Genomic DNA, 56,560 nt, shown 5'->3' on the forward strand with positions numbered 1-56,560 from the left:
CCGAATAATCGAACGTGTTCGATGAAGAGTCCTGTCTCGAAAAGCAAAAAACCCGCCATAGGCGGGTTCTTCTAAATATGGTGCCCGGACTCGGAATCGAACCAAGGACACGGGGATTTTCAATCCCCTGCTCTACCGACTGAGCTATCCGGGCAACGGGGCGCATTTAACCCTATTGGCCGGATATCGTCAATCGGTTTCTATCACAAAGCCGATCGGTTGCTCTATTTTCATGCAGTGGCGGGTAAGGTTCGTGGGGCATGGAGGAGGGGGGGAAGTGATAAATATGCAAAGAATCCGTGTATTTATACCGTTTTGGTTTTTCTAATGGTTATTATTATATGTTTTATAACAATTGGTTATGCTTAAATTATTATGTAATTAATCGACATAATAGTTACTTGAACCACATAAAAAAACATGCAATCATTGCGCAAATTTTAGCACTCTACGTCCCCTAACGGCGTTTCCGCTCATTTAAGTCAGAGGGTTGCAGGCATGACTGGTATGGCTACTCAAGCGCTACTGCGCACCAGACATCTGATGATGCCGCTACTCCGCCGCGATCTTTCCCGAACGTCGTCCTCCAGACACGCCCAGCCCAGCATGCGGTAAGGCAACTTCATGCTCGCTGTTAGGCATTATTAAAAATAGAGCTGTGGCTCTGATTTTACTGATGTCTATCGGACGCTGCCGATACCAGTTCCCGATAGTGGCCTGATAATCTTAAGAGAGTCAGCCGGTCACGCATGCGCTCTATGCTGCCACCCCGGACATCAAGTTGCCGGGATAACCTTTGTTATCTCATCACCGTGCCTTGTGGCACAGCCTCATCCTTAACCGTTTGAGAGTTAGCACTATGAAAGAATTGAAGATAGCCACCAGCGCCAGCCTGGTCGCCGCCATTGAAACGCTGCGCCAGATTGTCCGCGTCGAGCAGACGGATTATACCGACGTTGCGGCATTGGTCGTGTCGGTTGATGACGTCAACGCCGGCATCCTGGCACAGCTTAAAGCCACCGGGTTCGAGATCCCCACCTTTGTGGCGGTGGCCGGAGATGAGCATCTCTCGCCGGACTACCTGCCGTTTATCAGCGGTGTTTTCGCGCTGGACGGTGCCAGCAAGGCGTTTTATATGGCGCAGTTGGAAGCCGCGGCGGATGCTTACGAGCAGGCGCTGCTGCCGCCGTTTTTCAAAACCTTGAAAACCTATGTGGAAATGGAGAACTCGACCTTTGCCTGTCCGGGGCATCAGGGCGGGGAGTTTTTCCGCAAGCATCCGGCGGGCCGCAAGTTTTTCGAGTTTTACGGTGAAACGCTTTTTCGTTCCGACATGTGCAACGCCGACGTTAAATTGGGCGATTTGCTGATCCACGAAGGCTCGGCCAAGGACGCCCAAAAGCATGCGGCACGGGTGTTCAACGCCGATAAAACCTATTTTGTGCTCAACGGCACCTCGGCCGCCAACAAGGTGGTAACCAACGCGCTGCTGACCCGTGGCGATCTGGTGCTGTTCGACCGTAACAACCATAAGTCCAACCATCATGGTGCGTTGATCCAGGCCGGAGCGACGCCGGTGTATCTGGAAACCGCGCGCAACCCGTTTGGCTTTATCGGCGGTATCGATTCCCGCTGCTTTGACGAGCGTTATCTGCGCGAACAAATTCGTCAGGTAGCGCCGGAGAAAGCCGAGGCAGCGCGTCCTTTCCGCCTGGCAATCATTCAGCTCGGCACCTACGACGGCACTATTTATAATGCGCGTCAGGTGATCGACACCATTGGTCACCTGTGCGACTACATCCTGTTTGATTCGGCCTGGGTGGGTTACGAAGGGTTTATCCCGATGCTGAAAGAGTGTTCACCGCTGCTGTTGGAGCTGGACGAGCTTGACCCGGGCATCTTTGTTACCCAGTCGGTACACAAGCAGCAGGCCGGCTTCTCGCAAACCTCGCAGATCCACAAGAAAGACGACCATATCAAGGGCCAGAAGCGTCACTGCAACCACAAGCACCTGAACAACGCTTTCATGCTGCACGCCTCTACCAGCCCGTTCTATCCGCTGTTTGCGGCGCTGGACGTCAACGCCAAGATGCATGCCGGGGCCGCCGGTCGCCGTATGTGGATGGACTGCGTGAGGCTTGGTATCGAGACGCGCAAGCAACTGCTGGAACGCTGTTCGCAGCTCAGGCCGTTTGTCCCCCTGCAGATCTCGGGGAAGAACTGGCAGGATTACGACACCGATTTGATCGCCAACGACGCCCGTTTCTTCAATTTTGTGCCGGATGAGAAATGGCACGGTTTTGAAGGTTACGCGCAGGACCAGTATTTGGTCGATCCGTGCAAACTGCTGCTGACCACGCCGGGTATTGATGCCGCCACCGGCCAATACACCGAGTTTGGCGTGCCGGCCACCATTCTGGCCAATTTCCTGCGCGAGAACGGTATCGTGCCGGAGAAGTGCGATCTTAACTCGATCCTGTTCCTGCTGACGCCTGCGGAAAACCCGGCCAAGATGCAACAACTGGTGGATATGCTGGTGCAGTTCGAACGTTACGTGGAAGAGGACGCGCCGCTGAGCCAGGTGCTGCCAACGGTATATCGCAAGAACGAGCAGCGTTATCGCGGCTATACCCTGCGCCAGCTGTGCCAGGAGATGCACGATTTATACGTCAGCTTCGACGTTAAGCAGCTGCAAAAAGAGATGTTCCGTCAGCGTCATTTCCCGCAGGTGATGATGAACCCGCAGGACGCCAACGTGGAGTTTATCCGTGACAACGTTGAACTGGTGCCGATCGGGCAGGCCGAAGGGCGCATTGCGGCAGAGGGCGCGTTGCCTTACCCACCGGGCGTGCTATGCGTAGTGCCGGGCGAAGTCTGGGGCGGGGCGGTACAGCGTTATTTCATGGCGCTGGAAGAGGGCATCAACCGGCTGCCGGGCTTCTCCCCGGAGTTGCAGGGCGTTTATATCGAGAAAAAGGATCACGGCTGGAAACGCATTTTCGGCTATATGATCAAGCAATAGAAAATAAGGGCCGGTTTGCACCGGCCCTTTTCATTGATAACGCCACCGCAAATTATCTTCTGCGGTAACTCTTCTGGGCGTTGTTCACCTTCACCAGGTAACGGCGAGATTCGCCGGCCGGATGCTTGGTGGTCAGCGTCTGATAGACGTCGCCCGGCTGCATGCCGTTGATGATGCTCACCGCACGGGTCCTGTCGCTAGAGAACACGCGCAGCACGCTGCCGGCGCCGCCGTTATAGGCAGTGATAACCGCGTAGCGGCGTGAGGTCGGGTTTTGAATCCCTCCCAAATAGTTATTCTGCAAAATGGCCAGATAAGCCGTACCGGTATCGATGTTGTTTTCCGGGTCGAACAGGTAACTGCGGCTTGGTTTGCCCCATTTCCCACGCATCTGGAACACATCCTTACCGGCAGTGTGCTGCACCACCTGCATCAGGCCCAACGCATCTGAACCGCTCACCGCATACGGGTTAAAGCTCGATTCGGTCTGCATGATCGCCAGGATCAGCGACTCTTCCACGCCGTATTTCTCCGACGCCTTGCGAACCATCGGCAGGTATTTGTGGGCACGTTTGTCCAGGTGGTTTGGCACCAGCTGAATAGTGACCGAGTAAATTACGTGCAGGCCGGAGGTGCGTTTTTGCAGCTTGGTCTGCAACAGATAGTCGGCGAAGTGCGCCGCACGCCATTCCCAACGGATCGGCGCACCTTTGTTATCCAGTACCTGGCCGTACAGGAACGGCTCTTTACTGATCTGGATATCGTTGACGTCGGAATAGAGATCGATAGAACCCGGGTCGTCCCCCATCAGCAAGGTGCTGATAATCGCCTGACGCAGGTGAGCGGCAGGATCGGTGGTGGCGATGGTTTCAATAGTGATGGCACCAGAATCAAAGTTGATGTGGCTACGGGTTTGATACTGGTCGGTGTATTTAACGTAATCTTTCGGCCCGGCGATCAGAACTTCGTTCAGACCCCAGATATTCTCGATGTTGTGGGCGAACTGACCCATCAGGATTTCGAAGCCGTTGGTGTCTTTGACCCAGGCTTCGTTGACTTCAGTGCTTTTTTTGCCGGAACAGGATATCAGCAGGGGCGCTATCACTAGCAAAGCTAAAATTTTCTTCATCTTAAAGCCGTATACGAGAAGTATTGGAAGGGCCAGCGCCTGGCCCCAACAGCATTATTCGCTTGGTGGCGTATAGCCTTCGATATGGACGTCATGCCCTTCGAACAGGAATTTGATCATTTCCGCTTCCAGCAATTTGCGGTCGTCAACGTTCATCATGTTCAGTTTTTTCTCGTTGATCAGCATGGTTTGTTTTTTCATCCATTCTGCCCAGGCTTCTTTCGAGATCTCGTTATAGATGCGTTTGCCGACTTCCCCTGGATAAAGCTGGAAGTCCTGCCCTTCGGCGTCACGCTGCAGGAAGGTACAAAAAATGGTTCTGCTCATGCTAATTCCTCATCAATGGCGCTATTGCCAATAAACCCGTCATACTTTGAGCTGCAGGTGTGTTGGCTGCCTTTTCTCACCCGAATCACTTACCTCAGTAAGCTCATCGGGACTCGCTCAGTTGCCGCCTTCCTGCAACTCGAATTATTTAGGCTATAAACCCTGTCGGCGCGGGGACTGTTTTGCCAACTGTTGCAACAGGCGGTCAACCGGTGCGGCCAGCCCGACCGATGGCGGCTGCGCTAAGTTATACCAGAGACCGGCGCCCTCATCCATGCTGCTGCCTGCGGCGTCCATTTCCAGCCATATTGGCACGATATCAAGATGGAAATGACTGAAAGTATGACGAAATGCGGTCAGTTGCTCCCGGCGATTGTTTTTCAGACCGCGCTGTTGCAGCCAGAGTTCCATCTCTTCACGTTCGCTGAACTGCGGGAAGCAGAACAGACCACCCCACAGACCGACGGCGGGGCGCTGCTCCAGCCAGGCGCGTTCGCCGTGCTGCAGCAATAAAAAGTAGGCGGTTTTTTCCGGCAGGGTCTGCTTGGGCTTTTTACCCGGATATTTTGCCCAACTATGGTGGGCATAGGCGATGCAGCCGAGGCTGAGTGGGCACAGTTCGCATTTCGGCTTGGAGCGGGTGCAGACCATCGCCCCCAGATCCATCATCGCCTGATTGAACTGGCCAACGCCCTTGGCCGGGGTAACGTTTTCGCTGATTTCCCACAGTCGGTTTTCTACTTCTTTCTTGCCCGGCCAGCCTTCGACGGCATAGCAGCGGGCCAGGACGCGTTTTACGTTGCCGTCGAGGATTGGGTAGTGTTGGCCGAGCGCCAGCGACAGCACTGCGCCTGCCGTTGAACGGCCAATCCCGGGCAGGGCGTGGATTTCTTCAAAGGTTGTCGGGAACTCACCGCCGTGCTGTGCGACAATAGCCTGCGCCGCCTTATGCAGATTGCGCGCACGGGCGTAGTAGCCCAGGCCGGTCCACAGGTGCAGCACTTCGTCCAGCGGCGCTTCAGCCAGCGCACGCACGTTGGGAAAACGTGCCATAAAGCGCTGGAAGTAAGGGATCACGGTGGCAACCTGAGTTTGTTGCAACATGACCTCAGAGAGCCATACTTGATAGGCGGTCTTATCAAGCTGCCACGGCAGGGTCTTACGGCCGTAACGCTGGTACCAGTCAAGCACCACCTGTGCGAACTGCTGTGCTTGCATCATAAGCTGATTCGATATCCGGCAGAAAATGAAGCGCGATTGCAGCATAGAGTCATGATGCTGTAAACCGGAACTTTCCGACGTCGCACGGCAGGTACATTAGATGAACACTTGCTAAACCAATGTATCTTTGCATAATGCGCGTTTCCCTAATTGGCAGCCAAACAGACAGAAAGCACTATGATTAATGACGTCATCTCCCCGGAATTTGATGAGAACGGCCGCGCGATGCGCCGTATCCGCAGTTTTGTCCGCCGCCAGGGGCGGTTGACCAAAGGCCAACAGCACGCGTTGGACAACTATTGGCCGGTGATGGGCGTGGAGTATCAGGCTGAACCTGTCGATATCGCCGCACTGTTCGGGCGCGACGCGCCGACCGTGCTGGAGATCGGTTTTGGCATGGGCGCCTCGCTGGTGACCATGGCGGGCAATAACCCGCAGCAGAATTTCTTGGGGATAGAAGTCCATTCGCCGGGCGTGGGTGCCTGCCTGGCCGACGCTACCGAAGCGGAACTGAGCAACCTGCGCGTAATGTGTCACGACGCGGTTGAGGTGCTGGAGAATATGATCCCGGACGGCTCGCTGGACATGGTTCAGCTGTTTTTCCCCGATCCGTGGCACAAAGCGCGCCACAACAAACGCCGCATCGTACAGACGCCGTTTGTTGAACTGGTGCGTCGCAAACTGAAAGTCGGCGGCGTCTTCCACATGGCCACCGACTGGCAACCTTATGCAGAACATATGTTAGAGGTTATGAACGGGATCTCAGGCTATCGCAATCTTTCCAGCGATAATGATTATGTGCCGCGTCCGGATTCACGCCCACTGACAAAATTTGAATTACGCGGCCAGCGTCTGGGACATGGCGTTTGGGACTTGATGTTTGAGAGGAAAGAATAATGGCTAAGAACCGCAGTCGTCGTTTACGTAAAAAGTTACACATTGAAGAGTTTCAGGAGCTGGGCTTCTCCGTTGCATGGCGCTTTGCCGAAGGCACCGCGGTTGAAGATATCGACAGCACGCTGGACGCTTTTATCGACGAAGTGATTGAGCCGAACGGCATGGCCTTTGACGGTAGCGGCTACCTGCAGTGGGAAGGCTTGATCTGTCTGCAGACCATCGGTCACTGCACTGACGAGCAACGCGAACTGGTCAAAAAATGGCTGGAAGCGCGTAAACTGACCGACGTTAAGGTCAGCGATCTGTTCGATATCTGGTGGGACTGATTTTCCTGCCTGATAAGCGCGGCCTGGCGTCGCGCTGAATCTATTGATTTAAGGTGCCTTTACGGCACCTTTATTTTGTCCGGAGTGTGACCGCGGTGGTAACAACATTGGATAACGCGTTGCTGGATGAGATCCTGCAACAGGTGCGCCCGCTGATTGGCCAGGGCAAGGTGGCGGACTATATACCGGCGCTGGCGGAAGTGGCGGCCGATCGTCTGGCGATCGCCGTTTGCACCGTCGACGGCGAAATGTTCCAGGCCGGTAACGCCGACGAGCGTTTCTCTATTCAGTCGATCTCCAAGGTGTTGAGCCTGACGCTGGCGCTGACGCGCTACCAGGAGGCGGAGATCTGGCGTCGGGTTGGCAAGGAGCCTTCCGGTCTGCCGTTCAACTCGCTGTTGCAGCTGGAGATGGAGCAGGGCAAACCGCGCAATCCGTTTATCAACCCCGGTGCGCTGGTGGTGTGCGACATGCTGCAAACCCGGCTCAGCGCGCCCAAGCAGCGAATGCTGGAAGTGGTGCGTCAACTGGCCGGTGAAGATGACCTGGCCTATGATTCGCGGGTGGCCCGTTCCGAGTTCGAACACTCCGATCGCAATGCGGCGATAGCCTACCTGATGAAGTCGTTCGGCAATTTCGAAAACGACGTGCTTACCGTGCTGCAAACCTATTTCCACTATTGCGCGCTGCGAATGAGCTGTGAGGAGCTGGCTCGCAGCTTTGTTTATCTGGCCAATCACGGTCGTGATCTTAGCGGACGCGAGGTGATAAGCCCCCTGCAGGCGCGCCAGATTAATGCGCTGATGATGACCAGCGGCATGTACGACGGCGCGGGGGAATTTGCCTATCGCGTGGGCATGCCGGGCAAGTCCGGCGTGGGTGGCGGTATTGTCGCTATCGTCCCCGACGAGCTGTCGATCGCCGTCTGGTCGCCGGAACTGGATGCTTCCGGTAACTCATTGGCGGGAACTGCGGCGCTGGAACTGTTGTCTCAACGGATTAGCCGTTCGATTTTTTAGCCCCACCACGGAAGGGCGTCAGGAGAATATATGTTAAAGAAAACCGGGTTAGCCTTACTGCTGTTGACTGCTTCACAGGCCCATGCCGAGTATCAGTGCAACGTTAAACCCCAGGACGACGTGATTATCAGCCCGCAGAACGTACAGGTGACCGGGGCCAGCGGCAATCTGCAGATTTCACCGGATGGCGATGTAACCCGTAATGGCCAGGCGTTGAGCCTGACAGACAGCCAGCGACAGAAGGCCTTCAGTTACCAGAGCGCATTGCGCAAAGAGTTGCCGTGGATCGACAACGGCGCTCAGCAACATCTGGAAAAAGCGCGGGTGGCGTTGGACAAGGTGATCGTCAAAGAGTTGGGCAGCGACAGCAACGTGCGTAACCGCCTGACCACGTTGAACGGTCAGCTTAAGCAACAGATGAACCGTATCATTGAGCACCGCAGCGACGGCCTGACCTTCCATCACAAGGCGATTGATCAGGTTGAGCAGGATGGCCGCAATATCGTCCAGCAGAGCATGGGCGGCGTATTGCAGGACAGCCTGAATGAGATGGGCGTCAAGCAGGCAGCTAATAGCGGCGGCAACCCGCTGCAGGCGATCATGGGCAATCTGGGCGGCCTGCAGAAGGCGATTCAGAACGAATGGAATAACCAGGAGCAGGATTTCCAGAACTTCGGCCACGACGTGTGCAACCGCGTTACCGGCCTGGAAACCCAGCGCAAAGATTTGCTTAATGCATTGAAGTAACATGAAATCACAGTGGATAGCGTGTTTTTTGACCTCCTGACGGTTATCTGACAGACTGGTTAAACTACGTACAGATTCATGGGTGTTTACGGAGAACGCTATGAGCCATACTCGCTACGAAACTGATGTTGTCGCCTGGGCAAATGAACAGGCAGCTCTTTTGCGCTCCGGAAAATTGTCTGAGATCGATGTTGAAAAGATCGCCGAGGAGATTGAGGACGTGGGAAAGAGCGAGCAAAGGGAACTTGCGAGCCGAATGACGGTGCTGATAGCACACTTGCTGAAATGGAAATACCAGCCGGCTCGGCGCGGAACCAGTTGGGAAAGAACGATTAAGGCACAGCGTAAAGAGGTGCTTTATAGCTTGAAAGAGTCGCCCAGCTTAAAAAGCAAACTCGGCGATGCAGACTGGCTGGATGTGGTATGGTCAAAAGCAGTCGCCTTTGCCACCACGGAGACCGGATTGGATGTTTATCCGGAAAACGGTATTTGGGACATTCAGCAAGTCCTTGCTCAAGATTTTTACCCAGATTGATTCAAATAAAAAAGCGCTGAAAACTCAGCGCTTTTTTTCATTCATCCGCCAGGAACAACTCCAGTAGCGAATTAAGGAACAGTTTGCCTTTCTCGGTGATCTGCCAATATTCCGGCGTTTCTACCAGATAACCTTTCGCCAGCGCTTCGTCCAGCGCAGCACGGATCGCGCTTTCATCCAGCCCGGTGTAGTTGACGAATTCAGCACGCGGTGCGGCTTCCAGCAGGCGGAAGCGGTTCATAAAGAATTCGAACGGCCGGTCCGCCGCCGTCACCTCATGCTGCTTGTCCATATACTTGCCCTGCATAAAACCACGCGGATGCTTGGTTTTCGCGGTGCGCAGAATGCGGCCGTCGCTGAAGGTTAACTTGCCGTGCGCGCCGCAGCCAATCCCCAGATAGTCGCCAAAGCGCCAGTAGTTGAGGTTATGTTGGCACTGATAGCCCGGTTTGGCGTAGGCCGAAGTTTCATACTGCTGATAGCCGGCGGCGCTCAGCAATTCATGGCCCCGCTCGAAAATGTCCCACAGCGCGTCGTCGTCCGGTAGCACCGGCGGGCGTGAACTGAAAAGCGTATTGGGCTCGATAGTCAGTTGATACCACGACAGATGCGGTGGATTGAGGGCAATGGCCTGGCGCAGATCGTCCAGCGCCTCTTCCAGCGACTGGTCCGGCAGGCCGTGCATCAGATCTAGGTTAAAACTGCGCAAACCCAGGCCGGTAGCCAGGTGAGCTGCGCGTTTGGCCTCTTCCGGGCCGTGAATGCGACCCAGGCGAGTCAATTTCTCGGCGCTGAAGCTCTGCACGCCGATAGAAATGCGGTTCACACCGGCGCGCTGATAGCCGCTGAAGCGATCGGCCTCCACGGTACCCGGGTTGGCCTCCATGGTGATCTCGGCGCCGTCAATCACCGGAATGCGTGCCCGCACGCCGTCCAGCAGCGATTGCATCGCTTCGGCACTCAACAGGCTGGGGGTGCCGCCGCCGATAAAAATGGTGCTGATTTCGCGACCACTGACCAGCGGCAGATCGGCATCCAGATCCGCCAGCAGGTGATCGACGTATTCCTGATGCGGCACTTCGCCCTTCAACGCATGCGAGTTGAAGTCGCAGTACGGGCATTTCTGCACGCACCACGGAATATGAATGTACAAACTCAGCGGGGGCAACTTAAGCATTGCGCATCGCTTCCAGCATCAGCTTCAGGGCTTTACCACGGTGTGATACGGCGCGCTTTTCGTCACGGCTCAGCTCGGCAGCGGTGCGGCCCAGCTCCGGAACGTAGAAGATAGGATCATAGCCAAAACCGCCTTCACCGGCGGCGGCATCGGTGATTTCACCGGCCCAGCTGCCGTGGAACACCAGCGGTGTCGGATCTTCCGCGTGGCGCATATACACCAGCACGCAGTGGAACTGTGCGCCACGGCTGTCCTTGGGCACGTCTTTCAGCGCAACCAGCAGCTTGTCGAGGTTTTGCTGGTCAGAGGCGTCTACACCCGCGTAACGTGCAGAATAGATGCCTGGCGCGCCGCCCAGCGCATCAACCGCCAGACCCGAGTCGTCGGCGATCGCCGGCAGACCGGTGATTTGCGCCGCATGGCGGGCTTTCAGAATGGCATTTTCGATAAACGTCAGGCCGGTTTCCTCGGCGGACTCCACGCCCAATTCGGTTTGAGCGACCACGTTCAGGCCGAAATCGGCCAACAGGTCGGCGAGTTCGCGCACTTTACCCGGGTTACCGGTGGCAAGAACGACTTTTTGCATGATGACTACCTTGAAATTTATTCGATTAGCGCCGCGACCACGGCGGGGATCTGTTGCGGATTAACGATGCGTAACTGTTTATGCCGCCCCAGCTCGCCTTTCTCTATGGTGACGTTGCTTTTCGCCACTTTGAACTGCTTGGCGAGAAACTTGATCAGATGAGCGTTGGCCTGGCCGTCTACCGGCGGGGCGGTAATGGCGACTTTAAGTTCGTCGCCATGCAAACCGACAATCTGGTCGCGGCTGGCTTTCGGCTGAATATATAGCCTGATTGCCAGCCCGTCCAGCACGGGGGTGACTGCACTCACAGCAGGAACCAGATCTCACCGAACAGATCCATACCCAGGTAGTTGATCAGATACAGGATCAGGATCACTACCATCGCTGAAAAATCAATGCCGCCCATTGCCGGAAGAATACGGCGGATTGGCGCCATCAACGGTTCGGTCAGTTGATACATCAACTGATCAATCGGGCTGCGGCCCTGACTTATCCAGCTCATCAGCGCGCGGATAATCATCACCCAGAAGATCAGATAACCGGCCGACTTTACCAGAGAGATCAAGCCAAACAGCAGGTTATACGGGCTGAGTGACATCGCGCCGCCCTGAATCAGCAGCAACAGCGGGTACTTGATGGTCATCAGCAGGAAAGCCAACAGCAGGGATGCGCTGTCAATAGGTCCCATTGACGGGATAATACGGCGCAGCGGGCCAATCACCGGCTGGGTGATCTTCACGATAAACTGCGCGAATGGGTTGTAAAAGTCAGCGCGTGTCCACTGCATCCAGATGCGCAGCAGCAGTACCATGACGTAAAGATCAATAACGGTTTTGACCAAAAAAGTCAGCGTTAGCATGAAGTCGTCCTTCTCCTTAACTCTCGATTATTTAAAATGATTTTTCCATTTCCTGCGCACGGGAAACTGCTGCCTGCATGGCTTTGGCCACGGTTGCCGGCAGCTGTTGTTCGTTGAATACCCGCAGCGCCTCGGCGGTGGTGCCGCCTTTGGACGTTACCTGCTCACGCAAGGTCGACAACGGCGTCTCCGGGTTGGCTTCCACCAGCGCAGCGGCGCCGGATGCCGCTTGTTGCACCAGCGTACGGGCAGTCTGGCTGTCGAAGCCCATACGTTCGGCTTCCTGCTGCATGGCTTCCATAAACAGGAAGAAATAGGCCGGGGCACTGCCCGCAGCGGCGATCACGCTGTTGATGCCGTTTTCGTCATCCACCCAACATACCTTGCCAACTGACGCCATCAAATCACTGGTGTAGTCACGATCCTGTTGGCTGACCTGCTGCGGCGCATACAGGCCACTCATGCCTTTACCCACAAGCGATGGCGTGTTTGGCATAATGCGTACGATATTCAGATTGTCGGCCAGCAGCTGGTAAAAACGGCTGACCTGAATGCCTGCGGCGATCGACAGCACCAGTTTGCCGCTGAAATCGATCTGATCGCGCAACGGCTGGCAAACATCTGCCATCATCTGTGGCTTCACCGCCAGTACGATGACGTCGGCCTCGCGTGCGCAGGCAAGATTATCGCCGCTGCTAACGATGCCGTAGTCGGCAGCCAGCGCATCGCGGTTTTTAGCTGAAGGCGCGCAGACGCTGATGGATTTGGCCGGGTAACCGCCCGCCACCAGGCCGGCGATGATTGCGCGGGCCATGTTGCCGGCGCCAATGAAGGTAATCTTACGGTGTTGCATTAAAATTCCTCGTCAGTGTGTCAGGACTGCGAATAATCTCGCGCGCCAAAAATGGCGGTACCGATACGAACCAGAGTGCTGCCTGCGGCAATGGCCGCCGTCATGTCATCGGTCATGCCCATCGACAGCGTGTCTACCTGTGGATAATGCTGTTGCAGCGCCAGGAAGGCGTCGTGCATCTGGCGGAATACCGCTAATTGGCTCTGGTAGTCTTCTTGCGGAGCCGGAATCGCCATCAGCCCGCGTAAACGAACGTTCGGCAAGGCGACAACCGCTTCTGCCAGCGCCGGCAGTTCAGCCAGTACAATGCCAGATTTACTCTGTTCATCGCTGATATTTATTTGGATCAGAACGTTAAGCGGCGGCATGTCTGCCGGGCGCTGGTCGCTTAACCGCTGGGCGATACGCAGCCGATCGACGGTATGGCACCAGGCAAAGTGCTCTGCCACCAGCCGGCTCTTATTGGATTGCAAAGGGCCGATAAAGTGCCAATCCAGCGTTGCGCCTTCCGGCAGCTCGGCAAAATGCTGAACCTTATCCACGCCTTCCTGTACATAGTTTTCCCCGAAGGTTCGCTGGCCTGCCGCGATGGCTTCTGCGATCGCCGCCACAGGTTTGGTTTTACTCACTGCAAGCAGCGTCACTTCTTCTGGAGCGCGAGCGCAGCCTTGAGCGGCCGCGGTAATGCGGTTTCTGACATCCTGCAGATTCTGTTGGATAGTGCTCATCATTGACCCAGGAGATTGATATGGATATCGGTGAATTCGTGGCCCTTAGTGTAAAGCATAATGCTTCCGATCTGCACCTTTGTACGGGGCATCAGCCGATGTTGCGCATCGATGGTGAATTACAGCCGCTGGCAGGTACGGAAAAACTGACCGAGACCAAGATGCATCGCTTGTGCAATGCGCTGCTGCAACCCCAGCAGCGGCAGCAATTGCAACAGCAGGGGCAGCTTGATCTGGCGCTGACGCTTGCGGGCGATATTCGGCTGCGCGCCAATTTCTTTCTGCAAAGCCTCGGGGTTTCGCTTGCCTTGCGGCTGATTGCCGGCGAGTGTCCGACGCTGGCGGCGTTGGCAGCACCAGACATCATTCCGGCCCTGGTGCGCAGGGAAGATGGCCTGATTTTGGTGACCGGCGCGACCGGCAGCGGTAAATCCACCACCTTGGCGGCAATGATTGACGACATCAATCAGCACCAGCGGCGGCATATCCTTACGCTGGAGGATCCGATCGAATTTATTCACCGCAGTCGACACTCCTTAATTCAGCAGCGCGAATTGGGCCGGGACAGCCACAGCTTTGACGACGCATTACGTGCTGCCCTGCGTGAAGATCCAGACGTCATCTTGCTGGGGGAGCTGCGTGACACCGCAACCATCAGGCTGGCGCTTACCGCTGCGGAAACCGGCCATCTGGTACTGGCGACGCTGCATACCCGTAGCGCGACGCAGGCGGTCGATCGGCTGGTGGATGTTTTCCCGGCGGAAGAAAAGCCCTACGTGCGTGCACAGTTGGCCGGTAGCCTGCAGGCGGTGATTGCACAGAAGCTGTTGAGTCGGCCCGGGGGCGGCAGGGTGGCGATTTTTGAGGTGCTGACGGCGACGGCGGCGGTCAGCAGCATGATCCGCGAGGGCAAAACCCATCAGCTTGCCAGCGTGCTGCAAACCGGTGGGCAGTCCGGCATGCAGACCTTTGAGCAAGGTCTGCAACAGCGGATCTGTGCGGGATTACTGGGCGGCGCGGAGGGGACTTTGCCAAGGGATTAACCCAATTGCCGTTCGAACCAACTTTCCAGGATTACCACCGCCGAGGCGGAATCCACGCTGCCCTTGTCCAGGGCGCGGAAGCCGCCGCGATCGAACAGGTTGGCGCGGGCTTCGACGGTACTGAGACGCTCATCATGCAGCGCGATCTGCACGCCAAAGCGGCCGTGCAGGCGGTTGGCGAACTTGCGCGCTTGCTCGGTGACCGGCTGTTCGGTGCCGTCCATGTTCAGCGGCAGACCGACTACCACCAGATCCGGTTGCCACTCTTTCAGCAACTTCTCGATCTTCTGCCAGTCCGGCGAGCCGTCCTGCGCTTTGAAAGCCGCCAGCGCACGGGCGCTGCCGGTTAGCTCCTGGCCAATGGCCGCGCCAATGCTTTTGGTGCCGAAGTCGAAGGCGATAATGGTGCGGTTGGTCATCAGGCGTGTCCTGCGTGGTTGGCAATGCTGCGGATATCAATGCCAAGGCGATTGGCGGCCTCGCGCCAGCGGCTGGCGATCGGCGTATGGAACAAAATGTCGGTGTCGGCTTCGATGGTCAGCCAGGCGTTTTCCAGCACTTCCTGTTCCAACTGGCCTTTCTCCCAGCCGGCATAGCCGAGCGCGACCAGTACGTCCTCCGGCTGTTCCGGCGTGCCCAAGGTTTCCAGTACGTCTTTCGAGGTGGTGATCATGGTATCCGGCGAGATCTGGATACTGGAGCCGAAGCCTTTGCACGGCGTATGCAGGATAAAACCGCGATCGTCAGCCAGCGGGCCGCCGGCAAACACCGGTTTATCCAGACTGATGGCCGGATCGCGCGCCTGTGGCATGATCTTCAGTTTGCTCAGCACTGTTTCCACCGTGAACTGTTCCACCGGTTTATTGATCACCAGGCCCATGGCGCCGTCTTCATTGTGCTCGCAGACGTAAATCACCGAGCGTTTGAAGCGAGGATCCTGAAGTGATGGCATAGCGATAAGAAAATGGTGTTGTAAATTCATGGTGTTATTTAAGGTATTTGATTGGTGAGAAGTTAAACAGCCGCCAGTATGCGGCTATCCCCATCGCCTTTCAAGCCGCGACTCGGTTGACGCGGGCTGACAGCGTCATTCAGGGAGGTCGGGAAGGCGGGCGACGCAAGTCACCCGCATTTCGATTACTTCGCTGCCAGACGCTTCTCGATTGCATCCATCAGCATACCGGTGATGGAAACCGGGAAGGCCGCTTCTATTTCACGCGCACAGGTTGGGCTGGTGACGTTGATTTCAGTCAGGCGATCGCCAATCACGTCCAGGCCCACAAAGATCAGCCCTTTTTCTTTCAGCGTCGGGGCTACCGCACGCGCAATTTTCCAGTCGCTTTCGCTCAGTGGACGCGCTTCACCACGGCCGCCGGCCGCCAGGTTGCCACGGGTCTCGCCCTGCGCCGGGATGCGCGCCAGGCAGTAAGGTACTGGCTCACCGTCAACCACCAGAATGCGCTTATCGCCCTCTTTGATTGCCGGCAAGAAGTTCTGCGCCATGCAGAAACGGCTACCGTGCTCGGTCAGGGTTTCGATAATCACCGACAGGTTAGGGTCGTCCTGCTTCACGCGGAAGATAGACGCGCCGCCCATGCCGTCCAGCGGTTTGAGAATAATGTCGCCGTGCTGCTGGTGGAATTTGCGGATGTGCGCCGCGCTGCGGCTGACCAGGGTGTCCGGCGTCAGTTCCGGGAACCAGGCGGTGAACAGCTTTTCGTTGCAGTCACGCAGGCTCTGCGGCTTGTTAACTACCAGCGTGCCTTTGACCTCTGCGCGTTCCAGAATATAGGTCGCGTAGATGTATTCGGTATCGAAAGGGGGATCTTTACGCATCAGGATCACGTCCAGATCATGCAGCGCCAGATCCTGCTCGCTGCCAAAGCTGAACCAGCTCTCTTTATCTTCCTTCACGCTCAGCAGGCGAGTGCGGGCGCGGCCGTCACCGGCGTGCAGATAGAGATCGTCCATCTCCATGTAGTGCAGTTCCCAGCCACGGCGCTGCGCTTCGAGCAGCATGGCGAAGCTGGTGTCTTTCTTGATGTTGATGGAGGCGATAGGGTCCATCACGATGCCGAGCTTAATCATCTTTTCTCCTTTAACCCAGATCGCCGAAACGTACCTGCAAAGCGGTAATTGCGGTGAGCGCTGTGGTTTCTGTACGCAGAACGCGTGGCCCAAGCAGGATATCAGTAAATCCGTGGCCTGTGGTCATCGCAATTTCGTCGGCGGATAAACCGCCTTCCGGCCCAATCAGCAGGCGGACATGTTCCACCGGCAGCGGCAGGGTATTGATACTGTGGTTGGCGCGTGGATGCAGGTTGAGTTTCAGGCTGCCATCTTGCTCGGCGCACCAGTCTTCCAGTTTCATCGCCTCGCGAATTTCCGGAATCCGGTTGCGGCCACATTGTTCGCAGGCGGCGATGGCAATCTTCTGCCATTGCTGGATTTTTTTCGCCAGACGCTCGCCGTCCAACTTCACACCGCAGCGCTCGGAAAACAGCGGAGTAATGACATTGACCCCGAGCTCGATGGATTTCTGAATGGTGAATTCCATCTTCTCACCGCGAGAAATCACCTGGCCCAGATGCAGATTGAGTGGCGATTCACGGTCTTCCGGTTGGCCGGCGGCTAGCCGCACCAGCACGTTTTTTTTGTCGACCTTGGTGATCTCGGCGTCAAATACCTGGTTGCTGCCGTCGAAGAGCTGCAGTGCCTGGCCGGCGCTCATACGCAGTACACGCCCGATGTGGTTGGCGGCGTCTTCGCTCAGTGCGATTTCTGCATGGTCGATTAACGGCTGCGGGTGATAAATACGGGGTATACGCATTGAATATTCGATCCTGACTAATATGCAGTCATCAGTGCTGCAGCTTGAAAAAAAAGAGTATATACCCAAAGTAATTGAAGCTGCAGCAAGGCGGCAAGTAAGTGCATCCCGATGAGCTTACTTAAGTAAGTGATTCGGGGGCGCTCACGCAGTCAACACCGCTGCAGTTTTAAGTACGAAGGGGATTTAGCCCTTTCGTTGCTGGCAAGCCTGTTGAATATAGGGATTATGGTTGCCCTGTACCTTAGCGATGCGTGCTTCGCGCAGACATTCCCACTGGCTGACCGGATACTGACGGTTCCACACCTCGAAAAGCTGGGTCTGTTGGCGGGAAAGCCGTAGTTGATAGCGATCGCGCATATAAAAATAGGTGCGGGCGATCGCGCCGCGAGCGCGTGCGGGCGGTTCGGCCTGCTTATTTTTAAAGTCCACTTTCATTGGGCACTGGCCATACTGACCTTCGCCGCCTTTCCATTGGCTGTACATGAAATTATTGCGATCGCCGTTCACTTCGCCAATCGCCGGCTGCAGGTTGTGCAGGTCAGTTTCGATTTGGCGGTAGCTCGCGTCTTTGTTGCAGTTTTTGCGGCCACCCTGTTGCCAGCACTGCAATTGGTGGCCGAACTGCCAGGCCGGTACCACATGTTCCCATTCGATACGCTGTGCGCGTTGGGCGTTCTTGCGTGGTTGATAGCCACAACTGTTTAAATCTGGGATGCCTTTCTTGCCCTGCCAGGTGATCTGGCAGCCGCAGTAGAAAGAACCGGGCGCATCTTGGTTGATTTTGGCCGCTGCCGCCTTGGCCTGAGAAAAATTATTGATGCCGTGCGCCTGTGCGGCGCCGGTGGTGAAAATAACCGTAAACAAAATTTTGCGAAGCATATTCCAAAACTGCTCAAAATTGGAAAGGCAGGCAGGGTAGCGGAAGTCAACGGCAGTGGCAAACGACGGGCGTTAACCCCGTGACTTTTCAAGCCAGCGCCGGAGTCTGGCTGTAACTTGGGACGTAGGGAGCAGAGGTTGGATTTTTCGCTTAAACAGGCTCACCGGCGATAAATTTCAATTTTTCGCCGCACTGACGGCAGCGGTATTCGCTTTCTCCGCGAAGCACCCGATTATGCCGACGTACGGTGAGCTGATGCTGTTGGCAACGACAGAGGTAGGGGAAGGTTTTGCTTTGCACCGAGGCAATTTCAAACTGGTGGGTGCGGCTGGCCGGTACCTGCAACACGCTTTCCATCATCCAGCGCCATTCGCGCCCATGTGGGGCCACGCGGCCAAACTGGCGGAAGACTAACAGATGCGCCAGTTCGTGCGGCACCACTTCGTCGATAAACGGCTGTTGGTTTTCCATCAGCAAAACCGGATTCAGCCGAATTTCCCAGGCTTGCAGCCAGGCGGTGCCCGCACTGGTTCCGCGTTGCTGGTAAACGACTTTGGGTTCCGGAAACTCGACGGAAAAATGCTGACGCGCCAGCAGAAGTTTTTCACGCAGGCAGCGCATCACCGCCTGTTGCAGCGCTATGGGGATTCTTACTTTGTTCATTGCGGCTAGCTTAAGCAATGGCGCGACGGCTGGCAATAAGACGAAAAACTAATTCTCATCCCGCCTGCCGGGCCGGTTTTTCATCGCATTGATAACCCGATCGACGCTGATGGATTGTAATCAATGTGTTAACTGCGGGATAATAAACCGTACATGCTGAGTCTGTACCCGCAGCGCTCACAGAAAAGATTGAAAAGCATCCCGAGAGAATACCTTTCTAACGCAGGGGTTATTATGCGATTTAGCGCAATAACCGACTGATTAAAAATACGTAAGGTGTGGGAAGTTTTTTGACGCGGCCTGCCCCGAGCTGGCTGAGTAATTGTGAATTTAACGCAGCTGATGTTGCAAGTGAGAGATCAATGTCGAATAAACCGTTCCATTATCAAGATCCGTTCCCGCTGAAGAAAGACGATACCGAATACTATCTGTTAAGCCGCGATCACGTTTCCGTGAGCGAATTTGAAGGCCAGGAAGTTCTGAAAGTAGCCCCTGAAGCGTTAACCCTCCTTGCCCAGCACGCGTTTCATGACGCCTCATTTATGCTGCGCCCGGCGCACCAGCAGCAGGTTGCCGATATCCTCAAGGATCCGGACGCCAGCGAAAACGACAAATACGTTGCGCTGCAATTTTTGCGTAACTCAGAAATCGCCGCCAAAGGTATTTTGCCGACCTGTCAGGACACCGGTACCGCCATTATCGTCGGTAAAAAGGGCCAGCGCGTCTGGACCGGTGGCGGCGACGAAGAAGCGTTGTCACGCGGGGTGTACAACACCTTTATCGAAGACAACCTGCGCTATTCGCAAAACGCCGCGCTGGATATGTATAAAGAGGTTAACACCGGCAGCAACCTGCCGGCGCAGATCGACCTCTACAGCGTCGACGGTGAAGAATACAAATTCCTGTGTATTGCTAAAGGCGGCGGTTCTGCCAACAAAACCTACCTTTATCAGGAAACCAAAGCGCTGCTGTCTCCGGGCAAGCTGAAGGATTATCTGGTCGAGAAAATGCGTACGCTGGGCACCGCGGCTTGCCCGCCGTACCACGTGGCGTTCGTTATCGGCGGCACCTCGGCGGAAGCAACCCTGAAAACCGTAAAACTGGCGTCGACCAAGTACTATGACGGTCTGCCGACCGAAGGCAATGAGCACGGTCAGGCATTCCGCGACGTGGCGCTGGAAGAAGAGTTGCTGAAAGAAGCGCAGAACCTGGGATTGGGCGCGCAGTTTGGCGGTAAATACTTTGCGCATGACGTTCGCGTGGTGCGTCTGCCGCGCCATGGCGCATCCTGCCCGGTCGGAATGGGGGTTTCCTGCTCCGCTGACCGTAACATTAAAGGCAAGATCAACCGTGACGGCATCTGGCTGGAGAAGCTGGAGCATAATCCTGGCAAATTTATCCCGCAGGAGCTGCGTCAGGCCGGTGAGGGCGAGGCAATCAAGATTGACCTTAACCGCCCGATGGCCGAGATCCTCAAGCAGCTGTCGCAATACCCGGTATCCACCCGCCTGTCCTTGAGCGGCACCATCATCGTGGGCCGCGACATTGCGCATGCCAAGCTGAAAGAGCGTCTGGACAGAGGGGAAGGTCTGCCGCAATACGTTAAGGATCATCCGATTTATTACGCGGGCCCGGCCAAAACGCCGGACGGCTACGCCTCTGGTTCACTGGGGCCAACCACTGCCGGGCGCATGGATTCTTACGTCGACCTGCTGCAGTCTCATGGCGGTAGCATGATCATGCTGGCGAAAGGCAACCGCAGCCAGCAGGTGACCGACGCCTGCCACAAGCACGGCGGCTTCTACCTCGGCAGCATCGGTGGCCCGGCGGCGGTACTGGCGCAGCAGAGCATCAAGAGCCTGACCTGCGTCGAATACCCGGAGCTGGGTATGGAAGCGATCTGGAAAATCGAAGTGGAAGATTTCCCGGCGTTTATTCTGGTGGATGATAAAGGCAATGACTTCTTCCAGAAGATCCAGTCTGGCCAGTGTTCTCGCTGCGTGAAGTAACCGCCGAAAGGATTTGCCGCCCGCAGTGGGGCGGCAAATTTCAGGTTTTATCAACCCCTGTGTAAATTACTGTAGCCCGCTGGACGCGATGTTTTAACCTGTATACCCTACGCGCAAAGCACTAATACGCGCATAAAGGCATATTTGGAACAGAAGGTTCGGCAAACTCATGGAAACGCAGGAAAGTCATATCAGGGAATTGCTGGTCTGGATTGAAGACAACCTAACCAATCCCTTGTCATTGGATATCGTTTCTGCCAAATCAGGCTACTCGAAATGGTATCTGCAGCGAATGTTCAAAAAGCAGACCAGTTTGTCGCTGGCTTCCTATATTCGCGCGCGCCGCTTGTACCTCGCCGCTTTCGCCTTGCGTTATACGCAAAAAAGCATTCTTGATATTTCTATTGAATATCAATTCGATAACCAACAAACCTTTTCTCGCTGCTTCAAAAAGCACTTTGCCGAATCTCCCAGTGTTTATCGCCATGCGCGTAAACAGGACTTCAGCCATCTGGTTCGCTCGCTGTCGGTGAATCAGCCGGGGGATATTAAGGTCGATCGCATCAAGGTCGCCAAGGGGCAGTATGCTATCCGAGGGAAGAGTTACCCTTACCATCTGGACATTACCGATCTGGATAAGTCGCACCTTCCCATCCGCAGCAAAATCAAAGAGACGTTCTATGCTCTGCTGGGTGAGCGCCCTGCATTGACCTATTCGCTGGCCCAGTTTGTGCCAGATGGGGAACGAGTGCGGGTGGATTATACCCTGGGCGTTGCGGCAGACTGCCCGGTCAATGACGGTGCCGGGCTTGAAGCGCTGCCGGATATCTCCGGTGATTTTTGTCGTTTTTGCTATGCCGGCAAGCCAGTGGCCCTGAACGATCATATTGTGCAGATGTACACTCAGGTCTTGCCGCAACTTGGCCTGGCTCGCCGGGAAGGGCCTGACCTGACGATGTTCAACTATTCGCTAAATGAGCGGGAGGAGCTGCATCTTGAGCTCCAACACCTGGTGCCGGTGACTCCCCTTGACTGAGCGGGGTGGCAGAGCGGTTCTTTTGCTGCACGATATCTGCCATCACCGCCAGCGCGATTTCAGCCGGGGTCTTGCTGCCGAGCGGTAAGCCAATCGGGGCATGAATTCGCTCCAGCTCTTGTGGGCTGAATTCGGCAATCTGCTGCAGGCGTTGGCGACGACGCGCGCTGTTGCGCAACGATCCCATGGCGCCGATATAAAACGCCGGGGTATGGATAGCCTCCATTAGCGTCAGATCGTCCATGCGGGGATCGTGCGTCAGCGCGACAATCGCGGTATTGGCGTGACAGCCGCCGTCTTCAATAAACTTGGCCGGAAACTGACGCAGTAGCGTCACGTTGGATCTCAGCTGCGGGGCGAAATTTTCCAGCGCCTCCGGACGGTTCTCGCACACCAACACTTCAAACCCCAGCGAACTGGCGAAATCGGCGCAGTACAATGCCACGCTGGAAAGACCGGCGATCAGCAAACGCGGGGCTGCGGCAATATGCAGGGTAATTTGCGGGCCGCGGCGTTCCACCTGGGTCGCACTGGCGAAATCGGTCAACGTCAGGCTGCCGCAGGCATCCGGCAGAGTGAGGCGTTTGACCAGCGCATGGTGTCCGTTTAACGCGCCGGCGAGGGTTGTCAGATAATCGATGCTCTCGTCGCCCGCCGGTAAATACTCAATCAGCACCTCCAGCACGCCGCCGCAGGGCAGCGCTACGTTGGGCTCCAGACCGCCCTCACCGTAACGAATGACCTGGCTGGCAGCCTGATACTCCCCGGCCGCCAGGCGCCGCAGAAAGTCTTCTTCCACGCATCCTCCGGACAGCGAGCCGCAATAATGTCCGTCCTGCGTGGCGGCCAACAGCGCCCCCGGCGATCGCGGTGAGGAGCCGTAAGTGCTCAGCACGGTGCACAGCCACACCGGTTGTTGTTTCAGCCAGTTTATCGCCTGGCTGACCACGGTGATATCGAGATGTTGCATAGATGAGTTACTCGCTGACCGGTAGCTGTGACGGAAGATCTATATCCTGCACGACAGTGGGTTGATCAAGATTAAGCCAGTGTACCGCCTGCTCTTTAAGCAGATCGCGTGCACCATTATCGCCACGTAATTGGCTCAGTTGTTTGCGCAATAGAGCGGAAAACCCAACCGGGTGACCCGGCTGTTGTTCAAAACGGGGACGGACAATGGCGTGGTGCTGCAACGCGCTGGCTACCTGCTGGAAAACCGCCGGGGTAACGAACGGCATATCCGCCAAATGAACCAACCAGCCTTGCCAGTGCGGCGTGGCGTTAACGCCGGCGGCAATGGAATCGCCAAGGCCGACGCTGGCCAGCAGCGTGACCGGAACCTGATAGGCGGCGCAAATCTGTTGAACCTGGCGGTTGTCTGGCCGGGTGACCACCCATAGGGGCAGGCCGGAAGCCAACGCTTGACGCAGCGTCTGTTCAAACAGCGAGCGTTGGCGGCCTGTGGCATCCGCAAACTCGGCATTTAATTTATTGCCTGCGCCACCGGCTTGAGAGAAGCGTTCTCCACGTCCTGCAGCGGCGATCACTATGCCTGTTGTCATCTTATCCGCCCGAATTTGCGCAACTTCTAATTACCTTACTAAAAATATGTGTTGTTGAGATGTGTTTTTATTGAAAATCGCATGTTAATCATCACATAATTTTGGTTATAAGCATATGCTTATGACGTCTACGGCAAGGTCGTCAGCGTTTGCGCAACACCACCGCTGAACACAAAACTACAATAAAGATGCAAAGGACTTTTTATGAGCAATTTCAACCCGTCGCGGCGTCGCTTTATCAAAAGCGCCGTGATAGCGGGGGTCTCCGTGTACCTCGCGCCCCTGTACAGCCGTGCCTATGCCGCGCTGTTTGAGCAGAAGATCCTCCAGTCCCCGAACTGGGATGCCCACGAGAAACGTATACGCTTTCGTATCGATGGCCGTGCCAAGGTCATGGGGCAGAAGGTCTTTGCCCGTGATATTCGCGCGGTGGATATGCCGCACTGGCCACAGCAGCAGGCGCACGCCTTTATTTTGCGCGTCACTCAAGCAGACAAGCTGTTCGAAGGTATCGATCTCTCATTGCTGGGCGACGACCTGCAGCCCGATCGGCTGGTAACCGCCGAGGATTTGGCGCGCGACGGTTTGGCTTTCCCGGCATTTTACGGCGACGACATGCTGCTGCCGATTGGCAAAACCCCGGCTTACCTGGGCCAGGCGGTGGCAATCCTGATTTATCACGATTTTGCCCGTTTCCGCTTTGCCAAAGACAAGCTGAAATTCCGCGAAGGCACGATTAAATACGGGGCGCAAACCGGTCCGCTGCAGCGCGACCCTTGGGGCACTTTCCGCTATGTGCGGGTGGGGGGAGACAAGCCGTTCGATGACGACCGTTTTTCCAGCCTGAAGGATACTCCGATTTTCCCGGTTTCGATGAAGAAACACCTGCCGGTCTGGCCGGAAGGACGCGAAGGCGGCAAGCTGGATCAGGAAGGCATGTATTACGCCGGCATGATTGCCGATGAGTTGAAAACGCCGCCGGATGAGTGGCTGGTGATGTCACGCCGCTATACCACGCAGTCCGTCGACACCTCCGCGCTGGAGCCGGACAACGCCAACGGCTGGTTCGATGCCGAGACGCAAACGCTGCATCTGGTGGTGCCGACTCAATCGCCGCAGGAAGTGGCCGATGAAATGCCGCGCATGCTGGCAAAACGCAATCCGCCGGTTAAACAGCTGATTCTGCACCCATGCTACACCGTCGGTTACGGCTCGAAAGATCACTTTAATTTCCCGTATTACGGCGCGGTGGCGGCGATGTACGGCGACGGGCACCCGGTTCGGCTGGCCAACGACCGTTTCGAACAGTTCCAGACTGCGCTGAAACGCCACGCCTTCGACATGAATTACCGCATTGCGGTAAACCGCCAAACCGGCGTGCTGCAGTCATTCCATGGTGAGATGACGGCAGACGGCGGTGGCCGCAGCAACTTTACGCCTTCGGTGGTGATGGTGGCGGCGACCGCGGCGCAGTCGATTTATTACTTCCCGAAAAGCGATTTGTCTGCGGTGGGGCTGGCTTCGCGCGCTATCGACGCAGGGTCGGCACGGGGTTACGGCACGCTGCAAAGCATGGCCGCCACCGAGATGATGGTCGATGAGCTGGCTGCCGAACTGAAGATTGACCCGATTGAATTCCGTTTGCGCAACGTACTGAAATCCGGCATGAAAAATACGCAGGGGGCCATTCCTGCCGGGGCTATTCGCGCCGATGAAGTGCTGGAGAAGGCGGCGAAGCATGAGATGTGGCTGCAACGCGCCAAGCGTAAGGCGGAGTTTGAAAGCCAGCATCCGGGCAAACGCTATGGCGTAGGCTTTGGCTGCGTGCAAAAAGACTTCGGTACCGGTGCCGAAACTTCATTCGCCCGCGTCGAACTGGGAGAAGACGGGCGCATTATGCTGCATCACAGCGGTGCCGAGATGGGCACCGGCATGTCGACCTCACAATCGGTGTTGTGCGCTCAGTGGCTGGGCAAACCGGCAGACGAGGCTCACTTCTCGGTGACCGACTGGTCTGTGCTGCCGATGGTCACCAGTGGCGATCCCTACGTTATGTCGCAGGCCGATCAGGATCGGTTGCAAACCAATCCGGCCTGGACGCCAAGCTACTGCTCACCTTCCAGCGCCAGCAACTCGGCGTATTACTTCTCGCACAGTACGCGCGAAGCGGCGCGGCTGATATTCGATCATGGCCTGTGGCCGGCAGCGATGGCCATTTGGCAATCCGGCCCCGGTGGCGGCCAGGCGGCACCTTTAGTGGTGCGCCGAGAGGATGCGCGTTGGGTGGAGGGGGGATTGACCGCTGCCGGTATGGAGGTGTTGAGCCTGGAGCGGCTGGCAAAACAACTTTACCAGATGGGCGGGATCGCAGGCGCAGCGGTGCACGTATTCAACCGCTGGCAGTGGGCGGAAGCGGACTTTACCCTGAGCGGCAATAGCGAACGCCTGCCGATTGATGGCCTGGCTGTGCGCAACGCCGGTGGCGAGTTCAAAACGCTGCCACGTAATCAGGTCTATTATCCCCCGACTCAACGCAATAACGCGGCGGTGACCTATTACAGTGCCGTCGGAACCCTGGCGGAAGTGGCGGTGGATATCGCCACCGGCCAGGTAGAACTGCTGAATCACCATTCGATCATGGAGTGCGGCAACCTGATTGTGCCGGAACTGGTTTCCGGCCAGTTGCAGGGCGGGTTGGCGATGGGAATTGGTCATGCACTGCACGAATATTTACCGCTGTACGAAGACGGGCCCGGTAACGGTACCTGGAACTTTAACCGCTACCACCTGCCACGCGCCAGCGATGTGGCGGTCTGGAAACAGACCGATGACATCCTGCCCGCGCTGTCGGAAACCGATCCGCCCAAAGGCATGGCCGAAGTGGTGATGATCCCGGTGGTCGCGGCCCTGGTCAACGCCATCGCCGACGCCACTGGCCACCGTTTCCGTGATTTGCCCGTTCGTGCAGAAAATATTCGTGAGGTATTACAATGAGCATCAAAACCCAGCCGATTTCCCTGACCATCAACGAAAAGCAATACGGCCCGATCGACGTACCTGAAGGGCTGATGATGATCGATTTCCTGCACGAGTATCTCGACCTGACCGGATCGCGTCTTGGCTGCGGGCAGGGTATCTGCCACGCCTGCGTAGCAATTGTCGATCACCCAAGCGGTACCAGCGAAGAGGTGCGTACCTGTATCACCGGCGCGCACTTCTTCAGCGGCAAAAAAGTCCGCACCGTAGAGGGGCATGCCAAGGTGGACGCGCAGGGCGAAGTGGTGGAGTTGTCACCTATCCAGAAGGCGTTTCTGGAGCATTACAGCTTCCAGTGCGGCTACTGCACGCCGGGCTTTGTCAACGCCGCCACCATTTTTGTGGAAAAACTCAAGCGTGAACCCATTGCCCGTGAGCAACTGGAAAGCGCCATTGAACAGGCGCTGGACAGTCATATCTGCCGCTGTACCGGCTATGTTCGTTACTATGAAGCGGTTCGTGACGTGGTGCTCAAAACCCCGGGCCTGCTGAAGGAGACGGCGCAATGAAAAAACGTCTCGCACTGTTGATCCTGCTGGTGGTCATCATCGTCATCGCCGTGCTGTGGTGGCGGGAAAACCGCCGTTACGATGGCCCGGTGCTGCAGGTAACCGCCAGCACGGAACAGGTTGCCCGCGGTCGCTATCTGGCGCAGGCCGCCGACTGCGCCGCCTGCCATACCGCCAGCGGCGGCGCGCCCTTGGCCGGGGGCTATCCGCTGGAGACGCCGTTCGGCACTATCTATGGCAGTAACCTGACGCCTTCGGCCGATCATGGCATTGGCCGCTGGACCAAAGACGATTTCTTCCTTGCGCTGACTCAGGGTGTGGCACCGGGCGGGCGTCATCTGTACCCGGCGATGCCCTATACTTCGTATAAAGGTATTTCACGCCAGGATGCCGATGACATCTACGCCTATCTGATGACCCGACCTGCGGTGGACGTCGCCATTCCTGAAAACGACATGCCGTTCCCGTTTAATCAACGCATGGCGCTGATCGGTTGGAACCTGCTGTTCCGCAGCCAGGCGCCGTTGCCAGCCAGTTCACAAGGCAATTCGGCGCAGTGGCAACGCGGCCGTTACCTGGCGGATACGCTGGGTCACTGCGGGGAATGCCATACGCCACGCGGTATGCTGGGGCAGATGAATCTTGGCAAGACGATGCAGGGGGGCGATTTGGGGCGCTTTATGGCGCCGGACATCACGCCGCACGGATTGGCCCAGCGCGGCTGGACGCCGGATGACCTCAACCGTTTCCTGGCAACCGGGATGGCACCTCAGGGATCTGCGTTCAGTGAGATGCACATGGTGGTGGATCTCAGCACCCGTCATCTGACGCCGGAAGACCATCAAGCACTGGCGACCTATCTGATGGGTGAACAGCCGCCGGCCGCAGTGCCGGTTAAAATCGGCCAGGGCAGCGATGCCGGGCGTATCAGCTATCTGGATCAGTGCTCCGGCTGCCATGCGCGTGAAGGTGAGGGCAAGCCGCACGTAGCGGTGGCGATGCGCGATAACGCCACGCTGCGCCAACCGGATGCCAAGAATCTGATTGTCTCGGTGCTGGACGGTTTACCGGCGCAGCAATTCCCCAACGGCGAAAGTATGCAGAGCATGCCGGCCTTTGGCGAACGTCTGGACGATGCGCAAGTGGCGGAGCTGGTGAACTATCTGCGCGTAACCTGGGGTGGCTTACCGGCGGATATCACCGCCGAGCAGGTGAAGGCCCTGCGCAAGAAGTAGCCTAAGTCAGGCTAAAAAAATGGCCCGCAGTGTAAAACTGCGGGCCATTTTGTTTTTGGCGTGAACTAGCTGCGGCTGGTTGCGCTCATTGCACGCTGGCTACGTTGCTTGACGATATAGCCAATGGCCAAAATTGCCACCCAAACCGGGATCAGCAACACCGAGATTTGAATGCCCGGCGTCAGATACATGATCACCAAGATACCGGCCATAAACACCAGGCACAGGTAGTTGCTGAACGGATACCAGAAGGCCTTGAACTTCGGCTCTACGCCTTCGCGGTTCTTGGCTGCGCGGAACTTCAGGTGCGCCAGGCTGATCATCGCCCAGTTGATCACCAGCGCCGAGACCACCAGCGCCATCAGCAATTCGAATGCGCGACCGGGGATCAGGTAGTTAATCAGCACGCAGAACGCGGTGGCCGTGGCGGAGACGGCGATAGCGATAACCGGTACGCCGCGGCCGTCCACCTTCAGCAGGCTCTTCGGACCGTTGCCTTGCTTCGCCAGGCCGTACAGCATGCGGCTGTTGCAGTAAACGCAGCTGTTGTACACCGACAGGGCGGCGGTCAACACCACGATGTTCAGCACGGTTGCTACCAGGTTGCTGTTCAGCGCGTGGAAGATCAGCACGAACGGGCTGCCGCCTTCCACCACTTTGCCCCAAGGGTACAGCGACAGCAAAATGGTCAGTGAGCCGATATAGAACAGCAGGATGCGGTAGATCACCTGGTTGGTGGCTTTGGGAATGCTTTTCTGCGGGTTGTCGGCCTCCGCGGCGGTAATACCCACCAGCTCGAGCCCACCAAACGAGAACATGATCACCGCCATTGCCATCACCAGCCCCATGATGCCGTTCGGGAAGAACCCGCCCTGTGCCCACAGGTTGGTTACGGTGGCTTCCGGGCCGCCCAGGCCGCTGAACAGCAGGTAGGCACCGAACACGATCATGCCGATAATCGCCACGACTTTGATGATGGCAAACCAGAATTCCATCTCGCCGTAGACCTTAACATTCGCCAGGTTGATGGCATTGATGGCCAGGAAGAACACCGCCGCCGATACCCAGGTTGGGATCTCCGGCCACCAGTACTGCACATAGATACCGACCGCGGTCAGTTCCGCCATCGCCACCAATACATACAGCACCCAGTAGTTCCAGCCGGAAGCAAAGCCGGCAAAGTTGCCCCAGTATTTATAGGCGAAGTGGCTAAACGAACCGGCAACCGGCTCTTCCACTACCATTTCACCCAGCTGGCGCATGATCAGAAATGCGATAAAGCCGCCAATGGCATAGCCGAGAATGACCGAAGGACCGGCCATTTTTATTGTTTGCGCGATACCGAGAAATAGCCCGGTACCAATAGCGCCCCCTAGAGCAATAAGCTGAATATGGCGGTTTTTCAGGCCGCGCTTCAGCTGGTCGCCATGCTGTTGACCATCCATCAATGAAACCCTCTGTCGTTGCAGAATTACTCACATGCTGTAAAGCAGTGGTTACGATGTGTGTTTTATTTTATTTACGGCGTTATATCTATTAATTCCACGGAGCCGCTACCGTTTGGCAAAGAATAATGTTATGCGCGTCAGTTTGCACCTGCTTTATAGGATGAGTGATTAAGATTTCAGCAGTTTAGGAAACAAAATGCGGGTTGTGTGACGGCAGGGGGGATTCAGTGCATGAAATAAGCAGCAAATCACATAATGCGCAAAAATAATTTAGCGCTGGTCGCTTTGGTTCGGCGAAATATTGACCGGTTGAGCGCACCTTATGCGCTGCAAATAGCTATTCGTTAAAGCTTAATAAACATGCAATAAAATCCTGCCTTTGATGCTTCAGTCTGCCTGACGGCAGGTTTCGCAAAAGTTAAATCAAAAACCTACCTCGTAAATGGTATTACCAAGCGTGCGTTAGCGGTTTGCAGCAGCTCTGGTATTGAGGTGTTAAAATGTGCGGGTAACCTGATTTCGATCAAGGCCCATATGGACAGGAGGTGAATACTTTGTTACTTTACCGTCACGTTTTTGAAATTGGTATTACCAATTGACTCCGCGCCATTCGCAGAGAAGAATTCACCCATGGCCTACAGCAAAATCCGCCAACCCAAGTTGTCAGATGTTATCGAGCAGCAGCTCGAACACCTGATCCTCGAGGGAACACTGCGTCCAGGCGAAAAACTGCCACCGGAGCGCGAGCTGGCGAAACAATTTGATGTTTCCCGTCCTTCTCTGAGAGAGGCCATCCAGCGCCTGGAAGCCAAAGGGCTGCTCCTGCGCCGTCAGGGCGGTGGTACCTTTGTGCAAACTAATCTGTGGCAGAGCTTCAGCGATCCTCTGGCTGAACTGTTGGCCGACCACCCTGAATCACAATTCGATCTGTTGGAAACCCGTCATGCCCTCGAAGGCATTGCTGCCTATTACGCGGCGTTGCGCGGCACCGACGAAGATCTGGCGCGCATCCGCGATTGCCACATAGTGATCCAGCAGGCCCAGGAAAGCGGCGATCTCGACGCCGAAGCCGACGCGGTCATGCAGTACCAAATCGCCGTGACCGAAGCTGCCCACAACGTTGTGTTACTTCACCTGCTACGCTGCATGGGGCCGATGCTGGAACAGAACGTACGTCAGAACTTTGAATTGCTCTACTCGCGCCGTGAGATGTTGGCAAAGGTGAGCAGCCACCGCGCCGGAATTTTTGAGGCGATTGTGGCACGCGAGCCGGAAAAGGCCCGTGAAGCCTCGCACCGCCATTTGGCGTTTATCGAGGAAATCTTGCTGGATCTCAGCCGGGAGCATACTCGGCGCGAGAGATCGCTACGGCGTCTCCAGCAACGCAAGGATTAAGAGCGTTCTCTTCAGGGCACACCAGCCTGCGGAGCTTTCGTTCGAAGTGCTTAGTTAAGCATTTAAGCGGCAACTAAACTGATGGGCCTGTCTTCGTGTGTTTTGCCTCAGAACACAGGAAGACAGGCTCCAAAACAAACCATTAGACAGATAAGGAATACCACCATGTCAGAACGTTTAAACAATGACGTGGATCCGATCGAAACCCGCGACTGGCTGCAGGCGATCGAATCGGTCATCCGTGAAGAGGGTGTTGAGCGAGCTCAGTTTCTGATTGATCAGGTATTGGGTGAAGCCCGTAAAGGCGGTGTTAGCGTTGCAGCCGGTGCTGCGGCCCACAACTACGTCAACACCATCGCGGTGGAAGACGAACCTGCTTACCCTGGTAACCTGGATCTTGAGCGTCGTATCCGCAGCGCTATCCGCTGGAACGCGGTAATGACCGTGCTGCGCGCTTCCAAGAAAGATCTGGACCTGGGCGGCCACATGGCTTCCTTCCAATCTTCCGCGACCTTCTATGAAGTCTGCTTCAACCACTTCTTCCGTGCACGCAACGAGCAAGACGGCGGCGATCTGGTTTACTTCCAGGGCCACATCTCTCCGGGCGTTTACGCACGTGCCTTCCTTGAAGGCCGCTTGACCGAAGACCAAATGAACAACTTCCGTCAGGAAGTTCACGGTAAAGGCCTGTCTTCTTACCCGCATCCTAAACTGATGCCTGAATTCTGGCAGTTCCCGACCGTTTCCATGGGCCTGGGCCCAATCAGCGCCATCTACCAGGCGAAGTTCCTGAAATATCTGGAACACCGTGGCCTGAAGAACACCTCTGCTCAAACCGTTTACGCCTTCCTGGGCGACGGTGAGATGGATGAGCCGGAATCCAAAGGTGCGATCACTATCGCCACCCGTGAGAAACTGGACAACCTGGTGTTCGTCATCAACTGTAACCTGCAACGTCTGGACGGCCCAGTCACCGGTAACGGCAAGATCATCAATGAACTGGAAGGTATCTTCTCCGGCGCAGGCTGGCAGGTACTGAAAGTGATTTGGGGCGGTCGTTGGGACGAACTGCTGCGTAAAGACACCAGCGGCAAGCTGATCCAGCTGATGAACGAAACCCTGGACGGCGACTACCAGACCTTCAAATCCAAAGACGGCGCTTACGTACGTGAGCACTTCTTCGGCCGCTTCCCGGAAACCGCCGCTCTGGTCAAAGACATGACCGACGACGAAATCTGGGCGCTGAACCGCGGTGGTCACGATCCGAAGAAAGTCTTCGCTGCACTGAAAAAAGCGCAGGACACCCAAGGCAAACCAACCGTTATCCTGGCCCATACCATTAAAGGTTACGGCATGGGTGAAACCGCGGAAGGTAAAAACATTGCTCACCAGGTGAAGAAAATGAACATGGAAGGGGTTCACCACTTCCGCGATCGTTTCAATGTGCCAGTTGCCGATGCCGACATCGAAAAACTGCCGTACATCACCTTCGAGAAAGACTCTGAAGAGTACAAATACCTGCACGAACGCCGTCAGGCGCTGAAAGGTTATGTACCGACCCGTCTGCCAGCCTTCACCCAGAAGCTGGAAATGCCGGCTCTGGAAGACTTCAGCTCACTGCTGGAAGAGCAGAACAAAGAAATCTCCACCACCATCGCCTTCGTGCGTGCCCTGAACGTGATGCTGAAGAACAAGTCGATCAAAGATCGTCTGGTTCCAATCATCGCTGACGAAGCGCGTACCTTCGGTATGGAAGGTCTGTTCCGTCAGATCGGTATCTACAGCCCGAACGGTCAGCAATATACCCCGCAGGACCGTGAGCAGGTTGCTTACTACAAAGAAGACGAAAAAGGTCAGATCCTGCAGGAAGGCATCAACGAACTGGGCGCAGCATCTTCATGGCTGGCCGCAGCGACTTCCTACAGCACCAACGATCTGCCGATGATTCCGTTCTACATCTACTACTCGATGTTCGGTTTCCAGCGTATCGGTGACCTGTGCTGGGCAGCAGGCGACCAACAGGCGCGCGGCTTCCTGATCGGCGGTACTTCAGGCCGTACCACCCTGAACGGTGAAGGTCTGCAGCACGAAGACGGCCACAGCCACATTCAGTCTCTGACTATCCCTAACTGTATCTCTTACGATCCAGCTTATGCATACGAAGTGGCAGTGATCATGCATGACGGTCTGGTCCGCATGTACGGCGACGCGCAAGAAAACGTCTACTACTACATCACCACGCTGAACGAAAACTACCACATGCCGGCCATGCCGCAGGGCGCAGAAGAAGGTATCCGCAAAGGTATCTACAAGCTGGACACTCTGGCAGGCAGCAAAGGCAAGGTTCAGTTGCTGGGTTCAGGTTCTATCCTGCGTCACGTACGTGAAGCGGCGAAGATCCTGGCAGACGATTACGGCGTGGGTTCTGACATCTACAGCGTGACTTCCTTCACTGAACTGGCGCGTGATGGCCAGGACTGCGAGCGTTGGAACATGCTGCACCCAACCGAAACTCCACGTGTACCGTACATTGCTCAGGTGATGAACGATGCGCCGGCGGTTGCGTCTACCGACTACATGAAGCTGTTTGCAGAACAGGTTCGTACTTACGTTCCAGCCAGCGACTATCGCGTTCTGGGTACTGACGGCTTCGGTCGTTCAGACAGCCGCGAAAACCTGCGCCACCACTTTGAAGTTGACGCTTCTTACGTTGTGGTTGCTGCACTGGGTGAACTGGCTAAACGCGGTGAAATTGAAGCTTCTGTGGTAGCTGATGCGATTAAGAAATTCGACATCAACCCAGAAAAAGTTAACCCGCGTCTGGCATAAGAGGTACAGAAGAAATGTCTATCGAAATCAAAGTACCGGACATCGGTGCAGACGAAGTGGAAATCACCGAGATTCTGGTGAAAGTGGGCGATAAAGTTGAAGCTGAACAATCGCTGATCACCGTTGAAGGTGACAAAGCTTCCATGGAAGTCCCTTCCCCGCAGGCGGGTGTGGTTAAAGAGATCAAAGTTGCCGTCGGTGATAAAACCGAAACCGGCAAACTGCTGATGATCTTTGAAGCGGAAGGGGCGGCTCAGGCCGCACCTGCTGCCAAGGCTGAAGAAAAACCGGCTGCGGCACCTGCTGCTCCGGCTGCCGCGGCTGCCAAAGACGTTGCCGTACCGGACATCGGTGCTGACGAAGTGGAAGTGACCGAGATCCTGGTGAAAGTGGGCGACAAGGTGGAAGCCGAGCAGTCCCTGATCACCGTTGAAGGCGACAAGGCTTCCATGGAAGTCCCTGCACCGTTCGCAGGCACCGTGAAAGAGATCAAAATCGGCACTGGCGACAAAGTCACCACCGGTTCTCTGATCATGGTATTCGAAGTGGCTGGCGCAGCTTCTGCTGCCGCTCCGGCTGCGACTGAAACGCCTGCTGCTCCAGCGGCACCGGCTGCCTCTGCGGCCAAAGACGTTGCCGTACCGGATATCGGTGGCGATGAAGTAGAAGTGACCGAAGTGATGGTGAAAGTGGGCGACAAAGTTGCCGCTGAGCAGTCACTGATCACCGTTGAAGGTGACAAGGCTTCTATGGAAGTGCCGGCACCGTTCGCAGGTACCGTGAAAGAAATCAAAATCAGCGCCGGCGACAAAGTGAAAACCGGCTCCCTGATCATGGTGTTCGAAGTTGAAGGCGCTGCACCAGCGGCTGCTCCTGCTCAAAAAGCAGAAGCAGCGCCGGCACCGGCTGCCAGCGCGGCACCAGCCAAACAGGCTGCTCCAGCTGCCAAAGGTGAGTTCGCCGAGAACGACGCTTATGTGCATGCTACCCCGGTCATCCGCCGTCTGGCGCGTGAGTTCGGCGTAAACCTGGCGAAAGTGAAAGGTACCGGTCGTAAAGGCCGTATCCTGCGCGAAGACGTTCAGACTTACGTGAAAGACGCGGTCAAACGTGCAGAAGCGGCGCCAGCTGCTGCTGCCGGTGGCGGTCTGCCAGGCATGCTGCCATGGCCGAAAGTGGACTTCAGCAAGTTCGGTGAGATCGAAGAAGTTGAACTGGGCCGCATCCAGAAAATCTCGGGTGCCAACCTGAGCCGTAACTGGGTGATGATCCCGCACGTGACTCACTTCGACAAAACCGACATCACCGATCTGGAAGCTTTCCGCAAGCAGCAGAACGAAGAAGCGGCCAAGCGTAAGCTGGATGTGAAGTTCACCCCGGTGGTGTTCATCATGAAAGCCGTTGCTGCCGCTCTGGAGCAGATGCCGCGTTTCAACAGCTCTCTGTCCGAAGATGGTCAGAAGCTGACGCTGAAAAAGTACATCAACGTCGGTGTTGCGGTTGATACGCCAAACGGCCTGGTAGTTCCGGTATTCAAAGATGTGAACAAGAAGAGCATCACCGAACTGTCCCGTGAGCTGATGGCTATCTCCAAAAAAGCGCGTGACGGTAAACTGACCGCCGGCGAAATGCAGGGTGGCTGTTTCACCATCTCCAGCCTGGGCGGTATCGGGACAACTCACTTCGCGCCGATTGTGAACGCGCCGGAAGTGGCTATCCTGGGTGTCTCCAAGTCTGCTATGGAGCCGGTCTGGAACGGTAAAGAGTTCGTGCCGCGCCTGATGATGCCAATGTCGCTCTCCTTCGACCACCGTGTTATCGATGGTGCAGATGGTGCGCGCTTTATTACCATCATCAACAACATGCTGGCTGATATCCGCCGTATGGTGATGTAATGAAAAAAGGGCGCAGCATGCTGCGCCCTTATCGCTTCTGTAGCAGTTTTGTCGGTTTTTGCACGACTCGACAAAATTGTTGAGACACGGGTCACTCGAACACGCTTTGCAGATTATTAACAATTCTGTAAACTGCTCGCGGTGTAAGCGTCCCGGTGGATGAAGGGCGTTATGAGATCGATTAGCAATAAAAATGACGTCTGACCCGCCGGACAATCAATTAAGAGGTCATGATGAGTACTGAAATTAAAACTCAGGTCGTGGTACTTGGGGCGGGCCCGGCAGGTTACTCTGCTGCCTTTCGTTGCGCTGACTTAGGTCTTGAAACCGTTCTGGTTGAACGTTATTCCACGCTGGGCGGTGTTTGCCTGAACGTGGGATGTATCCCTTCCAAAGCACTGCTGCACGTAGCCAAAGTGATCGAAGAAGCCAAGGCGCTGGCCGAGCACGGCATCGTTTTCGGCGAGCCGAAAACTGACATCGACAAAGTGCGCGTCTGGAAAGAAAAAGTCATCAATCAGCTGACCGGCGGTCTGGCTGGCATGGCTAAAGGCCGTAAAGTGAAAGTGGTTAACGGCCTGGGCAAGTTCACCGGCGCTAACACCCTGGTTGTTGAAGGCGAAAATGGTCCAACCACCATCAACTTCGACAATGCCATCATCGCTGCAGGTTCTCGTCCGATCCAACTGCCATTCATTCCTCATGAAGATCCACGCGTGTGGGACTCTACCGATGCACTGGAGCTGAAAACTGTCCCAGAGCGTCTGCTGGTTATGGGCGGCGGTATCATCGGCCTGGAAATGGGCACCGTATACCATGCGCTGGGTTCACAGATCGACGTTGTCGAAATGTTTGACCAGGTGATCCCGGCGGCTGACAAAGACGTGGTGAAAGTCTTCACCAAGCGCATCAGCAAGCAGTTCAACCTGATGCTGGAAACCAAAGTGACCGCGGTAGAAGCCAAAGAAGACGGCATCTATGTCACTATGGAAGGCAAAAAAGCGCCTGCAGAACCACAGCGTTATGACGCGGTGCTGGTGGCTATCGGCCGCGTGCCGAACGGTAAGCTGCTGGAAGCGGGTAAAGCCGGTGTGGAAGTTGACGAGCGTGGCTTCATCAACGTCGACAAACAGCTGCGTACCAACGTGCCGCACATCTTCGCTATCGGCGACATCGTCGGTCAACCGATGCTGGCGCACAAAGGCGTGCATGAAGGCCACGTTGCCGCTGAAGTTATTGCCGGCATGAAGCACTACTTCGACCCGAAAGTGATCCCATCGATCGCTTACACCGAGCCGGAAGTTGCCTGGGTGGGTCTGACCGAGAAAGAAGCGAAAGAAAAAGGCATCAGCTACGAAACTTCCACCTTCCCGTGGGCAGCTTCTGGCCGTGCTATCGCTTCCGACTGCGCAGACGGCATGACCAAACTGATTTTCGACAAAGAAACTCATCGTATCATCGGTGGCGCGATTGTCGGCACCAACGGTGGCGAGCTGCTGGGTGAAATCGGTCTGGCTATCGAGATGGGTTGCGACGCAGAAGACATCGCGCTGACTATCCATGCTCACCCAACCCTGCACGAATCCGTAGGCTTGGCGGCAGAGATCTTTGAAGGCAGCATCACCGATCTGCCTAACCCGAAAGCCAAGAAGAAGTAATTCTGCTGGTTTGAAAGGTGAATAAGCGGCTCCTGAAAAGGGGCCGTTTTTTTATGCGCGGCATCTAGGTAAAAGGCCGCTCGATGAGCGGCCAGTAGCTTACTTGTTCTGGAATATCACGTTGAACGTGAGGCTGTTGCCGTTAACCGACCAACCGCCTTTGCTCACGCCAAACGCCGATCCCAGTACAATGAGCAGGATAAACATGGAACTCCCTTTCATTGCGCGATCCTTGTGGAACCACGACCACCGCGACTTCACCGGAAAAATCCCGGCGGAACAAGCGCCCGGTAGCGCCTGTATCGCAGTTGTTGCAGCACTGTTCTCAAGCCCGATGACCAACTGCTAAATTGGCAGAACAGACCCGGATAAATATTACGTTGAAATGAATGTTCAGACATTCTTTTTGTTGATTTTTTAATCATCATTGCGCACAATGTTTTGGCTCGGTAGCGCTTGTATCGTTCTTAACGATGTAAGAAATCCGTGAGGTGCCTGCTAACACCGAACGGAACAACAGAACCGCCTTAATGGCGGTTTTTTTGTGCCTTCCGCTCTCAAATTTTACAATTCGCGACTAATAGCCATTGTAAGTGAGTGGGTATTATGTTGTGCTCGTCAGGCTGATGTATGTTGGGAACGGAACCTCTCTGTAGCCCCGTCGGGCCTATGTCGCAGCCGATTACACTGCGCTCAACGATTCAGCAAAGATTTAATGTTGCTTTTATGTGAACGAATTAACAACCAATTCAAATCCTGATATGCTGGCTGAGCGGAACCGGGCACTGTACTTACAGTCCAGGACATCGACAGCAGTGCCCCGTCAGGATCAATGGCATCAACACCGTGCGCTAAACCCGGTTTGAATAGAGAACGCCAGGCACAATAAATGACAATGAGAGCGAGGAGAATGTCGTGCTAGAAGAATACCGTAAGCACGTAGCCGAGCGTGCTGCAGAGGGCATCGTCCCTAAGCCGTTAGACGCCACCCAAATGGCAGCGCTGGTTGAATCATTAAAGAATCCGCCAAAAGGCGAAGAAGAATTCCTGTTAGACCTGCTGATTAACCGTGTGCCACCGGGCGTCGACGAAGCCGCCTATGTAAAAGCCGGTTTCCTGGCAGCCATCGCCAAAGGCGAAGCGACCTCCCCCCTGATTACCCCCGAGAAAGCCGTAGAGCTGTTAGGCACCATGCAAGGTGGCTATAACATTCATCCGCTGATCGACGCGCTGGATAACGAAAAATTGGCTGCGATTGCCGCCAAAGCGCTGTCCCATACGCTGCTGATGTTCGACAACTTCTACGACGTGGAAGAAAAAGCCAAGGCGGGTAACCCGCACGCCAAGCAGATTATGCAGTCCTGGGCCGATGCCGAGTGGTATCTGTCTCGTCCGCAACTGGCGGAAAAAATCACCGTTACCGTATTCAAAGTCACCGGTGAAACCAACACCGATGACCTGTCGCCGGCACCGGATGCCTGGTCACGCCCGGATATCCCACTGCACGCCCTGGCGATGCTGAAAAACGAACGTGAAGGCATAGTGCCGGATCAGCCGGGCAGCGTTGGGCCTATCAAGCAAATCGAACTGCTGAACAAGAAAGGTTTCCCGCTGGCTTACGTCGGTGACGTTGTCGGCACCGGTTCTTCTCGTAAATCCGCCACCAACTCGGTGCTGTGGTTTATGGGCGACGATATCCCTTACGTGCCTAACAAGCGCGGTGGCGGTGTAGTGCTGGGCGGTAAAATCGCGCCTATCTTCTTCAACACCATGGAAGATGCCGGTGCATTGCCGATTGAAGTGGACGTCAATGACCTGAACATGGGCGACGTGATCGACATTTACCCGTACAAGGGTGAAGTGCGCAACCACGAAACCGGTGAACTGATTGCCAACTTCGAACTGAAGACCGACGTACTGCTCGACGAAGTGCGTGCCGGTGGCCGTATTCCGCTGATCATCGGTCGCGGTCTGACCACCAAAGCGCGTGAAGCGCTGGGCCTGCCGCACAGCGACGTGTTCCGCATTGCCAAAGAAGTGGCTGTCAGCAGCAAAGGCTTCTCCCTGGCGCAGAAAATGGTTGGCCGCGCCTGTGGCGTTGCCGGCGTGCGCCCGGGCGAATACTGCGAACCCAAGATGACCTCTGTCGGTTCACAGGACACTACCGGCCCGATGACCCGTGACGAGCTGAAAGATCTGGCTTGCCTGGGCTTCTCCGCCGATCTGGTGATGCAGTCGTTCTGTCACACCGCTGCGTACCCGAAACCGGTTGACGTGACGACCCACCACACGCTGCCGGACTTCATCATGAACCGTGGCGGCGTGTCGCTGCGTCCGGGTGATGGCGTTATTCACTCCTGGCTGAACCGTATGCTGCTGCCGGATACCGTAGGCACCGGCGGTGACTCCCACACCCGTTTCCCAATCGGTATCTCCTTCCCGGCGGGTTCCGGCCTGGTTGCCTTTGCCGCCGCTACCGGCGTGATGCCGCTGGATATGCCAGAGTCTGTCCTGGTGCGCTTCAAAGGCAAGATGCAGCCTGGCATTACTCTGCGTGACCTGGTACACGCAATCCCTTACTACGCCATCCAGCAGGGCCTGCTGACCGTAGAGAAGAAGGGCAAGAAGAACATCTTCTCCGGCCGCATTCTGGAGATCGAAGGCTTGCCGGATCTGAAAGTCGAGCAGGCATTCGAACTGACTGACGCTTCGGCCGAACGTTCCGCTGCCGGCTGTACCATCAAGCTGGATAAGGCACCGATTGAAGAGTATCTGAACTCTAACATCGTGCTGCTCAAGTGGATGATCTCCGAAGGCTACGGCGATCGTCGTACCCTGGAGCGTCGTATTCAGGGCATGCAAAAATGGCTGGCGGATCCGCAACTGCTGGAAGGCGATGCGGATGCAGAATACGCTGCGGTGATCGACATCGATCTGGCAGAGATCACTCAGCCAATCCTGTGTGCACCAAACGATCCGGATGACGCGCGTCTGCTGTCCGACGTGGCCAACAGCAAGATCGATGAAGTGTTTATCGGTTCCTGCATGACCAACATCGGCCACTTCCGCGCGGCCGGCAAGCTGCTGGATCAGCACAAAGGCCAGTTGCCGACCCGTCTGTGGGTGGCTCCGCCAACCAAGATGGATGCGGCTCAGTTGACCGAAGAAGGCTACTACAGCGTATTCGGCAAGAGCGGTGCACGTATCGAGATCCCGGGTTGTTCACTGTGCATGGGTAACCAGGCGCGCGTGGCCGACGGTGCGACGGTGGTTTCCACCTCGACCCGTAACTTCCCGAACCGTCTGGGGACCGGTGCCAACGTGTATCTGGCTTCTGCAGAACTGGCGGCGGTGGCTTCGCTGCTGGGTCGTCTGCCAACGCCGGACGAGTACCAGACGTACATGGCACAGGTCGATAAGTCAGCGGCGGATACCTACCGTTATCTGAACTTTGACCAACTGGGTCAGTACACGGAAAAAGCCGACGGCGTGATCTTCCAAACCGCTGTTTAAGTCGCTATATTGCGCAACTGTTTAACGGGAGGCCTTGGCCTCCCGTTTTATTTTTCTCAGTTGCCAACTTTGCGAGCGCTCACTGAGTTAGTCATGAATTAATGTTTACACTAAGAGAAAGGGCTCAGGAGGGCGTGCTATGGATTACGAATTTCTGCGTGACGTTACCGGTCAGGTAGTGGTCAGATTTTCGATGGGGCATGAGGCGATTGGCCACTGGATCAACGAAGAACTCAAAGGCGACTTCAACCTGCTCGATCGCATCGAAGCCGGGGCGGCGCAAGTGAAGGGCAGCGAGCGTCAATGGCAGCTGGAAGGCCATGAATACACGTTGCTGATGGACGGGGAAGAAGTGATGATCCGCGCTAACCTGCTGGAGTTCGAGGGCGACGAGATGGAGGAGGGGATGAATTACTATGACGAAGAAAGCCTCTCATTCTGCGGCGTCGAAGACTTTTTGCAGGTATTGAAGGCCTACCGTTCTTTTATGCTGAAATACTGAACGTAAGGGCGCGGCGTGCCGCGCCCGATACAGATTACAGATGCGGAATATTGCGGCCGTAATAGATTTCCTGCATCTCTTTCCACAGCAGATCGGTAATCTCTTTACGCTCGGCTTCGCTCAGCGCGTCCGGTTTGGCATTAAACAGGTAGTGCTTCAGATCGAAATCCTTCAGCAACATCTTGGTATGGAAGATGTTTTCCTGATAAACATTCACGTCCATCATATGGTACAGCGCCTTCATATCATCAGACATAAAGTTCTGGATCGAGTTGATCTCATGATCGATGTAATGCTTCAAGCCGTTTACGTCGCGGGTAAAACCGCGCACGCGGTAATCCATGGTGACGATGTCAGATTCCAACTGGTGGATCAGATAATTCAACGCTTTAAGCGGTGAAATCACGCCGCAGGTGGACACTTCGATATCGGCGCGGAAGGTGCAAAGACCGCCTTCCGGATGGCTCTCCGGATAGGTATGAACGCAGATGTGGCTCTTGTCCAGATGTGCGACTACCGTCTTTGACAGTGGGCCCGGGTGTTCTGAAGTATCGACATCGTCCGGGTCGACCGGCTCTTCGCTGACCAGAATGGTGACGCTGGCGCCCTGAGGCTCGTAGTCCTGACGTGCGATGTTGAGAATATTGGCGCCAATGATCGAGCAGGTCTCGCTGAGGATCTCGGTCAGGCGGTTGGCGTTGTATTGTTCGTCAATGTAGGCGATATAGCCAGCGCGGTCGTCCGCGGTTTTGGCGTAACAAATATCGTAAATACAAAAACTCAGGCTTTTGGTCAGGTTGTTGAAGCCGTGCAGTTTTAGCTTATGCAATTTGGTTCACCTCCTTTATCTTCTCGCTTAACGTGAAACGTTCAGTGCGTCGAGCAAATACTGCGGCAGTGCAAAGCTGCCCGCGTGAATTGCCGGGTTATAATAACGACAGTTTAAGCCGCTTTGATGAAAGCGATGTTGCAGCGTTGGCAAGTCGAGCTGACGCAGCGCCGGATTTTGGCTGGCCCAGGCGAAAGTCATAATGCCGCCGTAATAGGTCGGGATCGCCGCCTGGTAGAAACTGACGTCCTTGAAGTATTGGCTCAGCTTGGTGTGGCTATTGACCGCTTCGTCTTGCTGCAGGAAGCACACGCCGTTCTGCGCAACAAAAATGCCGCCCTCGTTCAGGCAGCGTGCGCAGCCTTCGTAGAATGCCGAGGTGAACAGGCTTTCGCCGGGGCCGATAGGATCGGTGCAGTCAGAGATAATCACATCGAATTTTTCATCGGTCTGATTAACAAAGTTGACGCCGTCGTCGATCACCAGCTTAAAGCGTGGATCGTCGTAAGCACCGGCATTGTGATTAGGCAGGTATTGGCGGCAGAATTCCACCACGCCGGCGTCGATCTCGACCATGGTGATTTGTTCAACGCCCTGATGACGGCTGACTTCGCGCAGCATAGCGCCGTCACCACCGCCGATGATCAGGATTTTCTTCGCCTGGCCGTGAGCCAGCAGCGGTATGTGGGTCATCATCTCGTGATAGATGAACTCATCGCGCTCGGTGGTTTGCACCACGCCGTCGAGCGCCATAACGCGCCCCAGAACCGGGTTTTCAAAAATCACCAAATCCTGATGCTCGGTCTTCTCACGATACAGCACGTTCTCTACCGAGAAGTACTGGCCGAAGTTGGCATGCAGTGTTTCATACCAAATTTCTTTCTGGGTCATGTGCGGGAACTCCGTAATAACAGCCATGAAAAATTGGCGCAACATCATAGCTAACTCTGCCTGGTGATGCACGGCTGAATTTCAAACAGAGATAGCGGAAGGCGGGGGATTAGTTAGCGTAGGCCAGCAGGCTTAGCGAGTCGCGTGCCAGAGATTTGCATTTGTTCGGGGTAGGAATGGCGATACCACTGAGATCGCGATAGCTGTCTTCACCCAGAGCCTTCATATTAAAACTATTATAGTTGGTCAGATCCCAACGGTTTTGCTGCGCGAAATAAACGATGGCGCGTTTGATTTGTGCATTGGGCAAGTCGTTGTAGCCGCAATCGTTTTTCAAATAAATAAACACCGCCGTCAGATCGGCCAGATCTTCCGCTTCGGACTCATTCAGCGCCAGACTGGCGTTGGAGAACCCCAGCATGGTGAGCAACAGCACCAGTAAACTTGTTTTTTTCATCATGAAAATAGACCTGTTTGTTGTCTACAGACGTTATCACACTTGCCTGTAAAGGCACCAAATTTTATTACTCGCAGGTAGCATAACCGGCAGCAAAGGCTTGACCTTCCGCTAAGGGGAGGGTTTAGGCTGACGATTAGATGAGTTAGATCACTGAGAAAAGGGAGTCAGCGATGTTACGCCGTGATTTTATCAAACTGACCGCTGCGCTGGGCGCGGCAAGCGCTTTACCGTTGTGGAGCCGGGGCGCGTGGGCGGCTGAATTGCCGGCGTTACCGATCCCGCCACTGCTGATGCCGGACGCACAAGGGAACATTGCTCTGGCGCTGCAGACCGGTGAGGTGAACTGGCTGCCGGGCAAGGCGACCCAAACCTGGGGCTTTAATGGCGCGTTGCTGGGGCCGGCGGTGCGCCTGCAGCGTGGCAAACCGGTCACGGTGGATATCCGCAATGCGTTGCCGGAAGCCAGCACCGTTCACTGGCACGGTCTGGAAATCCCCGGTGACGTAGACGGTGGACCGCAGGCGCTGATTCAGCCAGGCGCAACGCGCAGGGTGCAGTTCACTATCGAGCAGCCTGCAGCTACCTGCTGGTTCCATCCGCACACCCACGGCAAGACCGGTCAGCAGGTGATGAAGGGCTTGGCCGGGCTGGTGCTGCTCGAAGATGACGAAAGCAGTAAGCTGCCGCTGCCGAAAACCTGGGGGCAGGATGATATTCCGGTGATCCTGCAGGACAAGCGGCTGGGTAAGGACGCGCAAATTGAATACCAACTGGACGTGATGAGTGCTGCCGTTGGTTGGTTTGGCGACCGCATGTTCACCAACGGCGCTCAGTATCCGCGCCACGTGGCCCCTCGCGGCTGGCTGCGTCTGCGTTTCCTCAATGGCTGTAATGCACGCTCGCTAAACCTGGCCGCCAGCGATAACCGTCCACTTTATGTGATTGCCAGCGACGGCGGTTTTCTGGCCGAGCCGGTCAAACTAACCGAATTGCCGATGCTGATGGGCGAACGTTTCGAAGTGTTGGTGGATGCCTCTGACGGCAAAGCTTTCGATATCGTCACGCTGCCGGTCAAACAGATGGGCATGACGCTGGCACCGTTCGACCAGCCGCTGCCGGTATTGCATATCCAGCCTTCGCTGGCGCAGGGCATCAAGACGATGCCGGACAGCCTGGTGAAACTGCCAGCGCTGCCTGCGGTGACCGGCATTCAGGAGCGTTGGCTGCAGCTGATGATGAACCCGCAGTTGGATAAGCTGGGTATGCAGGCGCTGATGGATCGCTATGGCCATCAGGCCATGGCCGGCATGAGTATGGATCACGGTGGCATGGGCAAAGGCGACAGCGGTGATATGTCCGGTATGCAAGGGATGGATCACGGCAGCATGAAGGGTATGGATCACGGCAGTATGAAGGGCATGGACCACGGCAATATGAAAGGCATGGATCACGGCGCGAAGCCGTTCGATTTCAGCCATGGCAATATGATCAACGGCAAGGCCTTCGACATGACCAAGCCGATGTTTGAAGCCAAACGCGGCAAGTACGAAAAGTGGACCCTTTCCGGCGAAGGCGACATGATGCTGCACCCGTTCCATATTCACGGCACCCAATTCCGCATCCTGTCGGAAAACGGTAAACCGCCGGCGGCCCATCGCAGCGGCTGGAAAGATACGGTGCGCGTAGAAGGTTGGCGCAGTGAAGTGTTGGTGCGCTTCGATCACCTGGCCAATAGCGATCACGCCTATATGGCTCACTGTCATCTGCTGGAACACGAAGATACCGGCATGATGATGGGCTTTACGGTAGCTGACTGATCTCCTCGTTGTCTTTCAAGTGGCGGCGCACTCGCGTCGCCACCGGCTTCAGGCTATGCTAAACTCTGCGCCCTTCTTCCGGCAACTGACCTGAAAACTATGAAACACACTGTAGACGTAATGATTTCCGAGCAGGAAGTTAAGACCCGTATTGCCGAACTTGGCCGCCAGATCACCGAACATTACCGCGACAGCGGCAGTGATATGGTGCTGGTCGGGCTGCTGCGCGGCTCCTTCATGTTCATGGCTGACCTGTGTCGCACCATCGAAGTGCCGCATGAGGTCGACTTTATGACCGCTTCCAGCTACGGCAGCGGCATGTCCACGACTCGCGACGTGAAAATCCTTAAGGATTTGGATGAAGATATCCGCGGCAAAGACGTGCTGATCGTGGAAGACATCATCGACTCCGGCAATACGCTGAACAAAGTGCGTGAAATTCTGGCGCTGCGTGGGCCGAAATCCCTGGCGATTTGCACCCTGTTGGACAAGCCTGAACGCCGTGAAGTGGAAGTGCCGGTTGAGTACGTCGGTTTCTCAATCCCGGACGAATTCGTGGTGGGTTACGGCATTGACTACGCTCAGCGCTACCGCCATTTGCCGTACGTCGGCAAAGTGGTGCTGCTGGACGAGTAAACTGCTGTGGGCGCGGCATGCCGCGCCCTATGAGCTTTAGATGCCTTTATCCTGTTGCAGCGTGGCCATGGCTTTGCGATAGCCCATTTCCAGGCTTTCGCGGCTGGTCGCAGCCACTTCCAAATCGCGCAGGCGGCCGTCCTGGATCCCGTACACCCAACCGTGAATCATCACTTTCTGGCCGCGTTTCCATGCTGATTGCATGATGGTGGAATGGCCCAGGTTGTAGACCTGCTCAATAACGTTGATTTCACACAGCACGTCGAGACGTTGTTCCGGTTCCAGTTCACCCAGCAGTGAGCTGTGTTTGTACCACAGGTCGCGAATGTGCAGCAGCCAGTTATTGATCAGCCCCAGTTCCGGGTTCTCGACCGCCGCTTCCACGCCGCCGCAGCCCAGGTGACCGCAGATAATAATATGCTCGACTTCCAACACGTCAACGGCGTATTGCACCACCGACAGGCAGTTTAAATCGGTGTGGATCACCAGGTTCGCCACGTTACGGTGAACAAACAGTTCACCCGGCTCCAATCCGGTCAGTCTTTCCGCCGGTACGCGGCTATCAGAACAACCTATCCATAAAAAACGGGGCTTTTGCGCCTGTGCTAAGCGTTCAAAAAAGTTTGGGTCTTCCTTGCTGATGTTAGCTGACCAGGTGTGGTTATTGGCGATAAGCTTTTCGATCTCTTTCATGGCGGTTATAGGCCTGTAACGAACAGATTGCGTTGGGGTAATATAGGACAAGCGTCACAATTTGGATATCGGAACAGTGGCGCCGGGCGATATTCGGCCACTTTTTATTCAATATGGCGGGATGGAACCTGAATATACCGCACGGATTTGCCTCAGTGAAAACGCTGCTGATGATAAGATCATCTTCATTACAAAAACGCAGCAGCATACTCATCGTCACAAGGTACTTTTTAACTTATGAATTATGCACTGGAATTAGCGCAGTTAACCAAGACTTACGCCGGTGGCGTCAAGGCGTTGCGCGGGATCGATCTCAATGTCGAAGCGGGGGATTTCTACGCCCTGCTGGGGCCGAATGGCGCCGGAAAATCCACGACCATCGGCATCATCAGTTCGTTGGTTAACAAAACCTCCGGCAGCGTACGGGTGTTCGGCTACGACATCGACAAGGACATCGTTAACGCCAAGCGTCAGCTCGGGCTGGTACCGCAGGAGTTCAACTTTAACCCGTTCGAAACCGTGATGCAGATTGTGGTCAATCAGGCGGGCTACTATGGCGTGACCCGCCGCGAAGCCTTGGCTCGTGCGGAAAAATACCTGACTCAGCTGGATTTGTGGGGCAAGCGCGAAGAACGCGCTCGCATGTTGTCCGGCGGCATGAAGCGCCGCTTGATGATCGCCCGGGCCTTGATGCATCAGCCAAAACTGCTGATCCTCGATGAACCGACTGCCGGGGTGGATATCGAGCTGCGTCGCTCGATGTGGGGCTTCCTGAAAGAGCTTAACGCCCAGGGCACCACCATTATTCTCACCACTCACTATCTGGAAGAAGCAGAAATGCTGTGCCGCAATATCGGTATTATCCAGAACGGTGATCTGGTGGAGAACACCTCGATGAAAGGCCTGCTGGCCAAGCTGAAGTCCGAAACCTTTATCCTCGATCTGGCGGCGAAAAGCCCGCTGCCGAAGCTGGACGGCTACCGTCATCGCCTGACGGACACCTCGACGCTGGAGGTGGAAGTGATGCGCGAGCAGGGCCTGAACGGCCTGTTTACCCAACTTAGCGCACAGGGCGTCCAGGTCCTGAGCATGCGTAACAAGGCCAACCGGCTGGAAGAGCTGTTTGTCACCCTGGTTAACGGTAATGGAGAAAAAGCATGACGCGTTTGTATTGGGTGGCTTTGCAGAGCATTTGGGCTAAAGAGATCAACCGATTTGCCCGTATCTGGATCCAGACCCTGGTGCCGCCGGTGATCACCATGACGCTGTATTTCATCATCTTCGGCAACCTGATTGGTTCACGTATCGGCGAAATGCACGGTTTCGATTACATGCAGTTTATCGTTCCCGGCCTGATCATGATGGCGGTGATCACCAACTCGTACGCCAACGTGGCCTCGTCGTTCTTCAGCGCCAAATTCCAGCGCAATATTGAAGAACTGCTGGTGGCTCCGGTGCCGACGCACGTGGTGATTGCCGGTTACGTCGGCGGCGGCGTGGCGCGGGGTATCTGCGTCGGCGTGTTGGTGACCGTGATCTCGCTGTTCTTTGTGCCGCTGCAGGTGCATGCCTGGTGGGTGATTGTGGTCACGCTGCTACTGACGGCGATCTTGTTCTCGTTGGCGGGCCTGATTAACGCGGTGTTTGCCACCACCTTTGACGATATCAGCCTGATCCCGACCTTCGTGCTGACGCCGTTGACCTACCTGGGCGGGGTATTCTACTCGCTGACGCTGCTGCCGCCGTTCTGGCAGGCGGTGTCCAAGCTGAACCCGATCGTCTACATGATCAGCGGTTTCCGCTACGGTTTCCTGGGTATCAGCGATGTACCGTTGGCGTTCACCATGGCGGTGCTGGTGGCGTTTATCGCGGTGTTCTATCTGCTGGTCTGGTTCCTGATCGAGCGCGGCCGCGGTTTGCGCACCTGATAGTATGGCGTCCCCGGGCAGACGTACGGGGACGCGTTTATCAATCTGCGGCAAGCATCCCGTAAATCAATAAAATTGCTCGAATAACCCCTTTCTCCCCGCTGTTCAAATCGTGCTATGCTGACGCTCCACATTTTCTCCATTTTGTTATATACCCTATGAATTTCAAGTTGCAGCCAGGCGGCCAGCTCACTCATCCTCAGGTAAATCATGAGATGATCGAGTGCAGGTAACAACGCTGCAGTCTGAAATACGACGGGTATTACGTACTCGTAAGTAGAATATAACCATGCGGTCTACACACAAGATAGCGGCTGGAGTACTCGGCATCCTGTTGTCGTTTGCTTCCCCGGCCGGCCTGGCAAGTTTGTTGTCGGAAGACAGCGCCGTTAAATCCGAATATATGGAAGCGCAGCGCGACAGCGAGGTTTATTCGCTGATTGGCGAACACGTTATTCCGGTCGGCGAAGTGAAGCAGGGGCAACTGATTCAGGTGTTCCCGGCGGATGCGGAGTATTACGAGTTCAAATTCGGTCACGGCACCGGGTTTATCGATAAAGACGATGTGCGCGATCTTAAAAAATCGCGCAAGGTGAAGGACGATCTTGGCGAACTGAATAAGCCGCTGACCAACCAGAACCTGATCACTCAAAAGGCGATCAACGTCTATACCGATGCGGATAACACCAGTGATGTGTTTGGCGTGCTGGAAGAGAATCTGCGCTACCCGATTATCGGCAAGCTGAAGGATCGGCTCAACAATACCTGGTATGAGATCAACATTGGCGATCGTCTGGGTTATGTCAGTGAGCTGGACTGCGAGATCGACACCGGTATTCCGGTGCTTACCTACCATCACCTGCTGAAAAACGAAGAGAACAAGCGTTTCCGCCATACCTCGACCACCACTTCCGACGTGGCGTTCAGCAATCAGATGACCTACCTGAAGCAGGCGGGCTACGACACGATTTCCCTGTATCAGTTGGAAGCCTATCTGAACAACCAGATCAACCTGCCCGGCAAGGCCGTGGTGCTGACGTTTGATGACGGGCTGAAATCGGTCTACCGTTACGCTTACCCGGTATTGAAGAATTACGGCTTCCGCGCCACGGCGTTTATTATTTCCTCACGCATCAAGCGCCACCCGCAAAAGTGGAATCCTGATTCGCTGCAGTTTATGAGCATTTCCGAACTGAAGCAGATCCAGGACGTGTTCGACGTGCAGTCGCATACGCATTTCCTGCATCGCACCGACGGTAATCGTCAACCGATCCTGCTGAGCCGTTCGCTGCACAACATAGAATTCGATTTTGAGCACTCGCGCCGCGCGCTGTCGCAGTTTAATCCGCATGTGCTGTATGTGTCATACCCGTTTGGCGGCTATAACCAACGGGCGATACAGGCGGCGAAGGATGCCGGTTTCCATATGGCGGTGACCACGGTGCAGGGCAAAGTGAAGCCGGGAGATAACCCCTATACGCTGAAGCGGTTGTACATTCTGCGTACCGACTCGATTCAGACCATGGCGGACAGAATCGCCAACAAGCCGGGAACGCTGGTGGTGCAGTAATCAGGAAGAAACGGGCGCCGACGGCGCCCGTTCAGATTATTGACAAAGGGGGATAAAAGCGTGGTTTTTCCCCCTTTGTGGTATCAGCCGAAAATCAATAAATTGATTTTCCTGATTTATTATCAAAACTGTTAGCGCCTGCCGCCAAACATTATAGGTTTGTCAGCAGTCACAACGGGCGCCGACGGCGCCCGTTGTGACTTTTAGGCGACCTGAACCGGCACGGCTTTCGCCTTGCGCTGCAGGTTATTGTCGCCTTCGAAGTAGGCCACTTTCGGATGGTGTTGACGGGCATCGGCATCGCTCATCTGCACGTAAGAACAGATGATCAGTTTGTCGCCGACGCAGGCGCAACGCGCTGCCGCCCCGTTGACCGAAATAATGCGCGAGCCGCGTTCGGCGGCGATGGCATAGGTTGAGAAACGCTGACCGTTATCAACGTTATAAATATCGATAGCTTCATATTCCAGAATGCCTGCGGCCTCCAGGAAGTCCTGATCGATGGCGCAGGAGCCTTCGTAGTGCAAGTCGGCCTGAGTCACTTTCACCCGATGCAGCTTGCCTTGCAGCATAGTACGTATCATAACTTTACCTAACTGAGTATCCGCCTTCACAGGCGATTGAGGTTGAACATCCATCCGGCGTTTATCGTCACCGATAAGTCCCTCCATGTCTACTTTCAGAGGGGCTGTAACAGTGACGACTGCACAAAAAGTAGCTTACAGCGTCAGATCAACCTGCTGGTTGTCAATCAAGCGCGCCTTGCCGAGCCAGGCGGCCATCAGCACCACTGCCCGTTGGCTTTCCACGCCCAGCGGTTGCAGGCTGTCGGCGTCACGGATAAACAGTTCGTCCGGTGTGAAACCAGCGCTGCGCAACTGAGCGGCGGTGTGTTCCAGCAACTCGTCGACATGGCGTTCGCCGTTGCTGAGCTGTTCTGCCAGCGCATTCATGATCTTGCTGAGTTGAGGGGCGATTTTACGCTCTTCGGCGGTCAGGTAGCCGTTGCGTGAACTGAGCGCCAGGCCATCTTTAGCGCGTACGGTAGGCACGCCGACGATGTCGATGTCGTAACCCATGTCCGCCACCATTTTGCGGATCAACGCCAGTTGCTGATAATCCTTCTCGCCAAAACAGGCCAGGTCCGGCTGCACCAGGTTGAACAGCTTGCTGACAATGGTCGCGACGCCGCGGAAGTGGCCCGGACGGCTGGCCCCTTCCAATATGGAGGACAGGCCAGGTACGTCGACATAGGTTTGTTGCTCCAGTCCCTGAGGGTAGATATCGGCCGGCGCGGGTGCGAACACCAATTCTACGCCGCGACGGGTCAGCTTCTCGCTGTCCTCTTGCAGGGTGCGCGGGTAGCGCGCCAAATCGTCAGGGCGTTCGAACTGCATCGGGTTGACAAAAATACTGACCACCACGACATCGGCACGTGCACGTGCTTCATCGACCAGCGTCATATGGCCTTCGTGCAGGTTGCCCATGGTCGGCACCAGCGCGATGCGTTTACCCTCTTGACGCCAGCGGCGGATCTGCTGACGCAACAGAGGCAGGGTTTCGATAATTACCATTCCATAACTCCTTGATAGGCTATTTTGCTTGCCTGATTGCGATTGGGCAGTGCTCGTTCTCCTCACGTACTAGGTGTACGCTTCGGGAACTGCGCGCTGGCCGCACTCAACCAGGCGGCGCCAATCACGCCTATTTAAACCATGCCGTTAATTAAATGAGTGCTCTTCAGCGGGGTAAATTCCTTGCTCCACGTCCTGAATATAGTGTTGCACCGCCGAGCGGATATCGCCGCTTTGCGCCAGGAAGTTTTTAGCGAATTTAGGCGTGTGGCCGCCGGTGATGCCGAACGCGTCGTGCATCACCAGGATTTGGCCATCGGTGGCATTGCCGGCACCGATGCCAATCACCGGAATGGTCAGTTCTTCGGTGATCTTACGCGCCAATTCGGTTGGCACGCATTCCAGCACCAGTAGCTGCATGCCGGCCAGCTCCAGATTTTTGGCATCTTCCAGCAGTTGCTTGGCGGCAAGCTCATCACGGCCTTGCACTTTGTAGCCGCCAAACACGTTAACGGATTGCGGTGTCAGGCCAAGGTGGCCGCACACCGGCACGGCACGTTCGGTCAGCATTTTCACCGTTTCGCACAGCCAGCTGCCGCCTTCCAGCTTCACCATGTTAGCGCCGGCCTGCATCAGCTCGGCGGCATTGGCACAGGCCGATTGCGGCGTGGCGTAACTCATAAAAGGCATATCGGCCAGCAACAGACAGGCTGGCGCGCCGCGGCGGACGGCGCGAGTATGATAGGCAACGTCGGCGACGGTGACCGGCAGCGTGGAGTCGTGGCCCTGCAGCGTCATCCCCAGCGAGTCGCCTACCAGCAACACTTTAACGCCTTGCTCTTCAAACAGTTTGGCAAAGCTGGCATCGTAGGCGGTGAGGGAAGCAAACTTGCGTTGTTCCTGCTTCCACTGGCGCAAATGGGTCACGGTGGTGGGTTTCATCACTACGTCTCCTGAATAGGGCCGAGCGGTATGCGCAGGGCCCTGGCTGCAAAAAAGTGCTGTCATTCTACTGTAACCCTAACGGGGTGGGTAGCGCAGATCATCATGCTTAAGAGCTTCTTAAGAACCTTGTGGTGTAATGGGCGGCAATGGCTAAAAAAGGACGCACATGCGAATTTTGCTGATAGAAGATGACAAGTTAATTGGCGACGGCATCAAGGCCGGCTTGACCAAACTTGGCTTTAATCTGGACTGGTTTACCGATGGTCTGGTGGGGAAAAACGCGCTGGAAAGCGCGCCTTACGACGCGGTTATTCTCGATCTCAGCCTGCCGGGTCTCGACGGTTTGGATCTGCTGCGACAGTGGCGGCAGGCTGGCCACGACGTGCCGGTGCTGATCCTCACCGCGCGTGATGCGTTGGAGCAGCGGGTCAGCGGCTTGCAGAGCGGCGCTGACGATTACCTGTGCAAGCCTTTTGCCCTGGCGGAAGTTGCGGCTCGCCTGCAGGCGTTGATCCGTCGTCGCCACGGCCAACTGATGCCGCAACTGGTGCATGGCAATGTGGTATTTGACGCCGCCACCCGCAGCGTGAGCTGTAACGGTGAACCGGTCACGCTGACACCGCGCGAGCTGGCGGTGCTGGAACTGTTTCTGCACAACAAGGGGCGGGTGCTGGCGCGGCCGCTGATCCAGGAAAAATTGTACAACTGGGACGATGAGGTCAGCAGCAACGCGGTAGAAGTGCATATTCACCACCTGCGACGCAAGTTGGGCAATAGTTTTATCCGCACCATTCACGGCGTGGGTTATACCCTGGGGGATGTGCCGTGAAACATCTTAGTCTGCGGTTGCGGCTGATCCTGATCTTCAGCCTGCTGGCATTATTGACCTGGTGCTCCGCCAGTTTGGTGGCGTGGATGATGACGCGCAACAACATCAACGAAGTGTTCGATACCCAACAGATGTTGTTCGCCAAACGCCTGGCGACCGCCAATCTGGGGGATCTTTTGGCCGACGAAAATGCACGCAGCCTGCCGAAAACCAAGAAGCTGGTGCATCACGGTAAACGCGGCGAGCAGGACGACGACGCGCTGGCGTTCGCCATTTTCGACCGTAACGGCAAGATGTTGCTCAATGATGGCGAGAACGGTGCGGATTTCCTGTTTGATGGCGAGCGAGAAGGCTTTACCGATGGTGAACGCAAAGGTGATGACGACAGTTGGCGGCTGCTGTGGCTGACCAGCCCGGACGGGCGTTATCGCATCGTCGTGGGGCAGGAGTGGGACTATCGACGCGATATGGCGTTGGGCATGGTGACTGGGCAACTGGTGCCCTGGCTGGTGACGCTGCCGATCCTGATGCTGCTGATTGCCTTGATGGTCGGGCGAGAACTGAAGCCATTGCGCACGGTCGCCGCTGGACTGCGCAAGCGCGCTCCGGATGACGCCACACCGCTGGACGCGCGCCAGGTACCTACCGAAGTGCGCCCACTGGTGGATGCGCTTAACGCGCTGTTTGCCCGCATTAATGCGCTATTGGTGCGTGAGCGGCGCTTTACCTCCGATGCGGCCCATGAGCTGCGCAGCCCGCTGGCGGCGCTGCGGGTGCAGACGGAAGTGGTGCAACTGGCGGGTGATGACGAACAGATGCGCGAGCATGCGCTGGAAAACCTGACGGTGAGTATCGATCGCGCGACCCGGCTGGTGGATCAGCTGCTGACGCTTTCGCGGCTGGATTCACTGTCTGATCTGGCCGAACTGGAAGCGGTCGACTGGGGGCAACTGGTGCCGATGACCCTGGCCGAACAGGATCGTCATGCCCATGCCGCAGGTGTCACGCTGCGCTATGAACAGCAGGGCACACCACCGCCGTTACAGGGGCAAGCGCTGCTGCTGTCGCTGCTGGTGCGCAATCTGGTGGATAACGCAGTGCGTTACACACCGGCAGGCGGCACCGTTACGGTGAAGCTGACAGAGCGGATGCTGAGGGTCGAAGACGATGGTCCGGGCGTGACGGAGGAACACCTGACAAGGCTGGGGGAACGTTTTTATCGCCCACCAGGACAGGAACAAACCGGCAGCGGGCTGGGATTATCCATAGTGCAGCGTATCGCCAGTTTGCACGGTCTGCGCGTCAGCTTTGCCAATCGGCCGGAAGGGGGATTTGTCGCGCAGGTGGTGCTGTGAGGGCGCCGTATATGAACTGCGCACGACGCTGGCGTTTACTTGGGTTTATGCCACAGTTCCATGCCGTTTTCCGGCACGCGCTTCAGGCAACTGGTCAGCGATTCGCCGTCCGGGAAAATCAGGTCAGGGGCGATTTCCGCCAGCGGGTAGAGCATGAACTCGCGTTCTTTCAGGCCGTAATGCGGCACCGTTAGGCGATCGGTATGAATAACCTGATCGCCGTACAGCATGATGTCTAAATCGAGGGAGCGTGGGCCCCAGCGCTCATCTTTGCGCACGCGGCCCTGATTGCGTTCTATCGCCTGGGTATGATCCAGCAGCTGTTCCGCAGGCAGCAAGGTATCCAGCGCCACCACCGCATTGAGAAAGTCCGGCTGGTTTTGCGGCCCCAGCGGCTTGGTGCGATAAAACGAAGAACAAAGGATCAACCGGGTGCGCGGGAGATGCTCCAGCGCTTCCAGTGCGGCCTTGACCTGTTGCAACGGGTGCGCCAGGTTACTGCCCAGCGCGATATAAACGCGGATCATTATTCCCCTTCTTTACGCGGCGTCCGACGGCGAGGGCGGCGTTGACGCGTGCGGCGCGGCGCCGGATCGTCACCCAAGGTACTCAACATGTTCTTTTGGCGCGCCGGGGTGGCTTCCTGGAACTCGCCCCACCATTCGGTCAGACGCAACATCTCCTGGTTTTCTTCCACTTCGGCACGCAGCGCCAGCAGATCGTAAGCGGCGCGGAATTTCGGGTGTTCCATCAGCTTGTGCGCGCGCTTGCCCTGGCGGCGAGACAGACGGAGCTGCAACTGCCAGATATCGCGAACCAGCGTGGTAATGCGTTTCGGGATCGCCAATGAACGGCATTGCTCGTCCAGCACGTCATTCATGGCCAGTGCGAAGGCGTCGTAGTACGCCAGACCGCTTTCCTGCGCCAGTTTCTGCGCATGTTCCAGCAGCGGATACCAAAGCATAGCAGCAAACAGGAATGCCGGATTGACGCGCATGTCGTTTTGCAGACGGTAGTCGGTGTTCTTCAGCACCTGAACCAGAATACGCTCCATTGGCGTGTCATGGGTCGGGGTGAAGTGACGTGCGATCTGCGGGAACAACGGCTGGAACAGCTGGTATTCACACAGCTTCAGATAGGTTGGGTAACCGTAGCCTGCCTGCAGCAGTTTCAGCGACTCTTCAAACAGGCGCGCCGGTGGGATCTCATGCAGCAGCGAGGCCAGACGCGGGATCGGCTCGGCGGTTTCGTCACTGATGGTCATGTCCAGCTTGGCGGCAAAGCGCACTGCACGCAGCATGCGTACCGGGTCTTCGCGGTAGCGGGTTTCCGGATCGCCGATCAGACGAATCACGCCCTGCTTCAGGTCGCGCAGGCCGTCGACGTAATCACGCAGGGTGAAGTCCGCCACGCCGTAATACAGGCTGTTGATGGTGAAGTCGCGACGCTGAGCATCTTCTTCGATCGAACCGAAGATGTTGTCGCGCAGCAGCATGCCGTTTTGGGCCTGCTGGGAAGAGTTTTTGTCAGAATCCGGCGTTTGCTGTTCGTGGTGGCCACG

General features: G+C 56.0%; 53 protein-coding genes and 1 tRNA gene (1 of these 54 cut by a window edge). 26 read left to right on the forward strand and 28 right to left on the reverse strand.

What is annotated here, in order from left to right:
• Positions 1 to 78: 78 nt before the first annotated feature.
• Positions 79 to 154: transfer RNA gene (locus tag AC1RKG_RS12790), tRNA-Phe, on the reverse strand.
• A 705-nt stretch (positions 155 to 859) separates the two neighbouring features.
• Between AC1RKG_RS12790 and speF the strand changes: the two genes are divergently transcribed.
• Positions 860 to 3,022 (forward strand): ornithine decarboxylase SpeF, encoded by a 2,163-nt coding sequence (speF, locus tag AC1RKG_RS12795; RefSeq protein ID WP_493183196.1) that lies wholly within the window; start codon positions 860 to 862, stop codon positions 3,020 to 3,022.
• Between the two features lie 52 nt (positions 3,023 to 3,074).
• Here speF and mltC read toward each other — a convergent pair whose 3' ends face one another.
• The 3 genes from mltC to mutY all read right to left on the reverse strand — a co-directional run bounded on the left by mltC (position 3,075) and on the right by mutY (position 5,699).
• The gene (gene mltC / locus AC1RKG_RS12800; protein WP_020828615.1) at positions 3,075 to 4,151 is read right to left on the reverse strand and encodes a membrane-bound lytic murein transglycosylase MltC; all 1,077 of its coding nucleotides are present in this window, start codon (positions 4,149 to 4,151) and stop codon (positions 3,075 to 3,077) included.
• 54 nt (positions 4,152 to 4,205) lie between these two features.
• Positions 4,206 to 4,478 (reverse strand): oxidative damage protection protein, encoded by a 273-nt coding sequence (locus AC1RKG_RS12805; RefSeq protein WP_020828614.1) that lies wholly within the window; start codon positions 4,476 to 4,478, stop codon positions 4,206 to 4,208.
• Positions 4,479 to 4,631: 153 nt separating this feature from the next.
• Positions 4,632 to 5,699, reverse strand: a complete 1,068-nt coding sequence (mutY, locus tag AC1RKG_RS12810; protein ID WP_230090382.1) for an A/G-specific adenine glycosylase — start codon at positions 5,697 to 5,699, stop codon at positions 4,632 to 4,634.
• Between the two features lie 177 nt (positions 5,700 to 5,876).
• On the opposite strand from mutY, the gene trmB reads away from it, so the two are divergent.
• The 5 genes from trmB (at position 5,877) to AC1RKG_RS12835 (ending at position 9,223) form a co-directional block, all read left to right on the forward strand.
• A complete protein-coding gene (gene trmB, locus AC1RKG_RS12815) occupies positions 5,877 to 6,596 on the forward strand; it encodes a tRNA (guanosine(46)-N7)-methyltransferase TrmB (RefSeq protein WP_020828612.1) in 720 nt (239 codons plus the stop codon).
• Positions 6,596 to 6,922, forward strand: a complete 327-nt coding sequence (locus tag AC1RKG_RS12820) for a YggL family protein (RefSeq protein WP_020828611.1) — start codon at positions 6,596 to 6,598, stop codon at positions 6,920 to 6,922. The genes trmB and AC1RKG_RS12820 overlap by 1 nt, the downstream gene beginning before the upstream one ends.
• A 95-nt stretch (positions 6,923 to 7,017) precedes the next feature.
• On the forward strand, positions 7,018 to 7,941 hold the full coding sequence (gene glsB / locus AC1RKG_RS12825) for a glutaminase B (RefSeq protein ID WP_130016774.1): 924 nt from the start codon (positions 7,018 to 7,020) through the stop codon (positions 7,939 to 7,941).
• Between the two features lie 30 nt (positions 7,942 to 7,971).
• Positions 7,972 to 8,688 (forward strand): YggN family protein, encoded by a 717-nt coding sequence (locus tag AC1RKG_RS12830; protein ID WP_044553444.1) that lies wholly within the window; start codon positions 7,972 to 7,974, stop codon positions 8,686 to 8,688.
• 100 nt (positions 8,689 to 8,788) lie between these two features.
• A complete protein-coding gene (locus AC1RKG_RS12835; RefSeq protein ID WP_122080179.1) occupies positions 8,789 to 9,223 on the forward strand; it encodes a DUF29 domain-containing protein in 435 nt (144 codons plus the stop codon).
• A 37-nt stretch (positions 9,224 to 9,260) separates the two neighbouring features.
• On the opposite strand, the gene hemW is transcribed toward AC1RKG_RS12835, so the two are convergent.
• From hemW to AC1RKG_RS12865, 6 genes are read right to left on the reverse strand one after another with little or no spacing between them, the layout of a single operon-like run.
• Positions 9,261 to 10,400 (reverse strand): radical SAM family heme chaperone HemW, encoded by a 1,140-nt coding sequence (gene hemW, locus AC1RKG_RS12840; protein ID WP_046372639.1) that lies wholly within the window; start codon positions 10,398 to 10,400, stop codon positions 9,261 to 9,263.
• The gene (locus tag AC1RKG_RS12845) at positions 10,393 to 10,986 is read right to left on the reverse strand and encodes an XTP/dITP diphosphatase (protein WP_493183198.1); all 594 of its coding nucleotides are present in this window, start codon (positions 10,984 to 10,986) and stop codon (positions 10,393 to 10,395) included. Before AC1RKG_RS12845 ends, hemW begins: the two co-directional genes overlap by 8 nt.
• Before the next feature lie 17 nt (positions 10,987 to 11,003).
• Entirely contained in the window at positions 11,004 to 11,294 is a 291-nt protein-coding gene (gene yggU / locus AC1RKG_RS12850) for a DUF167 family protein YggU (protein ID WP_020828604.1), read from the reverse strand.
• Entirely contained in the window at positions 11,291 to 11,845 is a 555-nt protein-coding gene (locus AC1RKG_RS12855) for a YggT family protein (RefSeq protein ID WP_044553435.1), read from the reverse strand. Before AC1RKG_RS12855 ends, yggU begins: the two co-directional genes overlap by 4 nt.
• A 31-nt stretch (positions 11,846 to 11,876) precedes the next feature.
• Positions 11,877 to 12,698, reverse strand: coding sequence for a pyrroline-5-carboxylate reductase (proC, locus tag AC1RKG_RS12860; RefSeq protein ID WP_259218518.1), 822 nt, complete (start codon positions 12,696 to 12,698; stop codon positions 11,877 to 11,879).
• A 20-nt stretch (positions 12,699 to 12,718) separates the two neighbouring features.
• Positions 12,719 to 13,426 carry a YggS family pyridoxal phosphate-dependent enzyme gene (locus AC1RKG_RS12865; RefSeq protein ID WP_493183201.1) on the reverse strand — a complete coding sequence of 236 codons (708 nt, stop codon included), beginning with the start codon at positions 13,424 to 13,426 and terminating at the stop codon, positions 12,719 to 12,721.
• A 20-nt stretch (positions 13,427 to 13,446) separates the two neighbouring features.
• Between AC1RKG_RS12865 and AC1RKG_RS12870 the strand changes: the two genes are divergently transcribed.
• Positions 13,447 to 14,469: a type IV pilus twitching motility protein PilT gene (locus AC1RKG_RS12870; protein WP_493183203.1), complete on the forward strand. Its 1,023-nt coding sequence runs from the start codon at positions 13,447 to 13,449 to the stop codon at positions 14,467 to 14,469.
• Here the strand turns inward: AC1RKG_RS12870 and ruvX are convergent.
• From ruvX to AC1RKG_RS12900, 6 genes are all read right to left on the reverse strand, one after another.
• On the reverse strand, positions 14,466 to 14,888 hold the full coding sequence (ruvX, locus tag AC1RKG_RS12875) for a Holliday junction resolvase RuvX (protein ID WP_020828599.1): 423 nt from the start codon (positions 14,886 to 14,888) through the stop codon (positions 14,466 to 14,468). The two genes, AC1RKG_RS12870 and ruvX, sit on opposite strands and share 4 nt — an antisense overlap.
• Positions 14,888 to 15,451: a YqgE/AlgH family protein gene (locus AC1RKG_RS12880; protein ID WP_041414955.1), complete on the reverse strand. Its 564-nt coding sequence runs from the start codon at positions 15,449 to 15,451 to the stop codon at positions 14,888 to 14,890. Before AC1RKG_RS12880 ends, ruvX begins: the two co-directional genes overlap by 1 nt.
• 155 nt (positions 15,452 to 15,606) lie before the next feature.
• Positions 15,607 to 16,557 carry a glutathione synthase gene (gene gshB, locus AC1RKG_RS12885; protein ID WP_020828597.1) on the reverse strand — a complete coding sequence of 317 codons (951 nt, stop codon included), beginning with the start codon at positions 16,555 to 16,557 and terminating at the stop codon, positions 15,607 to 15,609.
• A 10-nt stretch (positions 16,558 to 16,567) separates the two neighbouring features.
• Positions 16,568 to 17,299: a 16S rRNA (uracil(1498)-N(3))-methyltransferase gene (rsmE, locus tag AC1RKG_RS12890; protein WP_493183205.1), complete on the reverse strand. Its 732-nt coding sequence runs from the start codon at positions 17,297 to 17,299 to the stop codon at positions 16,568 to 16,570.
• A 186-nt stretch (positions 17,300 to 17,485) separates the two neighbouring features.
• The gene (endA, locus tag AC1RKG_RS12895; RefSeq protein WP_046372643.1) at positions 17,486 to 18,181 is read right to left on the reverse strand and encodes a deoxyribonuclease I; all 696 of its coding nucleotides are present in this window, start codon (positions 18,179 to 18,181) and stop codon (positions 17,486 to 17,488) included.
• 151 nt (positions 18,182 to 18,332) lie between these two features.
• Positions 18,333 to 18,845, reverse strand: a complete 513-nt coding sequence (locus tag AC1RKG_RS12900; protein WP_041414952.1) for a SprT family zinc-dependent metalloprotease — start codon at positions 18,843 to 18,845, stop codon at positions 18,333 to 18,335.
• Positions 18,846 to 19,207: 362 nt separating this feature from the next.
• On the opposite strand from AC1RKG_RS12900, the gene fumA reads away from it, so the two are divergent.
• On the forward strand, positions 19,208 to 20,854 hold the full coding sequence (gene fumA / locus AC1RKG_RS12905) for a class I fumarate hydratase FumA (RefSeq protein WP_020828593.1): 1,647 nt from the start codon (positions 19,208 to 19,210) through the stop codon (positions 20,852 to 20,854).
• A gap of 169 nt (positions 20,855 to 21,023) precedes the next feature.
• Complete coding sequence (locus AC1RKG_RS12910) at positions 21,024 to 21,890, forward strand: helix-turn-helix domain-containing protein (protein ID WP_493183207.1); 867 nt, start codon at positions 21,024 to 21,026, stop codon at positions 21,888 to 21,890.
• Here the strand turns inward: AC1RKG_RS12910 and AC1RKG_RS12915 are convergent.
• Positions 21,814 to 22,860 (reverse strand): XdhC family protein, encoded by a 1,047-nt coding sequence (locus AC1RKG_RS12915; RefSeq protein ID WP_020828591.1) that lies wholly within the window; start codon positions 22,858 to 22,860, stop codon positions 21,814 to 21,816. The genes AC1RKG_RS12910 and AC1RKG_RS12915 overlap by 77 nt on opposite strands.
• Positions 22,861 to 22,867: 7 nt before the next feature.
• Positions 22,868 to 23,452: a nucleotidyltransferase family protein gene (locus tag AC1RKG_RS12920; RefSeq protein WP_128865427.1), complete on the reverse strand. Its 585-nt coding sequence runs from the start codon at positions 23,450 to 23,452 to the stop codon at positions 22,868 to 22,870.
• 204 nt (positions 23,453 to 23,656) lie between these two features.
• On the opposite strand from AC1RKG_RS12920, the gene AC1RKG_RS12925 reads away from it, so the two are divergent.
• Genes AC1RKG_RS12925 through AC1RKG_RS12935 form a run of 3 tightly spaced genes read left to right on the forward strand, consistent with a single transcriptional unit; the run spans position 23,657 to position 28,232 of the window.
• Positions 23,657 to 26,446 carry a xanthine dehydrogenase family protein molybdopterin-binding subunit gene (locus AC1RKG_RS12925; RefSeq protein WP_020828589.1) on the forward strand — a complete coding sequence of 930 codons (2,790 nt, stop codon included), beginning with the start codon at positions 23,657 to 23,659 and terminating at the stop codon, positions 26,444 to 26,446.
• Entirely contained in the window at positions 26,443 to 26,997 is a 555-nt protein-coding gene (locus tag AC1RKG_RS12930) for a (2Fe-2S)-binding protein (RefSeq protein ID WP_493183210.1), read from the forward strand. Before AC1RKG_RS12925 ends, AC1RKG_RS12930 begins: the two co-directional genes overlap by 4 nt.
• Positions 26,994 to 28,232, forward strand: a complete 1,239-nt coding sequence (locus AC1RKG_RS12935) for a c-type cytochrome (protein WP_493183212.1) — start codon at positions 26,994 to 26,996, stop codon at positions 28,230 to 28,232. Before AC1RKG_RS12930 ends, AC1RKG_RS12935 begins: the two co-directional genes overlap by 4 nt.
• A 65-nt stretch (positions 28,233 to 28,297) precedes the next feature.
• On the opposite strand, the gene AC1RKG_RS12940 is transcribed toward AC1RKG_RS12935, so the two are convergent.
• Positions 28,298 to 29,677, reverse strand: a complete 1,380-nt coding sequence (locus tag AC1RKG_RS12940; RefSeq protein ID WP_046372651.1) for an amino acid permease — start codon at positions 29,675 to 29,677, stop codon at positions 28,298 to 28,300.
• Positions 29,678 to 30,310: 633 nt separating this feature from the next.
• Between AC1RKG_RS12940 and pdhR the strand changes: the two genes are divergently transcribed.
• The 7 genes from pdhR to yacL all read left to right on the forward strand — a co-directional run bounded on the left by pdhR (position 30,311) and on the right by yacL (position 41,472).
• Positions 30,311 to 31,075, forward strand: coding sequence for a pyruvate dehydrogenase complex transcriptional repressor PdhR (gene pdhR, locus AC1RKG_RS12945; protein ID WP_020828585.1), 765 nt, complete (start codon positions 30,311 to 30,313; stop codon positions 31,073 to 31,075).
• Between the two features lie 165 nt (positions 31,076 to 31,240).
• Positions 31,241 to 33,904, forward strand: coding sequence for a pyruvate dehydrogenase (acetyl-transferring), homodimeric type (gene aceE, locus AC1RKG_RS12950; protein ID WP_020828584.1), 2,664 nt, complete (start codon positions 31,241 to 31,243; stop codon positions 33,902 to 33,904).
• A gap of 14 nt (positions 33,905 to 33,918) precedes the next feature.
• Complete coding sequence (gene aceF, locus AC1RKG_RS12955) at positions 33,919 to 35,799, forward strand: pyruvate dehydrogenase complex dihydrolipoyllysine-residue acetyltransferase (RefSeq protein WP_020828583.1); 1,881 nt, start codon at positions 33,919 to 33,921, stop codon at positions 35,797 to 35,799.
• A 233-nt stretch (positions 35,800 to 36,032) separates the two neighbouring features.
• Entirely contained in the window at positions 36,033 to 37,457 is a 1,425-nt protein-coding gene (gene lpdA / locus AC1RKG_RS12960) for a dihydrolipoyl dehydrogenase (protein WP_020828582.1), read from the forward strand.
• A 205-nt stretch (positions 37,458 to 37,662) separates the two neighbouring features.
• Positions 37,663 to 37,806: a hypothetical protein gene (locus tag AC1RKG_RS12965; RefSeq protein WP_164171152.1), complete on the forward strand. Its 144-nt coding sequence runs from the start codon at positions 37,663 to 37,665 to the stop codon at positions 37,804 to 37,806.
• Positions 37,807 to 38,372: 566 nt separating this feature from the next.
• A complete protein-coding gene (gene acnB, locus AC1RKG_RS12970; protein WP_046372654.1) occupies positions 38,373 to 40,970 on the forward strand; it encodes a bifunctional aconitate hydratase 2/2-methylisocitrate dehydratase in 2,598 nt (865 codons plus the stop codon).
• A gap of 139 nt (positions 40,971 to 41,109) precedes the next feature.
• Positions 41,110 to 41,472: a protein YacL gene (gene yacL, locus AC1RKG_RS12975; RefSeq protein ID WP_020828579.1), complete on the forward strand. Its 363-nt coding sequence runs from the start codon at positions 41,110 to 41,112 to the stop codon at positions 41,470 to 41,472.
• 34 nt (positions 41,473 to 41,506) lie between these two features.
• Here yacL and speD read toward each other — a convergent pair whose 3' ends face one another.
• The 3 genes from speD to AC1RKG_RS12990 form a co-directional block, all read right to left on the reverse strand.
• Positions 41,507 to 42,301 (reverse strand): adenosylmethionine decarboxylase, encoded by a 795-nt coding sequence (gene speD / locus AC1RKG_RS12980; protein ID WP_020828578.1) that lies wholly within the window; start codon positions 42,299 to 42,301, stop codon positions 41,507 to 41,509.
• A gap of 27 nt (positions 42,302 to 42,328) precedes the next feature.
• Positions 42,329 to 43,192, reverse strand: coding sequence for a polyamine aminopropyltransferase (gene speE, locus AC1RKG_RS12985; protein WP_041415683.1), 864 nt, complete (start codon positions 43,190 to 43,192; stop codon positions 42,329 to 42,331).
• Between the two features lie 109 nt (positions 43,193 to 43,301).
• Positions 43,302 to 43,649 (reverse strand): YacC family pilotin-like protein, encoded by a 348-nt coding sequence (locus AC1RKG_RS12990; protein WP_041415681.1) that lies wholly within the window; start codon positions 43,647 to 43,649, stop codon positions 43,302 to 43,304.
• Positions 43,650 to 43,822: 173 nt separating this feature from the next.
• Between AC1RKG_RS12990 and cueO the strand changes: the two genes are divergently transcribed.
• Positions 43,823 to 45,469 carry a multicopper oxidase CueO gene (cueO, locus tag AC1RKG_RS12995; protein WP_493183214.1) on the forward strand — a complete coding sequence of 549 codons (1,647 nt, stop codon included), beginning with the start codon at positions 43,823 to 43,825 and terminating at the stop codon, positions 45,467 to 45,469.
• Between the two features lie 99 nt (positions 45,470 to 45,568).
• Complete coding sequence (gene hpt / locus AC1RKG_RS13000; protein WP_071827054.1) at positions 45,569 to 46,105, forward strand: hypoxanthine phosphoribosyltransferase; 537 nt, start codon at positions 45,569 to 45,571, stop codon at positions 46,103 to 46,105.
• Between the two features lie 36 nt (positions 46,106 to 46,141).
• Here the strand turns inward: hpt and can are convergent, their stop codons facing one another.
• Entirely contained in the window at positions 46,142 to 46,798 is a 657-nt protein-coding gene (gene can / locus AC1RKG_RS13005) for a carbonate dehydratase (protein ID WP_012146699.1), read from the reverse strand.
• A 237-nt stretch (positions 46,799 to 47,035) separates the two neighbouring features.
• Here can and AC1RKG_RS13010 point away from each other — a divergent pair, with 237 nt between their 5' ends.
• From AC1RKG_RS13010 to AC1RKG_RS13020, 3 genes are all read left to right on the forward strand, one after another.
• A complete protein-coding gene (locus tag AC1RKG_RS13010; protein ID WP_020828573.1) occupies positions 47,036 to 47,959 on the forward strand; it encodes an ABC transporter ATP-binding protein in 924 nt (307 codons plus the stop codon).
• Positions 47,956 to 48,726, forward strand: coding sequence for an ABC transporter permease (locus tag AC1RKG_RS13015; protein WP_020828572.1), 771 nt, complete (start codon positions 47,956 to 47,958; stop codon positions 48,724 to 48,726). The genes AC1RKG_RS13010 and AC1RKG_RS13015 overlap by 4 nt, the downstream gene beginning before the upstream one ends.
• 289 nt (positions 48,727 to 49,015) lie before the next feature.
• Positions 49,016 to 50,296 carry a polysaccharide deacetylase family protein gene (locus tag AC1RKG_RS13020; protein WP_046372656.1) on the forward strand — a complete coding sequence of 427 codons (1,281 nt, stop codon included), beginning with the start codon at positions 49,016 to 49,018 and terminating at the stop codon, positions 50,294 to 50,296.
• A 203-nt stretch (positions 50,297 to 50,499) separates the two neighbouring features.
• On the opposite strand, the gene panD is transcribed toward AC1RKG_RS13020, so the two are convergent.
• The 3 genes from panD to panB all read right to left on the reverse strand — a co-directional run bounded on the left by panD (position 50,500) and on the right by panB (position 52,812).
• Complete coding sequence (gene panD, locus AC1RKG_RS13025) at positions 50,500 to 50,880, reverse strand: aspartate 1-decarboxylase (RefSeq protein ID WP_037416822.1); 381 nt, start codon at positions 50,878 to 50,880, stop codon at positions 50,500 to 50,502.
• Between the two features lie 135 nt (positions 50,881 to 51,015).
• Entirely contained in the window at positions 51,016 to 51,870 is an 855-nt protein-coding gene (gene panC / locus AC1RKG_RS13030; RefSeq protein ID WP_048760036.1) for a pantoate--beta-alanine ligase, read from the reverse strand.
• A gap of 147 nt (positions 51,871 to 52,017) precedes the next feature.
• Positions 52,018 to 52,812, reverse strand: coding sequence for a 3-methyl-2-oxobutanoate hydroxymethyltransferase (gene panB, locus AC1RKG_RS13035; RefSeq protein ID WP_020828568.1), 795 nt, complete (start codon positions 52,810 to 52,812; stop codon positions 52,018 to 52,020).
• Between the two features lie 169 nt (positions 52,813 to 52,981).
• Here panB and qseB point away from each other — a divergent pair, with 169 nt between their 5' ends.
• Positions 52,982 to 53,644, forward strand: a complete 663-nt coding sequence (qseB, locus tag AC1RKG_RS13040; protein WP_020828567.1) for a quorum sensing response regulator transcription factor QseB — start codon at positions 52,982 to 52,984, stop codon at positions 53,642 to 53,644.
• Positions 53,641 to 54,999 carry a quorum sensing histidine kinase QseC gene (qseC, locus tag AC1RKG_RS13045; protein WP_128865423.1) on the forward strand — a complete coding sequence of 453 codons (1,359 nt, stop codon included), beginning with the start codon at positions 53,641 to 53,643 and terminating at the stop codon, positions 54,997 to 54,999. The genes qseB and qseC overlap by 4 nt, the downstream gene beginning before the upstream one ends.
• Positions 55,000 to 55,034: 35 nt before the next feature.
• On the opposite strand, the gene folK is transcribed toward qseC, so the two are convergent.
• Entirely contained in the window at positions 55,035 to 55,526 is a 492-nt protein-coding gene (gene folK, locus AC1RKG_RS13050) for a 2-amino-4-hydroxy-6-hydroxymethyldihydropteridine diphosphokinase (protein ID WP_020828566.1), read from the reverse strand.
• Positions 55,526 to 56,560: the 3' portion of a polynucleotide adenylyltransferase PcnB gene (gene pcnB, locus AC1RKG_RS13055; protein ID WP_071844533.1), read on the reverse strand. 516 nt of this gene lie beyond the right edge of the window; only the last 1,035 of its 1,551 coding nucleotides appear in the window; the start codon falls outside the window, past its right edge; its stop codon occupies positions 55,526 to 55,528. Before pcnB ends, folK begins: the two co-directional genes overlap by 1 nt.

The organism is Serratia sp. GW822-FHT06D09 (assembly GCF_058799515.1).

What these genes read in the sequence shown, in the direction of transcription:
- AC1RKG_RS12845 (WP_493183198.1), bottom strand. Translation starts at nt 10,986, where the DNA reads ATGCAAAAAGTCGTTCTTGCCACCGGTAACCCGGGTAAAGTGCGCGAA.
- AC1RKG_RS12930 (WP_493183210.1), top strand. Translation starts at nt 26,443, where the DNA reads ATGAGCATCAAAACCCAGCCGATTTCCCTGACCATCAACGAAAAGCAA.
- qseB (WP_020828567.1), top strand. Translation starts at nt 52,982, where the DNA reads ATGCGAATTTTGCTGATAGAAGATGACAAGTTAATTGGCGACGGCATC.
- lpdA (WP_020828582.1), top strand. Translation starts at nt 36,033, where the DNA reads ATGAGTACTGAAATTAAAACTCAGGTCGTGGTACTTGGGGCGGGCCCG.
- mltC (WP_020828615.1), bottom strand. Translation starts at nt 4,151, where the DNA reads ATGAAGAAAATTTTAGCTTTGCTAGTGATAGCGCCCCTGCTGATATCC.
- AC1RKG_RS12915 (WP_020828591.1), bottom strand. Translation starts at nt 22,860, where the DNA reads ATGCAACATCTCGATATCACCGTGGTCAGCCAGGCGATAAACTGGCTG.
- can (WP_012146699.1), bottom strand. Translation starts at nt 46,798, where the DNA reads ATGAAAGAGATCGAAAAGCTTATCGCCAATAACCACACCTGGTCAGCT.
- AC1RKG_RS13020 (WP_046372656.1), top strand. Translation starts at nt 49,016, where the DNA reads ATGCGGTCTACACACAAGATAGCGGCTGGAGTACTCGGCATCCTGTTG.
- AC1RKG_RS12835 (WP_122080179.1), top strand. Translation starts at nt 8,789, where the DNA reads ATGAGCCATACTCGCTACGAAACTGATGTTGTCGCCTGGGCAAATGAA.
- AC1RKG_RS12855 (WP_044553435.1), bottom strand. Translation starts at nt 11,845, where the DNA reads ATGCTAACGCTGACTTTTTTGGTCAAAACCGTTATTGATCTTTACGTC.
- AC1RKG_RS12920 (WP_128865427.1), bottom strand. Translation starts at nt 23,452, where the DNA reads ATGACAACAGGCATAGTGATCGCCGCTGCAGGACGTGGAGAACGCTTC.
- yacL (WP_020828579.1), top strand. Translation starts at nt 41,110, where the DNA reads ATGGATTACGAATTTCTGCGTGACGTTACCGGTCAGGTAGTGGTCAGA.
- AC1RKG_RS12925 (WP_020828589.1), top strand. Translation starts at nt 23,657, where the DNA reads ATGAGCAATTTCAACCCGTCGCGGCGTCGCTTTATCAAAAGCGCCGTG.
- AC1RKG_RS12880 (WP_041414955.1), bottom strand. Translation starts at nt 15,451, where the DNA reads ATGAATTTACAACACCATTTTCTTATCGCTATGCCATCACTTCAGGAT.
- AC1RKG_RS12805 (WP_020828614.1), bottom strand. Translation starts at nt 4,478, where the DNA reads ATGAGCAGAACCATTTTTTGTACCTTCCTGCAGCGTGACGCCGAAGGG.
- rsmE (WP_493183205.1), bottom strand. Translation starts at nt 17,299, where the DNA reads ATGCGTATACCCCGTATTTATCACCCGCAGCCGTTAATCGACCATGCA.
- folK (WP_020828566.1), bottom strand. Translation starts at nt 55,526, where the DNA reads ATGATCCGCGTTTATATCGCGCTGGGCAGTAACCTGGCGCACCCGTTG.
- AC1RKG_RS12965 (WP_164171152.1), top strand. Translation starts at nt 37,663, where the DNA reads ATGGAACTCCCTTTCATTGCGCGATCCTTGTGGAACCACGACCACCGC.
- fumA (WP_020828593.1), top strand. Translation starts at nt 19,208, where the DNA reads ATGTCGAATAAACCGTTCCATTATCAAGATCCGTTCCCGCTGAAGAAA.
- aceF (WP_020828583.1), top strand. Translation starts at nt 33,919, where the DNA reads ATGTCTATCGAAATCAAAGTACCGGACATCGGTGCAGACGAAGTGGAA.
- panC (WP_048760036.1), bottom strand. Translation starts at nt 51,870, where the DNA reads ATGGTAATTATCGAAACCCTGCCTCTGTTGCGTCAGCAGATCCGCCGC.
- trmB (WP_020828612.1), top strand. Translation starts at nt 5,877, where the DNA reads ATGATTAATGACGTCATCTCCCCGGAATTTGATGAGAACGGCCGCGCG.
- ruvX (WP_020828599.1), bottom strand. Translation starts at nt 14,888, where the DNA reads ATGACCAACCGCACCATTATCGCCTTCGACTTCGGCACCAAAAGCATT.
- AC1RKG_RS12865 (WP_493183201.1), bottom strand. Translation starts at nt 13,426, where the DNA reads ATGAGCACTATCCAACAGAATCTGCAGGATGTCAGAAACCGCATTACC.
- mutY (WP_230090382.1), bottom strand. Translation starts at nt 5,699, where the DNA reads ATGATGCAAGCACAGCAGTTCGCACAGGTGGTGCTTGACTGGTACCAG.
- AC1RKG_RS12910 (WP_493183207.1), top strand. Translation starts at nt 21,024, where the DNA reads ATGGAAACGCAGGAAAGTCATATCAGGGAATTGCTGGTCTGGATTGAA.
- AC1RKG_RS12990 (WP_041415681.1), bottom strand. Translation starts at nt 43,649, where the DNA reads ATGAAAAAAACAAGTTTACTGGTGCTGTTGCTCACCATGCTGGGGTTC.
- speE (WP_041415683.1), bottom strand. Translation starts at nt 43,192, where the DNA reads ATGACCCAGAAAGAAATTTGGTATGAAACACTGCATGCCAACTTCGGC.
- panD (WP_037416822.1), bottom strand. Translation starts at nt 50,880, where the DNA reads ATGATACGTACTATGCTGCAAGGCAAGCTGCATCGGGTGAAAGTGACT.
- proC (WP_259218518.1), bottom strand. Translation starts at nt 12,698, where the DNA reads ATGCAACACCGTAAGATTACCTTCATTGGCGCCGGCAACATGGCCCGC.
- AC1RKG_RS13010 (WP_020828573.1), top strand. Translation starts at nt 47,036, where the DNA reads ATGAATTATGCACTGGAATTAGCGCAGTTAACCAAGACTTACGCCGGT.
- speF (WP_493183196.1), top strand. Translation starts at nt 860, where the DNA reads ATGAAAGAATTGAAGATAGCCACCAGCGCCAGCCTGGTCGCCGCCATT.
- gshB (WP_020828597.1), bottom strand. Translation starts at nt 16,557, where the DNA reads ATGATTAAGCTCGGCATCGTGATGGACCCTATCGCCTCCATCAACATC.
- AC1RKG_RS12870 (WP_493183203.1), top strand. Translation starts at nt 13,447, where the DNA reads ATGGATATCGGTGAATTCGTGGCCCTTAGTGTAAAGCATAATGCTTCC.
- hpt (WP_071827054.1), top strand. Translation starts at nt 45,569, where the DNA reads ATGAAACACACTGTAGACGTAATGATTTCCGAGCAGGAAGTTAAGACC.
- AC1RKG_RS13015 (WP_020828572.1), top strand. Translation starts at nt 47,956, where the DNA reads ATGACGCGTTTGTATTGGGTGGCTTTGCAGAGCATTTGGGCTAAAGAG.
- AC1RKG_RS12940 (WP_046372651.1), bottom strand. Translation starts at nt 29,677, where the DNA reads ATGGATGGTCAACAGCATGGCGACCAGCTGAAGCGCGGCCTGAAAAAC.
- aceE (WP_020828584.1), top strand. Translation starts at nt 31,241, where the DNA reads ATGTCAGAACGTTTAAACAATGACGTGGATCCGATCGAAACCCGCGAC.
- AC1RKG_RS12900 (WP_041414952.1), bottom strand. Translation starts at nt 18,845, where the DNA reads ATGAACAAAGTAAGAATCCCCATAGCGCTGCAACAGGCGGTGATGCGC.
- cueO (WP_493183214.1), top strand. Translation starts at nt 43,823, where the DNA reads ATGTTACGCCGTGATTTTATCAAACTGACCGCTGCGCTGGGCGCGGCA.
- AC1RKG_RS12830 (WP_044553444.1), top strand. Translation starts at nt 7,972, where the DNA reads ATGTTAAAGAAAACCGGGTTAGCCTTACTGCTGTTGACTGCTTCACAG.
- panB (WP_020828568.1), bottom strand. Translation starts at nt 52,812, where the DNA reads ATGAAACCCACCACCGTGACCCATTTGCGCCAGTGGAAGCAGGAACAA.
- pdhR (WP_020828585.1), top strand. Translation starts at nt 30,311, where the DNA reads ATGGCCTACAGCAAAATCCGCCAACCCAAGTTGTCAGATGTTATCGAG.
- endA (WP_046372643.1), bottom strand. Translation starts at nt 18,181, where the DNA reads ATGCTTCGCAAAATTTTGTTTACGGTTATTTTCACCACCGGCGCCGCA.
- AC1RKG_RS12935 (WP_493183212.1), top strand. Translation starts at nt 26,994, where the DNA reads ATGAAAAAACGTCTCGCACTGTTGATCCTGCTGGTGGTCATCATCGTC.
- hemW (WP_046372639.1), bottom strand. Translation starts at nt 10,400, where the DNA reads ATGCTTAAGTTGCCCCCGCTGAGTTTGTACATTCATATTCCGTGGTGC.
- AC1RKG_RS12820 (WP_020828611.1), top strand. Translation starts at nt 6,596, where the DNA reads ATGGCTAAGAACCGCAGTCGTCGTTTACGTAAAAAGTTACACATTGAA.